Below are 57,671 nucleotides of genomic sequence, written 5' to 3' on the forward strand. Positions count from 1 at the left end.
CCGTCAGCTGTAATATTGGAAAGATCTTTCAGGTTCCTAATATCTGTCGCGTTGCTCGCAATGTTCGACGTATTGGTGGAGATGTTGTCGGCATTACTCTTCACCTGTCCATCAAGGGCCAGAAGGTTATCACCCGTCGTGCTTGCCGTCTTGACATAGGTCCCATCAGATGAAGGCCGCACTTCGCTGTAGACCGTGCCGCCCGCCACAAGGTTCGCATCGCCGGAAGCAACAGCACCATCATTGTTGACGCTTATCTTGTAAGTGGCAGCCCCTGTCGTTTGGTCCGTTTCGCTTGCTACACTGATGCGATCGCCTGCCGAAACTTTTGTCAGCTGATCCATGGTTGCCGCATCGTGACCATCTTTACCGTATCCTACATTGACCAAGCGATTATAAAGGTTGCTGCTATAAGTCTGTTCCTTTACGGTTCCTCCCCCGTTCACTGTATACGATGTTTGATAATATTTATCACCTTTGTTATGTCCGACGGAAATGGTTCCTGCTTCCGTGGCCACGGCGCCTGCACCGATGGCAACCCCTTTTTCAACATTTGCTGACGCACCGATGCCAATTGCAACGGCATCTTTTGCCGTATCTGCGGTTGAAGCACCGCCAAGGGCAACAGAATATTGTCCTTGAGCAGCCCCTTTTTCTCCCCCTACCAAAACTGAATAGAGCCCACTTGCAGCATTAGACCAGCCGCCTAAAATGGCAGTCCCCGTTCCGGACACCGTATTGCTGGCCCCGCCATAAACAGAAGTCAGCGTACCTGCTGTCATATTATAGGTTCCGCCAAAAATGCCCGCCTGTCTTCCTCCAACGGTATTTTTTGTTCCCCCAATCAGAACGGACTGGTTAGCATTCCCTGAAGACTTGTTTACCGTTCCGCCAACAAATACAGTATCCGTTCCACTCGTCAGTTCGTGTTGATTCCCACCAATGATGATCCCGTTTGCCGCACCATTTTTATTATTTGAGCCTCCAATGATTGTACTGTTGGTGCCGCTTGCTGTATTGGTATTTCCGCCCATAATAGACGCATTTTCCCCTGAAGCCGTATTGGTGGAACCACTTACAACAATGGAGTTTCTCCCTGAAGCTATATTATTGGCGCCGCCCGTAACAACAGAATAAACGCCAGAGACCGTATTTCCCGATCCCCCTAAAACAACGGAATAATTTCCGCTGGCCGTATTGTATTGGCCGCCTAGGACCTGTCCGTATAGCGCAAGAGGTGCCGTTGCGGTTCCAATGCTGCCGCTATCAGTAACAAAGATTTGCCCTGCGTGGCCCCACCATGAATTGGTTGAATCAATGAAAGCATAGTATAGATCTCCCGTTGTTTGGGCAGTCGTACCGCCTGATGTCTTATAATCCATCGAGACCTGTTTTTCCGGCGTGATTTCCGCTGCGTACCCCACATTTCCCACAATCCTGCCTTGATTAAAAGGCAAAAGCGCGGTCACTCCCCATACGGTCATAGATGCCATGGTCAAGATAGCAATCTTTTTACGCAAGCTCATTGTCCCTCTCATCGGTCTCCTCCTTGTTTTCCTTCAGTCCCCCATGGTATTTTTCTCTTTTATCCATTTTTTCTCTTTTCAAATTGTAAAATAGGCATAATGAATCGTTTCGTAAACTAAGTTTGTTATTTACAGAATATTATGCGTTTTAATGATAACTAATTATTTTAGTTTCTTTTTTTATATTTATATCCTTATTCATGTCTCATCATTCTATAAGGAATTTTGTTATATGTCAATAATATTTTTTAAATAAAATAGATTCATAATATATATATTATTGGTAATCATAGTTAAAAATCGATTATATTCACAGAATACAACTTTCACTTTAAACGAATTACTCATTTAATTTATATATAAAAATCGGCCATTTTCTTACAAATTCGTAAGAAAATGGCCGATTGATTCAGAGACTTACTGAGTTAGGGAACGACCTGATTACTTTATGAACCCAACCTGCTTGCTGATTTCAGCATAGACCTGTTCCGCCGTTTTACGGTATTTCTTCTTATTTTCTTCAAAAAGGTTGTCCCCGTGAGTATCAATGGCGACAATCAAGGGCCCTAAGGTATCGACTTCACTGGTCCACAGGGTTTCCGGCATCCCCAGGTCTTCCCACTTACGGTCAATGATCTGCTTGAAATTGACAGCACTGACAACGGCGCAGCCAGCCGGAAAAACGCAGAAGATACAAGTATCTTCCTTACAGGCTTCCTGGGTTCCCTCCCCCATGCCGCCTTTACCGACAATCAACTTGACGCCCGTTTCCTTGATGAAGGCCTTTTCAAATTTTTCCATTCGCATGGAAGTCGTCGGTCCAATGGAGACCATTTCGAAGCGATCCTTTTCGCCGGCAATGGGGCGGACAATCGGCCCGGCATGGAAGATGGCCCCGCCTTTGAGGTCAACGGGAAGTTCTCTTTTTTCCTCGATGAGGCGGCGATGGGCAACGTCACGGCAGGTCGTAATGTGACCGGTCAGATAGACAATGTCACCGATTTTGAGGTTCTTGATGTCTTCGTCCTTGATGGGCGTATGAAGGATGATCTTAGCCATTAAAATTCAGCTCCTTTGTGGGTAGTAACAGTATAATGCAGATCCTTATCAAAGATGATGTGACCGCGGCGATGGTTCCAGCAGCCAATGTTCACGGCAACACCGATGGCCGATGGATGGCGGGCTGTATTGACGATATTGACGCCCAGTACAGAGGCCGATCCTGTCATACCCTGCGGGCCTAGGCCAATCTTATTGATGCCTTCTCCCAAGAGCCGTTCCATCTTGGCTGCCCGTTCGTTCGGGTTATGGGACCCGACAGGACGCATGAGGGCCAGTTTTGAATTAAGGGCCGCTGTTTCAACGCTGGTTGCAACACCAACACCAACGAGGAAAGGAGGGCAGGCATTCGGGCCATAGCTGACCATTCTTTCAAGGACAAATTTCGTAACGCCTTCATACCCCTCCCCTGGCATCAGGACCATGGCATGACCTGGAAGGGTGCAGCCACCGCCTGCCATATAGGTATAGATTTCGCAGGAATCAGAGTTTGGTTCAATGGACCAAAATACGGAAGGGGTTCCTTTACCGACATTTTTCCCCGTATTGTATTCGTCAAAGGTTTCTACACTGTTATGACGGAGCGGGGTCGTAACCGTCGTGCGGATCACGGCTTCACGCAGCAGTGCTTCCAAGTCGTCAATGAGAGGGAACTTGGTCCCGCATTTTACAAAGAACTGCAGCACGCCCGTATCCTGACAGGACGGACGGTCAAGCTTTTTGGCAAGCTCCATGTTCTTTTCATAGGTTTCATATAGCAGTTTGGCAATGGGTACGGTTTCCTTGGAAGCCAGTTCCTTTAATTTGTCTGCAACATCGTCCGGCAGGACCTTGGACGTATACCCGACAAACCGAGCCATGATATCGGTCATCTGTTCAACTTGTTCAGTGTGTGACATTTAAAAATTCCTCCTTATTAATAACTGCCTAGCTTGATATGGTTCATCATTTTCTCAAGGATAAAATGGGAAAATGAGGGGAAGCAAAATGAGACTGATAATAGCGGAAACCACAATCATCGGAAGGCCTGCCTTGACATAATCATTGAACGTATACCCACCTGGGGCAAAGACCATCATATTGGCCGGCATCCCGATAGGAGTGGCAAAAGCAAGGGACGCTCCAATGACGGTAGCGACGACAACGGCCTTGGGATCCGCCCCCATTCCGGCTGAGATATTGAGACTGATTGGTACGAGAAGGGCAGTCGTGGCAAAGTTGCTCATAAAGTTTGTCATGAGGGTCGCGAGGAGAAAGACCACCACGAGCAGAGCAAAGGGAGACGCGCTGGGTCCCAAGGCACTAATGACCGTGTCAGCAATCATCTTGCCGGCGCCTGTCTTTTGAAGGGCTTTGGCAAGGGCCAAGGTGCCGCCATAAACAAAGATGGTCTGCATATCAATGGAACGATAGGCCGCCTTTTCGCTGATAGCGCCGCAGGCCACAAGGACAACTGCACCGATGCAGCCGGAAAGATAGAACTTGATGCCAATCTGCTTTTCAAAGATCATGGCAAGAATGGTAAGGACCATGACAACCAAGGAAACCATTTGTTTCCATCGCGGCACATCGGAAAAGTCCTGCTCCTCATCATACATGGAATCTCCCATGTTCTTCGTTTTTTCCGGCAGGAAACGATACCCGACACAGGCAAAGAAGGCCGTACTGATCAGAAGAATAGGAAGACCGACAAAGCCATATTCAAAGAAACTGATTTCAACACCTACATTCTGAAGCGCGGCTTTTCCTAAAAGGTTGCCCGGAGCGCCGATAATGGAGAGGTTCCCGCCCATGGCAGCAGCAAAGATGAGGGGAAGGAGCAGGCGGGAACGGGAAAAACCAGATTTTGATGCCGTTCCAATGACGATTGGAATCAAGATAGCGGCCGTTCCTGTATTGGAAAGAAAGCCGCTCATGATGCCCGTCACAAGCATGACCGCAACAATGAGTTCCCGTTCCGTATGGGCGAATTTGGTGACGATGCCGCCCACCCGATTGGCCATACCGGTTTCAAAAAAGCAGCCCCCAATCACGAACATAGCAACAAAAAGGATCAGATTGTTATCGACAAAACCACCAAAGGCATCCTTGGGACTGAGGACTCCTGTAAGAACCAGGACAAGGAGCGCAATGATGGACGTAACCGCCAGTGGAATCTTTTCCCAAACAAACATAACAATAACAAATAAGAGCAGTGCCAACGTAATGGCAACGGGTGACATAGCAATTCCTCCCTTAGATAGAATTGGCGCCATTGGATACATTTTAAAATGTACATTTGTATTTTATATTTAATAAAGTATCCATTTCTTGATTAGACTATATTCCAAATTTGATATTTCGTCAAGAGAATCATAGAGTTTTCTGTTTTTTCCATACAATTAACGAAATGCTCTTACGAATATTATCTAATTAGTCGAGTTTTTATCAGGTGTTTTCCATTCTGCTCATAAAAAAAGAGACTTTCCGAAAATCACTTTGTGACTTTTGGAAAATCTCGTCTCTACGAGTGCGCCAACGCAGGCACTGCTATCCATTTTTGTTTGTTTATAAAATAGATATATCCATTTTTTATTTTTCTCCCCTTGTGACAAAGCTGCGGTAATTGGTGAGCACGTCTTCCATGCTGCGCTTCATATGGGCAACCATGAGCGCCCTCGCCCGCTTGCCGTCATGGGCCCGCAGGGCTTGCATGAGCTCATCGTGCTCTATGCTGGAAATCTTGGCATATTCCTCTTCGGTGACCAGATATCCCATGGATAGACCACTCCATAGATTGGCTGCAAGATGTTCCAATTTCTCATTGCCACAGGCTTTCCAAATGGCCATATGAAAGCTTTCGTTGTAGTCCTTATAAGCACTGTAATTTTTCTCCGCAAGGGATCGCTTCATATCTTTATAGACAGCTTCAATGCCGGAAATATCGGTCCCTTCCTGCGCTGCAAGATAAGCAGCTTCGCCTTCAAGGAGCGCGCGCACGGCATAGTGGTCACGAATGTTCTTAGTGCTCATGCCTAGAACAACGGCACCTTTATTGGGACGCAGCCGGACGAGTCCCTGGGAAGAAAGCAGCTGCAGAGCTTCCCGCACAGGGGTGACGGATACACCCATCCTGCGGGCCGTTTCTTCCAAAGTCAGGACCGTTCCCGTCTCGATTTCCTTACGGAAAATAGCCTTGCGCAAATAGGAGGCGACCTGTTCCCGCGCGGGCAAGAGATTGATAGGCTGGATGGCCGTATTTTTGAGCGGTTCTTTTATTTTTTCCTGCATGGGTAGATCCAAGCCATCAGGGGAACCTTTTTTTCCCCGCACAATGATGTGGCGGTTGGAAAGCTTTTCGGCATAACCTTCTGCCACGAGACGATTCAAAGCCTCTCTTACAGGCATCCGAGAAACACCAAAGGATTTGGCCAGTTCCACCTGTTTCAATTCTTCACCAGCCGAAAGGATTCCCTTTTTGATTTTTTCTGAAAGGACCGAGAAGATTAGGTCCTGCGAGCTTACTTTTCCCTTAAGGAGAGCGTTTTCTTTCTTGTCAGCCTTCATGACAAAGGCCCCCTTCTTTGCTTTTTATGAAAAAAGAACTGTCCGCCAGTCTAGGTAAAGAAAGGACAATCCCCGCAAGCAAGGAAATGCTTACTTTTCATCCATTTTAAGGATGGCCATGAAGGCTTCTTGGGGCAGTTCCACGGAGCCAACCTGTTTCATCCGTTTCTTCCCGGCCTTTTGTTTTTCAAGAAGTTTACGTTTACGCGTAATATCACCGCCATAGCATTTGGCAAGAACGTCCTTTCTCAGGGCACTGACGTTCTCACGGGCAATGATCTTGCTTCCGATTGCGGCCTGGATGGGGATTTCAAAAAGCTGCCGGGGAATGATCTTGCGCAATTTTTCCACAAGGGCGCGGCCCCGTACTTGGGCGCGGTCCCGATGGACAATGGCCGACAACGCGTCGACAGGATCCCCATTTAGGAGGATATCGACTTTGACCATATCGCTGGGCCGATATCCCGACAGTTCATAGTCAAGGGAGGCATAACCGCGGGATACGGATTTCAAGCGGTCAAAATAATCAAAGATGATTTCACTTAAAGGCAGGCTGTAGTGGAGCATGACCCGGTTTTCATCAAGATAGGTCATATTGGCATATTCCCCACGTTTTTCTTGGGACAGTTCCATTACAGGTCCCACATATTCCTTGGGAACGATGATGGTGGCATTGACAAAAGGTTCTTCTACATGGTCGATGACAGTCTGGGGCGGGAAAAGGGAGGGATTGTCCACCATTTCCACATCCCCATTTGTCCGGACAACTTCGTAGATGACGTTGGGCGCGGTTGTTATCAAGGCAAGGTTATATTCCCTTTCCAAACGCTCCTTGATGACATCCATATGAAGGAGTCCCAAAAAGCCGCAGCGGAAACCAAACCCCAGGGCGGAGGAAGTTTCCGGCTCAAACATGAGGGAAGCGTCGTTGAGCTGCAGTTTTTCCAGGGCATCGCGGAGATTGTCATAATCGGAATTTTCCACAGGATAAAGGCCGCAGTACACCATGGGGGTAGCCTTGCGATAACCAGGCAGGGCCTGGGCAGCGGGATGATTTTCATCCGTAATGGTATCCCCCACCCGCGCATCGCGGACGTTCTTGATGGACGCGGCAAGGAAACCGACCATGCCTTCCCCCAGTTCCTCGACATTGACGAGGGCCGGTTTGAAGACACCCACTTCCGTGACTTCATAGACCTTCCCTGTTGCCATGAGACGAATGGTCATGCCCTTTTTAAGGCAGCCATTGACCACACGCAAGTAGAGCATGACCCCTTTATACGAGTCAAATTTGGAGTCAAAGATGAGCGCCTGCAGCGGAGCTGCATCGTCCCCTTGGGGGGCCGGAATGCGGTTAACGACAGCCTCTAGGACCTCATCGATGCCAAGGCCCGTTTTGGCTGAGCAAAGAATCGATTCCGCCCCATCAATACCCAGGACATCCTCCACTTCCTTGATGACCCGGCAAGGATCAGCACTGGGAAGATCCACCTTGTTGATGACCGGGATGATTTCAAGGTCATGTTCCATTGCAAGGTAAACGTTGGCCAGGGTCTGCGCTTCAATGCCCTGGGTCGCATCGATGACAAGGAGTGCGCCTTCACAGGCAGCAAGGGCTCGGGAAACCTCGTAGTTGAAGTCGACATGGCCCGGGGTGTCAATGAGGTTCAAGATGTAATCATTGCCGTCTTTGGCATGGTAATCAAGCTGGACAGCCTGGTCCTTGATGGTGATGCCCCGCTCCCGTTCAAGGGACATATTGTCAAGGATCTGGTCTTCCATTTCTCGCTTGGAAAGGGTTCCCGTCTTTTCGATGAGGCGGTCGGCAAGCGTGGATTTTCCATGATCGATATGGGCAATGATGGAAAAATTCCGGATTCTATGGGTCTGTGCCATGGATTGATTCTACCTCCAAGATTTCAGTAAGCTAAAAACACCGCGCGGCGTAAGCCGCGTGGGGGTTATTTTTCATTATAGCATGAAGGATGGCTCCTTGTAAAAAGCCGCTCCTGAAAAAGCTTCCATATAGCAAAAAGACTGGCAGCCGAATGGCTGTCAGTCTTTTGGACTGTCTTATTTGACTGCGTTGACTTTCTTGGCTAAACGGGACTTTTTGCGAGCAGCAGCAAATTTGTTCACCGTACCCTTGCGGGCAGCTTTATCGAGTAAGCTTGCAGCGGTCTTAAGAGCGGCCTGAGCCTCATCCTTGGAACCAGCAGCAGCAAAAGCTTCAACCTTACGTGCAGTACTGCGGATTTCCGCCTTGACGGGGCCATTGGCAGCGCGGCGCTCAGCATCAGTCTTGACGCTACGAACGGAAGACTTAATATTCGGCATGTTTTCACCTCCACCAATTAGCTTTACCGAAACATTTTATCATTAATAGATATAAAAGGCAAGGAGTTTTTCCATAAGGCTCCTGTATGGGCCGGATGGTTCCCCTATTTGACGTACACGATGGTCGCTCCAAAACCGCCTTCGTTAAGAGGTGCCATTTCCGTTTTTTTCACATTAGGATGCTGCTTGAGATAGTCCAACAGTCCTTTGCGAAGCATGCCCGTGCCCTTTCCATGAACCAAGCGGAAGCGGTCCATGCCGGCAAGCAATGCATCATCAATGGCCTTGTCCACGTCAGGGATGGCTTCATCCACGGTTTTCCCCCGTACATCGGTCTGTACAGACGTGTCCTGGGCCTTTTTGACAAAGAACTCATGACGGCTGCCGGAACTTTTCTTAAGCGTCCGGTGCGTTTTTTGCGGCGAAACTGGCTGGGCCTTTGTGAGAATACAATCCTTCATGGACACATTCATCTTCATGACACCAATAGCAACCGTCACATCACGGCCATTGACAGCCGTAATCTTTCCTTCCTGGCCCAAGGTCTTGACAAAGACCACCTTGCCAACAGCCGCATTGCCGCTTGTAAGGCCCTGCCCTTCCGGCTCCGTGCGACCCGAAATGGAAAAATTCTTACTAAGGGCCTTGCGGCTCATCTCAGCCAGCCGTTCGACTTTGGCACTTTCCACAAGATTCTGCTGGGCCCGCAGTTCCTTTAGGATGCCTTGGCTTTCACGGCGAGCATTGCGATAAAGCTCATCTGCGTCTTCCCGTGCCTTGCGAAGGATGTCATTTCGACTCTTTTCAAGGCGGGTCTTTTCTGCTTTCAGCTGGTTGCGGAGAATTTCCGTTTCCCGCCGCAGCGTCTCAATTTCATCCTTGCGGCTTTCATATTCCCGCCTCTCTCCTTCAAGGTTCTGAAGCACCCGTTCCATATTGCTGTGCCGCTCATTGATAAAGGTCCGTGCCTCATCAAGGATGTCTTCAGGAAGACCTAAACGGCGGCTGATATAAAAGGCGTTGCTGCTTCCCGGGACCCCCATGAGAAGACGGTAGGTCGGGCGCAGCGTTTCCGGATCGAATTCAACGCTGGCGTTCTGCATGCCTTCATGTTCATAGGCAAAGGTCTTGAGCTCGCTGTAATGCGTTGTCATGATCGTAAGGACATGGGCCTTGTAAAAATGCTCAATCATGGCCATGGCAAGGGCTGCCCCTTCTGTCGGATCGGTCCCGACACAGACTTCATCGACAAGGACCAGATCGCGATCCGTGGCTTCCCTTATAATGGAAATCATGTTCTTCATATGACCGGAAAAAGTGGACAGGCTCTGTTCAATGCTCTGTTCATCGCCAATATCGGCGTAAACCCCGGAAAACACAGGAAAAATTGCTTCTTCAGCAGGAAGAAAGAGCCCCGCCTGGGCCATGAGGGCAAAAAGGCCGACGGTCTTTAAGGCGACAGTCTTGCCGCCCGTATTAGGTCCCGTAATGAGGAGCGTCGTGAAGTCCTGCCCCAGCTCAATATCAAGGGGTACAATAGATTCCTGTTCCAAAAGGGGATGGCGGCCCTTGACAATACGCAGATGATGATCAAGGACCATCATGGGACGCCGCGCCCCAAGCGCCTCGGCATAGAGGGCCTTGGCCGAAATAAGGTCCACTTGGGCCACAACGGCAAGACTCTCAAGGATATGGTCTGCTTCAGCCCCTACATGGCTTGTCAACGTTCGCAGGATGCGTTCTACTTCCGCCTTTTCTTCAAGGACATACTTCTTGATGTCATTATTGAGGTTAACAACGGCCATAGGCTCAATAAAGAGCGTTGCCCCGCTTGACGACTGGTCATGGACAATGCCGGGAAAATTGAGGCGATATTCCTGCTTGATGGGGATGACATACCGATCCTCACGCATGGTGACGAGGGCATCTTGAAAATATTTCTGGTTGTTTGGGTCATGCAGGAGGTCGGAAAGCTTATCCTTTACCCGGTTGCGGGCAACGAGGATGCCCGTCCGAAGGCCTGAGAGCTTCACAGAGGCCGTATCCTTGATATTGCCTTTTTCATCAAGGACGCTGGAAAGCTGCTTAGAAAGGCGCGAGAAATCATGGAGCTCATCGCTGTAACGCACAAGGGCTGGTGCCGTCTCGCTGACTTCCTTAAGGAATGCCTTAAGGTCCAGCATCCCCGAAATGGCATCCTGGATGGCCTTGAATTCTTCCGGATCAAGAAGGCTGCCAACACGGGTACGTTTCACCAATCCGGAAATATCGGTAATCCCCCCTAAGGGGATACGTCGTCCTTCATCTAGGATGCGGACCGCTTCCGCAGTTTCTTCCTGAGAAAGCTTGACCTCCTCAAAGCGGGAAGAACTCATCAGTTCCATGGCAAGACGCTGCCCCATGGCCGTACCGGCGTACTGGCTAAGCTTTTCCCTGACTTTGGTAAATTCCAAGGTATTGATTGCAAATTTTGCCATTATAAGACACCTCTAAAATAGTGGCCCCGCGTGGTTCCCGGTTCATTTTCCTCGACAAGGGTCACCCCGTCAAGAACGCCCCGGTACATGGCGGTCAGGACGCCGGTCTCTTCGACAGAAGCATTCCGGGCGTCAAACCGCAGCCGGGCAAGACCCATCTTCTCCATTTTCTTTGCATGGGCCAGCATGGAAAGGCGCTGCCCATTGAGGATATGCATCCGGCCAAATTGGTCCTGTTTCAACGGGAAACGGACTTTCTTCCGGTCCTCGAGAAAACCTGCTTCCTTGCAGTGATAATCGCAGTGGCCCTGGTCAAGATGGCCAAGGAAGCTGCCCTCTACGCAATATTCAGAGACCATCATTTCAAGGGAGCCTTCGGCAAGGCACTCCAAGGGCAGGTTTGATTTTCTTGCAAGGCCCTCGACCTGGGAGAGAGTAAGTTCCGGAGACAGCGTGATGCCCTCAGCACCAAGCTCCTGCCAGAAAAGGATACTCTGGCTATTAAATGTATTTTGGTCCCAATCAACCCACAAAGGAAGCCCCTGGGCAAGGACCTTTTCCACAAGGCCGTTATTGCTCACGACGATACCGTCAGGCGACAGGGCCTGCCAACGAGGAAGGACCTGATCATAGTAGGAAAGCTGTCCTTCGGAAACAACACGGCTCGTGCCGATATACCACTTCTTTCCCTTTTCCCGGACCCAGTGACCAAGGGTCTCGAGGTCTTTCAGCGTCAAAAGAGGCAGGGTAAAACTATCGCCGCCAACAATAAGGACGTCGGCGCCGCCTGAAAGGGCAGCTTTGGCCTTGTCCAAGGTATCGACATGGACGGACAGTTCAGCATGGCGACGCAGGGAATGATTGACTGGCTGGGACAGATAGCGGTCGTGCCACTGGACTTTTTGGCGGGGCGGACAAAACTCCTCAAGGCGCGCTTTCGTGAGGGCTTCTACAGAAAGACGGCGCGCTTCATTGATCTCACTCATGGGAACCATGACATTGTCGTCACACGTAAGGAGCAAGCTCCCCAAGGAAAATTCCGTGTTGCCCAGACGGTCCACCTGTTTGCGTACCACGGTTTCATCAAGGGCATGCTTGCGGGCTCTTTCCACGATAAAACGGGTCTGCGCTGTCCCTGTATGCCCTTCATCATCTGTGGCCGTTATGGTCATGGGCTCACCGAGGGCAGCTGTCACATAAAAGGACAGGGGAATACGTTTTTTATGGTCTGGACCAAAGAAGCTTTCAGCATAGGTCATGAGTTCGTGATCATTTGTCCGGAAGACGCGGTCGTTGAGACGGATGCCCCGAGGCACGGAAATGGTGACCTTCTCACCGACTTCGGCTACATCACGGTTCTTGCCATTGACCGTCATGGAATCGACAGTCGTTCCCACGCGGCCGCCGACGCTCACCCAAAATTCCAGGCCGTCGCCCAAATGTAGGGTCCGTTCGAGCTTGACCGTTCCTTCCGTGTGATCTTTATTCAAAGAAACAACCCGGCCCAGAAGGATGCCGCGGTTATTAGGGCGGCGGTCGCTCATCATGGTGCGGCCCGGCTTTTTCTCAAGGTAGGCCGTCGTAAAATCACGGTTGAAGATCTGTTCAATGTGTTCACGATCTTTTTCAGGGACAACGTACTTGCCTGTGAAATAGCGGTCAATGGCGCGGCGGTAGATATCTGTCACGACGGCCACGTATTCAGGCCGTTTCATGCGCCCTTCGATTTTAAAGGACCGAACGCCGGTTTCGATGAGTTGGGGGAGGATGTCAAGGGTGTTCATATCCTTTGGACTCAAGAGATACTGACCGGCATCAGCGTTTTGGAGCATGTCCTTTCCCTCCTTGTTGACCAAGGTATAGGGCATGCGGCAGGTCTGGGCACAGCGGCCCCGGTTTCCGCTGCGGCTGCCGATGAGGCTTGACATAAGGCACTGACCGGAATAACAGATGCAGAGTGCGCCATGCATGAACGTCTCGATCTCACCAGGCGTCTTTTGACAGATTGTTTTTAAGTCCTTTAAGGTGGTTTCCCTAGCCATGACAGAACGGGGCATACCCTGATGGTAGGCAAAGATGGCACCAGCGGAATTGGTAATGGTCATCTGCGTACTGGCATGCAGTTCCAGTTCAGGTACCGTGCGGCGGCAAAGCCGGATGATGCCAAGATCCTGGACAATAATGCCATCAACACCGATATTGCTGAGGAACGTGACATAGTCCCCCAGCGCCTTCATTTCCTCATCAGTGACAAGGGTATTGACCGTGACATAGATACGAACATGGTGCAGGTGAGCAAAAGTGATGGCCCGCTGCAGTTCTTCAGGGCCAAAATTTTCGGCATAGGCCCGAGCGCCAAAAGCAGAGCCACCCAGATAAACCGCATCGGCACCGGCAAAAACAGCCGCCTCAAGGGCCTCCCAGGTCCCAGCCGGGGCCAAAAGTTCAACATCTTCTCGTCTCATGAAAATCTCCTTATATATAGAAAGAAAATAGCATAACAGAATTTTGAACTTACATTATATCATATTGAAAGTCCCAAAAGAAGAAGGACCTACCCTCCCTTCCCCTTTCGAGGGCCACAAGGCATGCGAATTCGGAAAGAATTTCTATTGCAGTCCGTCAAGTTGTGATATAATACGGTTAGCTATTTGCTTTTTCCATCAGATCAATCTAGAAACAGGAGCTGACACAATGACGTATAAAGGAAAAAGAAACTGGAGGAATCTCCTCAAGCCCCGAAACCCTCGGGAAAAGAAAAAATTAGGAGGCATGATTCTTTCGGCTGTCCTTGCCCTGATCCTTGTAGGGTTCATTTCCCTCACGGCTTTCTTTGCCCTGGCAAAGTTCACAACAGCCAAGATTATGTCAAAAGATATGGTGCCCATGGCGTCGTCCCAGTTCTATGACATCAATGGCGACCTGATTTCGACCGTTGATTCCGAAGAAGACCGTATCCCCGTTTCCATCAGTAAGGTACCTAAAAACCTGCAGAACGCGTTCCTTGCAGCTGAAGACATCCGCTTTTACCAACACGGCGGAATTGACTTCAAAGGGATTGCCCGCGCCATCTACACCTACATTCGTTATGATGAGGTCCAAGGCGGCAGTACCATTACCCAGCAGCTGGCCAAAAACTACTTCCTTACGCAGGAACGGACGCTGACGCGAAAGATCCACGAAGCCTTCATTGCACTCCAGATTGAACAGAAGTACACCAAAAAGGAAATTCTGGAAATGTACATGAACCAGATTTACTTCGGTCAAGGGGCCTACGGGGTCGAAACGGCAGCCAATACCTACTTTGGGAAACATGTTGAAGATTTGGATCTTGCCGAGGCCGCTATGATTGCCGGCATCCCCAAGAGCCCGAACTACTACAACCCGAAAGCCAATCCGAAGGCAGCCAAGGCCCGTCAGGAAACAGTCCTCAGCCAGATGGAAAAGTATAATTTCATTACGCCGGAAGAGCACAAAAAAGCAAGTGAGGAAAAGCTCGAATATAAGAGCCTGACTTCAAATCCCGGCTCCAAGAGCTATTTCATCGACTACTGCATCCAGATCCTCATTGATAAATTTGGTCCTGATGCCGTCTATAAGCAAGGGCTCAAGGTTTACACCTCCCTTGACCCGACCATGCAGAAAGCCGCCGAACGGGCCGCTGCCCTGACGCCGACCTACTACACGGACAACAATAAGCTCAAGCAGCCTCAGTCAGCCATCGTGGCAATCGATCCGAAGACAGGATACATCAAGGCCATGATCGGCGGCCGCGGGACGGACCAATTCAACCGGGCCGTCATGGCAGAGCGCCAGCCAGGTTCCGCTTTCAAGCCCTTTGTTTACCTTAATGCCCTGGAGCATGGCGCCACGCCAAATGATATTGTCGATGACTCCCCGATTCCTGGCAGCTGGAACCCGCAGAACTATGACCGCCGCTTCCACGGCAAGATGACCTACCGTCGGGCCCTCACCTATTCGTACAACATTCCAGCCATCAAGATCAGTGAAAAATACGGCAACAGTAATGTCTTGAAGCTTGCCAAGAAAATGGGCATCACGACCCTTGTGGAAGATGGACCCCAGTCCGATGACAACTCAGCCATGGCCTTGGGCGGCCTCACCCACGGCGTCACGCCCCTTGAAATGGCCGGTGCCTATGGTGCCATTGCCAACATGGGGAAATTCAACAAACCGACACCGATCGTCAAGATTGTGGACCGGAACGGCAAGACCATCTATGAACACAAAGCAGATCCTGTTACCGTAGCTAAACCGAGCAGCGTCTATATGCTGATCAGCATGATGGAGGATGTCATGACCCGCGGTACCGGGCGCGGTGCTGCCATCAGCCGGCCTTCTGCCGGCAAGACGGGGACCACGAGTGAATACCGCGATGCTTGGTTCGTTGGCTTTACACCGAATCTGGCCGCTGCCGTCTGGATCGGCGACGACAACAATGATTCCTTAGGCGGGATGACGGGCGGCGGTGAACCGGCCACCTTGTGGCGGACCTTTATGACTTATGCCGTCGAAGAACTGCCTGTGGAAGATTTTGAGCGTCCCAGCGGCTTCAAGGAACCGGTTCGGGTAAGTGAACCCAACGATGACAAAAAAGCCGAAGAAGATAAGAAAAAGAAAGAGGCAGAAGAAAAGAAAAAGAAAGCAGCCGATGAAAAGAAGGAAGCGCAGGATGCCAAACCTTCTGAAAGCGGCTCCAAGGCCTCTTCCAGAGAGTCGTCAGCGCCTAGGAGCAGCATTGCTCCCCCGCCTGTCAGACCGCCAAAACAATGAAACCGTGAAAAAGCTGCAGGATTTGACCCTGCAGCTTTTTTATAGGAACATGGAAAAGGCTTCCCCCTCTTTTTGACTGTCAACGAAAGTTTTATTTTCAACAAGAAAACGCATCCCTTCAAACAAACGCCTTATTTGAAGGGATGCGCTTTTTGATTTCATGGACTTTTGCCTGCACCATCCATGTATTTGCGTCCTTTGCGTTTAGGTTACATGATTTTTCTTTCCGCTTCCTTGAAGAAGGTCTTAACGGCTTCCACGACCTTTTTATCGGCTTCCATCCAGTCCATCTTATTGAAGTCGCGCCAAGTGAGCCATTCGGCATTTTCATGTTCCAATAGCTTCAGGGCATGGGGATCGACGCTGCAAAGGTAGCAGTCCATCACCAGATGGAATTCGGGATAATCATATTCAACGGTCGTAAGCCGTTTTCCCACCGAGATATCGGCAGCCAGTTCTTCCTTGATTTCACGGACAAGGGCCTTTTCCGGAGTTTCTCCAGCTTCCACTTTGCCGCCGGGGAACTCCCATTTATCCTTAAATTCGCCGTATCCACGCTGGGTCGCATAGACACGGTCGCCGCGGATCATGACCGCAGCCGCTACATGAACGGTTTTCATTGATGGATCCTCCTTAAATGGGAAACAAATTGCAAGGATAAATTCCTACGCTTTTTCTATTGTACCATACAGCGTATGGGAAGGAAACCGGAGTGAACACGTCTTTTCCCTTACGAACCGCCCAAAAAGGGCCGTGAAGGTTCTCACGGCCCTTTTCCCATAGCTTATCAGCGTTTGTTGGAATTTCTCCAAATCCCGATGCTTTCAGCATCTTTAATCAGTTTTTCACGGACATCCGGATGGGCTACGGAAATCAATTTTTCTGCACGCTGCCACGTGGTCATACCTTTGAGATTGACAATCCCGTATTCCGTGACAAAGTAGTTGAGGTTCGTTCTCGTTGCCGTAATGGCATCGCCAGGGGTTAAAGTCGGAACGATACGGCTCTTGATTTCCCCATCATGCCCCTTAAAGGCAGAGGAGCAGCAAAGGAAGCTCTTACCGCCCTTGGACAGATAAGCTCCCAACATGAAGTCAAGCTGTCCGCCAGCACCGCTGATATGTCTGTGCCCAACCGATTCAGAAGCCACCTGACCGGTCAGGTCCACTTCGATGCAGTTATTGATGGACATGAAGTTGTCAATCTGGGCAATGACACGGGCATCATTGACGTAATCAACCGGGGCAGCCATAATGGCAGGGTTATTGTCTACATAATCATAAAGTTTCTTTGTGCCAGCTGCGAAGGTAAAGACCTGACGGCCCTTGTCAATGTTCTTCTGCGCGCAGGTCAGCTTGCCGGCATTAGCAATATCAACAAACCCATCAACATACATTTCCGTATGAACGGAAAGATCCTTGAGGTCGCTCTTGGCAATCATGGCGCCGACAGCATTCGGCATGCCGCCAATTCCCAGCTGCAGGCAGGCACCATTCGGGATTTCCGGAACAATGAGCTTAGCAACCGCTTCATCGATTTCACTGGGGGCACCGCTCGGCAAATCAGCCATAGGAATGCCTTCATTTTCAACAATGAGGTCAACATCATCAATATGGACGCTGACTTCCGTACCGCCTAAGACGACTGGCATCAGGGGGTTGACTTCTACTACAACTTTTTCAGAGACTTCAATCACGGCCGCGATATCGGATGCGGAAAGGCCGAAATTAAAATACCCATGTTTATCCATAGGAGCCACTTGGATGAACGTGACATCGACATGTTTGATGTTGTCACGGTAATTGCGGGGCAGTTCAGAAAAACGCAGCGGCGCATAGTAGCCAATTCCGTTATCCGTGAGTTTTCTTTCATAACCGCTTGCATGCCAGGAATTCCAGCACATCTGTTCCTTGGCATTAGGAATCTTGGCTACTTCCGGCATCCAGAGTGCGACACCGCCGCGGAACTTAAGATCCGTCAGGCTTGGTTCCTTGATCATCCGTTCAGCCAGGGCCTTATCCAGCACGCGGGGATGATTGGCGCACCACCCATAGTCTACCCAGTCACCGCTTTTTACGATTTTAACGGCTTCTTCAGGCGTCGTGAGTTTCTTTGCGTATTCCTTTTCGTAATTCATGACGTTAACATCCTCCCTATTTTCTATACACCCCGAATCCCATGGGCAGGATCCCTCTCCAACTTAAGGACGATGGGATAATTTTCCCCTCGAAAAGGCCCCCAAGGGGCACTTATGGAAATCAGGTTTATTTACGTCTCTATTATATCTCATTTTAAAGATTTATGTGAAAAATTCGCTAATTTAGACTAAATTCTCAATGATAACTATTTCTATAAAGAAATTATTGTGTGTTTCATACTTATCTGACTCATTTTTTCCCCACGGGAAAAAGGTCCCCCCCCTTCAAGCAGAAGGGTCAGGACCTTTACAACCATCTCTTATTTCAAGATGAGGCGATAGTATTTTTTCTTTCCTTTACGAAGCAGGACTTCCGTCTTGCCTTCAAAAAGGGTTTCCGAAAGCGCGGCGGCCACATCCGTCACCTTCGTGTCCCCGACCGTAAGGCCATTTTGTTGGATCAGGCGGCGTCCCTCACTCTTGGAAGCAATGATCTTGGCATCAAAAAGAAGGTCCAGAAGCGGGCTTCCGAATTGCGCCCTTGAAACTTCCACCACAGGGGCATTTCCCATATCTCCGCCAGCACCAAAGAGGGCTTCCGCGGCTGCTTTGGCCTTATCGGCTTCTTCTTTACCATGAACCAATTTCGTAACTTCATATGCCAAGGTCACTTTCGCTTCGTTGATTTTTGACCCTTCAAGGGCGCCGAGACGGCGTACTTCATCCATGGGAAGGAAGGTCAGGAGAGCCAGGCATTTTTCCACATCGGCGTCATCGACGTTTCTCCAGTATTGATAAAAATCAAAGGGAGAGGTTTTTTCTGCTGACAGCCAGACGGCTCCGCCGACGGTCTTGCCCATTTTCTGGCCCTGACTGTTGGTCAAGAGGGTGTTGGTCATGCAGAAAGCGGGCTGACGATCTTTACGTCGAATGAGTTCCACTCCGGCAATCATATTGGACCACTGGTCATCACCGCCCAGTTCCATCACGCAGTTATACTTCTTATGAAGGACATAGAAGTCATAGGCCTGCATGATCATATAGTTCATTTCAAAGAAAGAAAGTCCATTTTCACTGGCAAGGCGGTTCTTGTAGCATTCTGCCCCCAGCATCCGGTTGACAGAAAAATGAACGCCTACTTCGCGGAGGAACTTGATGTAATTGAGCCCCAGCAGCCAGTCCGCGTTATCGGCAACAATGGCCTTGCCGTCCGACAGATCGATGAAGCGGCCAACCTGTTTCTTGAAGCATTCCACATTGTGGTGAATGAATTCCGGTGTCAGCATCTTGCGCATCTCATTTTTGCCGCTTGGGTCACCGATCATGCCCGTACCGCCGCCCATGAGGATGATGGGACGATGACCGGCACGCTGCATATGGGCCATGACCATAAGCGCGATGAAATGACCCACATGAAGGCTGTCCGCCGTCGGATCAAAGCCAATATAGAATGTGATCTTTTCCTTTTCCAATAATTCCTTGATTTCTTCTTCATGGGATAACTGTTTAAGGTAACCCCGTTCCTTGAGGGTATCAATGACGCTCATGGACAAACCTCCTTGTTATGATAAAAAATAAGGATCCATGCAGGCCCCCTCTTTTGCAAAGGAATGACTGCATGGATCAGCAAAAGCAATCTCAGTGACTGTCCTTGGGGATATCAGAAGTACAATGCGGACATTTTGTTGCGGCCGGATCGATAGGCATCTTACAGAATGGGCAAAGCGTCTCCGGTGCTGGTTCTTCCTTTTCTTCCTTCTTGAAACGGTTCAGGAGGGAAATCATGAGGAAGATGACAAATGCCATGATGAGAAAATCAATGACCGTCGTAATGAATTTCCCGTAGGCAATGACAGGGACCTTGGCAGCCGTTGCTTCTGCAAGGGTATCAACTTTTTTGCTGGAAAGATTGATAAAGAGGTTTGAGAAATCAACCCCACCCAAGATCATCCCAATAGGCGGCATGATGATGTCGGACACAAAGGAAGCGACAATCTTACCGAAAGCACCGCCAATGATCACACCGACAGCCATGTCGACGACGTTACCGCGAAGTGCAAAAGCTTTAAAGTCTTTCAAAAAGCTGGACATCATAAAACCCCTCTCAATTGGGCAGATTTAAAGCAGTCTGCGGTGGACTGCATTCTTTGTATTATACCATAATATGGGAAGAACGCAACCGTTTCGGGAGATGAGGATCTCCCCCTTTCAAAAAGAAAACCTTGGAGAAAGAAAAGGCGGATTTGTATGGTTTCTAACAGTTGCAAAGCGAGCACCCATTTTTCTTAATAAATCGAACGATTTTAGTTGCATAATAAAATTCATTTGTTATAATAGCAACTACAGTAAGAAAATTTCTATATTGACTATTACCTTTTTCTTATTACCCGGTTCCTAGGCATAGTCCTTTGACCGCGAATCCAAGGGGAGGTTCTTCTATGAAAAAAATTACGTCCGTCCTGGTCGCCAATCGCGGCGAAATTGCAATTCGTGTTTTTCGTGCCTGTCACGAAATGGGAATCCGAACAATTGCGGTCTACAGTAAAGAAGATTCCCTATCCCTCCATCGCTTCCGCGCCGATGAGTCTTATTTGATCGGGAAAGGGAAAAAGCCAGTCGATGCCTACCTTGATATAGAAGAGATCATCCGGGTGGCCCATGAGCACCATGTCGACGCCATCCATCCCGGCTATGGCTTTCTTTCGGAAAACGCAGACCTTGCTAGGCGCTGCGCCGAAGAAGGCATCACGTTCATTGGCCCCCATATCGACCACCTCACCATGTTCGGTGACAAAGTCAACGCCCGCGCACAGGCCAAAAAGGCCGGTATCCGGTTTATTCCCGGCAGTGACGGACCAGTCATGAACTTTGCTGAAGTGGAAAAGTTTGCCAAGGATGTGGGCTTTCCCATTATGCTGAAAGCCGTCAATGGCGGCGGCGGACGCGGCATGCGCATGGCCCATTGCATGAGTGACCTGAAAGACGCCTATGAACGAGCAAAATCCGAAGCTAAACTCGCCTTTGGCAATGACGAGATCTATCTTGAAAAATACATCCGCAATCCAAAGCACGTCGAAGTCCAAATCATGGGCGATGAACACGGGAATGTCTTCCACCTTTATGAGCGGGACTGCTCCATCCAGCGCCGCCATCAGAAAGTCGTCGAAATCGCGCCGGCCTTTGCTCTTCCTCGGAAGCTCCGCCAAGAAATCTGCAACGCGGCCGTAGCGCTCATGAAGAACGTGAACTACGTCAACGCCGGTACCGTCGAATTTCTTGTGACGCCGGACGGTGACTTCTACTTCATTGAAGTGAATCCCCGCATCCAGGTCGAACATACAGTAACGGAAATGATTACGGGCATCGACATTGTCCAGACCCAAATCAAGGTGGCAGAAGGCTATGCCCTCACGAGCGACGAAATTGGCATTCCGTCCCAAGAGGCCATCATGTGCCACGGCAACGCCATCCAGTGCCGCGTGACGACAGAAGACCCTCTAAATGGTTTCATGCCTGACTCAGGCAAGATCATTGCCTACCGCAGCGGCGGCGGGTTTGGGGTCCGCCTTGACAGCGGCAACGCCTTTACCGGGTCCATTATTACGCCTTACTACGATTCCCTGCTCGTGAAAGCAACGACATACGGTCTCACCCACGCCCAAGCCGTACAGAAGATGCTCCGCGAACTCGATGAATTCCGTATTCTCGGCGTCAAGACAAACATTGGCTTTTTGACCAACGTCCTGCGCGAAGCCTCCTTTGTACGCGGCGACTACGATGTCAATTTTATCGATGACCACCCTGAGCTCTTTGACCTGCCCGTGGTCCATAATAGGGGTACGAAGCTCCTCAAATATATTGGCGAAGTCACGATCAATGGCTATTCCGGAAAGGGGCCGGAAGTCCATCCCGATTTTACTCCCTTGGAACTGCCGGAACCGGCAACGGGCGATTATCCCCAAGGAACGAAGGCCATCTTTGACAGCCGTGGGGCCGAGGGCCTTGCAAAGTGGGTCCTGGAGCAAAACCAGGTACTCATTACCGATACGACGATGCGGGATGCCCACCAATCACTCCTTGCGACCCGTGTCCGCTCCCAGGATATGCTTCGCGTCCTGGAAACGTCGGCAAAGAAAATGCCCCAATTCTTCAGTTATGAATGCTGGGGCGGCGCTACCTTTGATGTGGCCTACCGGTTCCTCAAGGAAGATCCGTGGAAACGCCTGCGGGCCATGCGGAAAAAGGCGCCCAACGTCCTTCTCCAGATGCTGATTCGCGGGGCAAATGCCGTAGGGTACACGAGCTACCCCGATAATGTCGTAAAAAATTTTGTTGAACTAGCAGCCAAAAACGGCATCGACGTCTTCCGTATCTTTGACAGCTTGAACAGTCTGGACAATATGAAAGGAACCATCGAGGCCGTTCGTGAAATGGGCAAAGTGGCCGAAGTCGCCCTGTGCTTTACCGGAGACATCTTGGATCCCAGTCGCTCCAAGTATAACCTGGACTACTATGTTTCCATGGCTAAGGCCCTTGAAGACGCCGGCGCACACATCATTGCCATCAAGGATATGGCAGGACTCTTGAAGCCGGAAGCAGCCTATGCCTTGGTTTCCGCCCTGAAAGAGGCGGTATCCGTACCGATTCACCTACATACCCACGATGGGTCCGGAAACGCTGTGACGACCTTATGCCGCGCTGCCGATGCCGGTGTCGATATTGTGGATGCCGCATTTTCCGCGCTTGCCGGCGGAACGAGCCAGCCCAGCATGAACAGCTTCTACTACGCCATGAGCGGCAAAAAGAACCAACCTCAACTGAATATCCAAGCGGCAGAGGAAATGAGCCGCTACTGGGCCTCGGTTCGGCCCTACTACAAGGGTGTCGATAAAGGCGACCCCTTCCCCAACACAGAAGTCTATGACTGCGAAATGCCAGGCGGCCAGTTCTCAAATCTCAAGCAGCAGGCTAAGGCCGTGGGCCTCGGTGACCGCTGGAACGAGATTAAGAAGATGTACCATGACGTGAACCTCATGTTCGGTGATATTGTGAAGGTTACGCCTTCCTCGAAAGTCGTCGGTGACATGACCCTCTTCATGGTCCAAAATGACCTGACAGAAAAGGACATCTACGAACGGGGTGACAGCCTTGATTATCCGCAGTCCGTCGTGGATTTTTTTGAAGGCCGCTTAGGCGTGCCCTACGAGGGATTCCCGGAAAAGCTGCAGAAGATCATCCTCAAAGGCAGGAAGCCCCTTGATAAGCGTCCTGGTGCCCTCCTTGACCCCATTGATTTTGAAGCCGTCCGGACAAAGCTCGAAAATGCTCAATACAACCACACCGATGAAGATGTGAACGCCTACTGCCAGTATCCCAAGGTATTCAAGGACTATGAGGAATTCATCAAGAAATATGGGGATGTCAGCGTCCTTGATACACCGACCTTCTTCTTTGGCATGACAAAAAACGAAGAAATCACGGTCACTTTGGATGAAGGCGTGGAGCCCGTCATCAAACTCATCAACGTAAGCGATCCCGATGATCGGGGCATGCGGACCGTTACTTTCATGTTCAACGGTGCGGAACGGGAAATCGACGTGATCGACAAGAATGTCGACCAAAAGACCATCGTCAGCAAGAAAGCAGATCCCAATAACCCCGGTGACGTAGCAGCAACCCTTTCGGGTTCGGTCGTAACTGTCCTTGTAAAGAGCGGAGAAAGCGTAAAAAAAGGCCAGCCCCTTGTGGTCACGGAAGCCATGAAGATGGAGACGACCATTACGGCTCCCATCGCTGGCGCCGTTGGCACCATCTACGTAACCAAAGGACAAGCCATTATGAGCGGCGACTGCCTGCTTGAAATCAGGTAAGGAGCGAGTAGCAGTGATTTCTAAATAGCAATCCTGACCTCTCACACGACCGTGCGTACCGTTCGAAGCGCAGCGGTTTCCTCGGTTTCACAAACTTGCTTGTCATAGCCCACCATGGGTATATAACCATGGTGGGCGCACAAAAAACAGCCTGTGAAGTAATTTCTTCACAGGCTGTTATCTTATTTATTAGAGAGCCGCTTTGGCGGTTTCAACGAGTTTTGCAAAAGCAGCAGCGTCGTTGACAGCCAGATCAGCCAGGACCTTACGGTCGAGTTCGATACCAGCTTTCGTCAGGCCGCAGATGAAACGGCTGTAGCTCAGGCCATTAGCACGGGTTGCAGCATTGATACGGGCAATCCAGAGCTGACGGAATTCGCGTTTCTTGGCTCTTCTGTCACGGCGAGCGTAGTACAGCGCCTTCATGACGGTTTCATTGGCTTTTTTGAAGAGCTTGCTCTTGGAACCTCTGTAGCCCTTAGCGAGCTTCAGAATGTGTTTATGACGTCTATGGGCAGTTACACCAACTTTAATTCTTGCCATTTTCCATATCCTCCTTCGTTCTCAATACCAGTCTTATGCGTAAGGCAGCATCTTAGCTACGCGTTCATGGTCAGTCTTATGGACCAAGGCAGCTTTACGCAGGTTTCTCTTACGGGTCGGAGACTTGTGTTCCAGGATATGGCTTCTAAAAGCCTTGGCACGCTTGAATTCACCGGTAGCAGTAGCTTTGAAACGTTTAGCCGCAGATCTGCGGGTTTTCATCTTAGGCATAATGGATATCCTCCTTATTATTTGGAACTTTTGGGAGCAACAATCATGACCATGTTGCGTCCTTCCAGTTTCGGTTTTCTTTCGATGACTGCAATGTCCTGCAGTTTTACAGCCATTTTATTGAGCAATTCCTCTCCCAGTTCAGGGTGGGTCAGTTCACGGCCGCGGAACATAATGGTGGCCTTGACCTTATCTCCGCCTTCAAGGAAACGAATGGCATTTTTGGTCTTGACATCAAAGTCGTGTTCTTCAATGCGGATACGCAGTTTGACTTCCTTTACGTCAACGGTCTTTTGACGCTTGCGGGCTTCTTTTTCCCGTTTCTGCTGTTCATACTGGTACTTGCCATAATCCATGATTCGGCAGACCGGCGGCTTAGCCTTCGGAGCAATTTCAACCAGATCCAAATGATGCTGGGCAGCAAGCTCGAGGGCACGGGCAAGTGGCATGATGCCCAACTGCTCCCCATCGACAGTATTAACGCGGACTTCCCTAGCGCGGATCTCTTCATTGATCCTCAATTCATCTTTTGCTATGACGATCACCTCCACAGAATATGGATAAGTACAATCCCGGCACTTACCTCAAAGTAAAAGAAAAACGGGCGAACCAAAGTCCACCCGTCAAACGAACATATCATAGACCCTGTCGAGCTTAGGCTGCAAGGTGAGAAGCAGGTGGCCTCTACTTGGTTACTCGGATATTCTACTACAGATAGAGCAGTCTGTCAACTTATTTTTTCTCCTTGATTTCCTTCTGGAGTTTGGCAATGAATTCATCAACAGCCATCGCTCCCATCTCGCCTTCGCTGCGGCTGCGGACGGACACCGTACCATTCGTAGCTTCCTTTTCACCGACAACGAGCATATAGGGAACTTTCTTGACCTGACCTTCGCGGATCTTGTAGCCAATCTTTTCATTGCGGTCGTCGAGGTGGGCACGGATGCCAAGGGCTTCCATCTTGTCCACGACAGATTTTGCGTATTCATTGAACTTGTCCGTAATCGGCATGACGCGGACCTGTTCCGGAGCCAGCCAAGCTGGGAAGGCGCCGGCATAGTTTTCAATGAGGATCCCAATAAAGCGTTCAATGGATCCATAAACAACACGGTGAATCATGACAGGACGATGTTTCTGTCCATCTTCTCCCGTATAGGTGAGGTTGAATTTTTCCGGAAGCAACATATCAAGCTGGATCGTACCGCACTGCCACGTACGGCCAATGGAGTCCTTCAAATGGAAGTCGATCTTCGGACCATAGAAAGCGCCGTCCCCTTCGTTGACGACATATTTCAGGCCAAAGTCATCCATAGCTTTGCGCAGGGCGTTCGTCGTCATTTCCCACGTAGCGTCATCGCCCATGGAGTTATCCGGACGCGTGGATAGTTCTGCATGGTACGTCAGACCGAAAGTTGCATAGACCTCATCGAAAAGACGGATCGTTTCTTGGATGACGTCTTCAATCTGGTTAGGCATCATGAAGATGTGGGCATCATCCTGGGTAAAGCAGCGGACACGGAACAGACCATGAAGGGCACCGGACAGTTCATGACGGTGAACAAGACCCAGTTCACCGACACGCAGCGGCAGGTCACGGTAGGAATGGGGCTCACTGTCATAGACCAGCATGCCACCGGGGCAGTTCATCGGTTTGATGGCATAATCTTCGCCGTCAATCTTCGTGAAGTACATATTTTCCTTATAGTGATCCCAGTGACCGCTCGTTTCCCAAAGCTGGCGGTTCATGATCATCGGCGTGGAAACTTCATAATAGTTATACTTGCGATGAACTTCACGCCAGTAATTGATGAGTTCGTTGCGAAGGATCATGCCGTTTGGCAGGAAGAAAGGAAAGCCAGGGCCGTAGTCGCTCAGCATGAAGAGACCAAGCTGTTTGCCCAGTTTCCGGTGGTCACGCTTTTCTGCTTCTTCCAGCATATGGAGATAGGCTTCCAGGTCTTCCTTGCTGGCAAAAGCCGTGCCATAGATGCGCTGGAGCATCTTGTTTTTTTCATCGCCGCGCCAATAGGCACCGGCAATGCTCATCAGTTTGAAAGCCTTGACCCGGCCCGTGGAAGGGCAGTGAGGCCCCGCACACAGATCCGTGAAGTCGCCCTGGGAATAGGTACTGATGACAGCATCTTCCGGCAGGTCTTCGATGAGTTCAACCTTGTACGGTTCATTTTCTGCCTTGAATTTAGCAAGGGCTTCGGCTCTGGGAATTTCATGACGGACAACGGGCAGGTTTTGCTTGACAATCTTCGCCATTTCCTTTTCGATGGCTTTCAGGTCATCGGGCGTAAAAACGTGCTCACTGTCAAGATCATAATAGAATCCTTTTTCAATAGCTGGACCAATGGCAAACTTGGTTCCCGGGAAAAGGTGCTGGATGGCTTGGGCCATGACATGGGAAGCCGTATGACGGATAGCATGGAGGCCTTCCGGACTGTCAGGCGTAATGAATTCAACAGCAGCATCCCGGTCCAAGGAATCAGCAAGGTCCTTGTTCACACCGTCGACCTTTGCCAAAAGCGCCGTTTTGCCCAGTTTCTGGTTGAGGCTCTTGGCAATATCCAGCAGGCTGATGCCTGCTTCAAATTCTCTTTTGCTGCCGTCCGGCAGACTGACATTGATCTTTGCCATAATAAAAACTCCTCCTTTTGATTGCCAGGGGATATAAAAAAGGCCCGTCCCTAACATAGGGACGGGCACATGCTCGCGGTTCCACCCTGATTGATCCCCGATATGGGGACCCACTCGGTACCTTTAACGCAGGTAATACGATCAGGCTTACTTTTGGGTTCAGCCGATGGTTTGAAGGTGGTGAATCATCATTCGTCTGGGTCGTTCTCAGCTTCCGACCTCTCTGTACAGTGGCCCTGATGACGTGTCCTTCGCATGACCGATGGCAATTTTGAATTTGTGCTCATTATACCACGACAAAATCCCTTGTCAAGGGAATTTGGAAAATTTTTCTTGATAACATGCCTGTCACAAGAAAATGAACAGCGGCTATTTTGTCACTTTTTACAAGATGGCACAATAAAAATCCGGATTTTTTGTGACAATCCCCTGTTCCCACTACCGTCTTGAATAAAATCGCGCTACAATGGGATGCGAAAAAAATAGAAGGAGACGCATCATCTTGAAAAAAATCATCGACCTCCTCCTTGTCCTTATCGTGCTGATGATGGGCATAGGAGGCGGCTTTTTATACCGTGAAGGGATGGGATATGTGGACTATGCCCTGCGTCGGGGCAATTCCAAGGACCCTTGGGGGCCGCCCCAGGCCTTTGAGGAAATCTACCCCTACCCCAACAAAGATCCCCAGAACCAGCCCAATGCCCCCCTGGCCCCAACTGAAATCTGGACACTCCAATCCTTTGACGGGCTGCAGCTTGTAGGATCCCATTTCCTGCCGGAAGGAGAAAGCCACCGCTGGGTCATCCTCGTTCACGGCTACGGCTGCAATGAACGCTTTATGTGGGGCGTCGCTCCCTATTATCTAAAAAGGGGCTATCATGTCGTGACACCCAATATGCGGGCATCGGGAAAAAGTGAGGGAACCTACCTCACCATGGGCGTCCTTGAAGGCAAGGACGTGGCCCAATGGGCCCGGGAAATCACAGCCGTGGACCCTAAGGCACGCATTGTCCTGCACGGCGAATCCATGGGTGCAAGTGATGTCATGATGGCCCTGGGAGAGCCCCTTCCTAAAAATGTCAAGGCCGTCATTGAAGACAGCGGCTACAGTGACCTATCCCGTCTCCTTGAAGAACGCATGGAAGACCTCGATATCCCCTACCCCAGCGCTATCATTGAGGGAGCGAATCTCCTGATGAAAATCCGTACAGGCGTCTTTTTGCGGGACGTTTCCCCCATCAAGGAGGTCAAAAAAAGCACCCTTCCGATTCTCTTCATCCATGGTTCACGGGATGAACTCATTCCGCCCCACATGATGAATGACCTTGCCGCACAGAGCCCGTCCCCAATAAAGGAGGAACTGCTCATCAAAGGTGGGCGGCATGCAGAAAATGATACCTTGGGAGATGTCTATTTCCGTCAAATCTTCCGTTTCCTTGAAGAAGCGGGCTTGTGAACCTCCCCCGCATATAAAAGCGGGAGATTCTCGAAAAAGATAAAAAGGACCTTGGAAAAGTACGATTTTTCCAGGGTCCTCGTTTTTTATTAAGCCAATTCGCGGCGAACCACTTCGGCAATTGACTCCGTGATTCGGTCTGTTTCGGTCTGCGTTTCCCCTTGGGCCATAATCCGGATCAGCGGTTCCGTACCAGATGCGCGGACAAGGACTTGCCCGTCTTCACCCAGTTCATCCGTAAATTTTTTGACCACGTCCTTTATGGCTTGATTCTTTTCCCAGCCCGTTTTATTGGCAACACGGACATTAAGAAGGGTCTGCGGATATTTGACCATGAGGGCACCCAATTCAGAAAGGCTCTGGTTTTGGCGCACAACGCAGCCAAGAAGTTTAACAGCGGTCATCATGCCATCGCCGGTCTTAGCAAGGTCACCAAAAATAATATGGCCGGACTGTTCCCCTCCGAGCTTATAATCATGGGCAAGCATCTCTTCAAGGACGTAACGATCGCCTACACCGGTCTTCACGGTACTCCCGCCATGTTCCTTCATGGCCTTGTTAAGGCCTACATTGCTCATGACCGTTGTGACAAGAACCTGATCCTTGAGTTTTCCCCGCTTCATCAGATCAAGGGCACAGATGAGCATGATCTGGTCCCCATCAAGGACTTCGCCCCGTTCGTCGACAGCCAGGCAACGGTCTGCATCACCGTCATTGGCAATGCCACAGTCCGCTCCCACTTCGACAACCTTCTTCTGAAGGGCTTCCAAATGGGTGGACCCGCAGCCATTATTAATGTTGATGCCATTGGGCTGGTCATAGATGGGAATCACCTGGGCTCCCAAAAGGCGCAGGATGGCAGGGGCCACTTGACTGTTGGCCCCGTTGGCACAGTCCATGACCACCTTGAGTCCATTCAGTTTTGTATCGGCACAGGCCACAATGTGCTGGATATATTCCATGGCCATATCCGGTTCCTGGATGACGCGGCCGACAGAAGATCCTGTCAGGGTCTTTGTGTAGTCAATGGGCTGGTTCACAATGGCTTCAATTTCGTCTTCCACGGCATCGGGAAGCTTGAAACCGGTCTTAGCAAAAAACTTGATGCCATTATCTTCAAAGGGATTGTGGGAGGCAGAAATGACAACACCAGCGCTGGCGCCCAGTTTTTCCGTCAAATAGGAAACAGCCGGTGTAGGGATGACGCCCAGAAGATGGGCATTGCCGCCCGCACTGCAGATACCTGCCGCGAGAGCGGATTCAAGCATGGTCCCCGAAAGCCGCGTATCCCGGCCAATGATGATTTTCGGGCTTTTCACTTCACGGCCAAAATATTGGGCCGCTGCCCGTCCCAGTTTATAAGCAAGTTCCGCATTCAGATGAGCGTTCGCAATACCGCGGACACCATCGGTTCCAAAAAGTCTAGCCATCAGATCAGCCTCCAAATGATACGATCACTCGTGTTGTTTGTTCTTTGCCAGCTCGCCCATCTTTTGAAGCATCTGGGCGGGCGTAATGCCATGGTAAGCAAGCAGTACCAAGCAATGATACCATAAATCGCCCATCTCGTAAACAAGACCGTCGGGATTTCCATTCTTTGAAGCAAGGAGGGAAGCCGTCGCGTGCGCCATCAGTTTGGTCAGGATCCGGTCTTCCCCGGACTCAAAAAGATAGCCCGCATACGAACCATCCTTGCGGTTTCTCATTTCATTGGTGAGTTTACGGTAGAGTTCATCCACAACTGTGGGAAGGTCGCTGTACGTGACAGGCAAGTTCTCACCAGAGCCCGCGTTCCACAGCGGATAGCTGAAGCAGGAGTAGTTGCCCTCATGGCAGGCAACCCCTTTTTGGACGACCCTCACAAGAAGCGTATCACCGTCACAATCATAAACGATGGATTTCACTTTCTGCAGGTTGCCGCTTGTGGCCCCCTTGTTCCACAGTTCCTGCCGGCTCCGTGACCAGAACCAGGTGTAGCCAGTTTCTACGGTCCGCGCAAGGGATTGTCCGTTCATATAAGCGAGCATAAGGACCTTGTCCGTCGTCACGTCCTGGACGATGGCCGGGATGAGCCCTCTTTCATCAAATTTCAAATGACTGATATCGATTTTCATAAGAAACACCTCTTGTTCCTATTGTATCACGTTTCCTAGGCCCTGACGCGGGGCTTTTGCAGAAGACGCAGGAAGGGCCCTTCCCCTGTTATGAGGAAAGGCCCCCTTTTCAGCGCCGCACGACGACGCCGCGTCTTGAAAGATAATCCTTCACTTCCTTGATACGGAAGGTTCCATAATGGAAGACCGACGCGGCAAGGGCCGCGTCCGCCTTGCCTTCAGTCAGGACACGGTAAAAATCCTCCAGTTTGCCCGCGCCGCCGGAGGCGATGACAGGAACCGGGACCTCTTCGGCAACCGCCCGCGTCAGGTCAAGGTCAAACCCATCTTGGGTCCCATCGGCATCCATACTCGTAAGAAGGATCTCGCCGGCCCCCAAGGTCACGGCTTTGCGGACCCATTCAAGGACGTCCAATCCCGTTGCCGTCCGGCCGCCATGGATATAGACCTCCCAGCCGCTGGATGTCTTTTTCTTTGCATCAACAGCAAGGACCATACACTGGGCTCCATAAGCTTCGGCCCCTTTTTGGATGAGTTCCGGCGTCATGACCGCGGCCGTATTGAGGCTCGTCTTATCAGCGCCGGCCATGAGGACGGCCCGGATATCTTCCATGGTGGAAATACCGCCGCCCACTGTAAGAGGCATAAAGACTTCCCTGGCCGTCCGTTCAATGACGTCCAGCATGGCTTTGCGGCCTTCCACGGAGGCAGTGATATCAAGGAAAGTCAGTTCATCGGCCTGCTCCCGTTCATATTGGGCTGCAAGCTCCACGGGATCACCGGCGTCGCGGAGGAAGACGAAATTCGTTCCCTTGACAACGCGGCCTGCCTTGACATCAAGACAAGGAATGATTCTTTTTGCCAGCATGGTCACACCTCCCCGGCAATCTTGAGGGCATCAGAAAGGGAAAAAGCACCGGCGTAAAGCGCTTTTCCAATGATGCAGCCTTCGATGCCATCTGTTTCACGGGCTTTGAGCCTTCTGATGTCTTCAAGCGAAGAGACGCCGCCTGAGGCCGTGATAGGAACCCCGCAGGCTTGATAAAGAGCGGCTGTGGCTTCGATATTGCTGCCATTCATCATCCCATCACGGCTGATGTCCGTAAAGATGATTCTCTCCGTCCCCGCCGCGGCGACACGCCGAGCAAGTGCCTCGGCCGTGAGATTGCTGTCTTTTTCCCATCCATCAGCGGCTGCATAGCCATTTTTGGCATCGATGCCGACCACGATTTTGTGGGGAAAATCCCGGTTGGCCCTTTCCACAAGCTGGGGATCATAGATGGCGGCAGAGCCCAGGATGACCTGACTGACCCCTAAAGAAAGCAGCCCTTCAATCTGTTCATAGGTTCGGATGCCGCCGCCCACTTCGATGGAGATACCCCCCTCCCTCAGGATGGCCTTAATGGCGGAAAGGTTCTCACTTTTTCCGGCAAGGGCACCGTCAAGGTCCACCACATGGATGGTACGGGCCCCCGCTTCCGCAAAGCGACGCGCCATGGCTCCAGGGTCCTTGCTGTAGACCGTTTCTTTTGAAAAATTTCCTTTTTCAAGGCGTACACACATTCCGCCTCGCAGATCAATGGCTGGATAAAGGTTCATGGCTTCCACTCCTTAAAGGCTTTCAGCATGGCAAGACCGGCAGCAGAGGACTTTTCCGGATGGAACTGGAAGCCCTGGACGTTGCCGCGGCCTACGGCAGCGACAAGTTCTGTACCATAATCGGTGGTTGCCGTGATGATATTTCGGTCACAAGGGTCCGCGGCAAAGCTATGGACAAAATAGACCATTTTTCCTTTGGCATCCTTTAGCAAAGGTGACGGCCGGGTTATAGTAAGCTCGTTCCACCCCATATGAGGAATCTTATAGGGCGTGCGGATGAGGCGCACCCGCCCCTTAAAGATGCCAAGACCTTTGACACCGGGTGTCTCCTCGCTGCCTTCAAAAAGGAGCTGGAGTCCCACGCAGATGCCAAGAAAAGGGGTCCCCTTTTCAACGATGCGAAAAATGGCATCTTCAAGGCCTGACGCGGCAAGATGGTCCATGCAGTCCCCAAAGGCGCCGACGCCTGGCAGGATGACCCGCGGTGCTTCAAGAATGGTTTTTTCGTCATTGGTGATGATGGGGTCAGCGCCAATCTTTTTCAGTCCGTAATAGACGCTGTGCAGGTTGCCCCGACCATAGTCGATGATTGCAATGGAATGATTGTTCATGGGAATCCTTTCCCACGGCTAGATTCAGCCGCGTCTTACAGGGCGCCCTTGCTGCTCATGATGCCATGGACCCGCGGATCGATGGCAACAGCTTCGGAAAGGGCACGGCCAAAACCTTTGAAGATGGCTTCAAGCATATGATGGGTATTGCGGCCGTAAGGGACATTGATATGCAGGGTCATCCCGCTTTGGACAGAAAGGGCGCGAAAAAAATCTTCCCCCATTTCCGTATCAAAAAGACCAAGGCTGACACGGGGTATATCGGCATGCCACACAAGATAGGAGCGTCCGCTGATATCAAGGATCACTTCGGCTAGGGCCTCATCCATGGGAAGGAGCATGCTTCCGTAGCGATGGATTCCCACCTTGTCACCCAAGGCTTTGCGCAGGGCCTCGCCCAACGTCAGGGCCACATCTTCCACCGTATGGTGACAGTCTACATCAAGGTCCCCGGTCGCCCGTACGGTCAGGTCAAAATGACCGTGAACGGCAAAAAGGGTCAGCATATGGTTCAAGAAACCCACACCTGTATCGATATCAGCTTCCCCCGTGCCGTCAAGTTCCAAGGTCACTGTCACGTCAGTTTCCTTCGTCCGGCGATGGACAGTACTGTCTCTCATGATCATCCCTCCAGAATTTCCTTTACCGCTTCAATGATGCGGGCATTTTCTTCCAAGGTCCCCGTCGAAATCCGCAGGGCCCCAGGCAGCAGTGGATGCTGGGAATAATTTCGAACCAAGATCTTCCGGGCGAGGAGCCCCTCAAAAAGGGTCTTTCCGGCGGCTTTTGCCATGTTCTCCCTACCTTTGGCCCGGCTTTTGCTTTTTGCAAAAAGGACAGTGAGGGTCTCTTCCTTGGGCATGACAAGAAGGAAGTTCGTCCCTGACGGCAGGACCGTAAAGCCCAAGGTCCCAAGGTCTGATGCAAGGGCCTCACGGGCCTTGACGACAGCGGCCACCCGCTTTTTGAGGTAGTTTTTGGACTTTAGGAACGCAAGGGCGATGGCAAGGGTCAGCCGATTGACGTGATAGGGCAGGAGTACCTTGTGAAGGATTTTCATAACGGCCCTGCTCCCGGCGCCAAAGCCGATGCGCAGGCCTGCCAGGCCATAGGCCTTGGACAGGGTACGCAGGACGAGGAGATGATCGGTATCAGCCACAAGGGGGAGGGTCGAATTTTCCTCAGCATCCGCTCCCCCATTGGAAAATTCAATGTAGGCTTCATCCATGACGACAAGGGCATCGACGCTGCGGATGATTTTTTCCATCATTTGCCGCGCATTATAGGTTCCCGTCGGATTATTGGGGTTATTGACGATGAGAACGTCAGGTTTTTCCTTTTTGCAAAACTTGATGACCGCATCGGCATCTACCTTAAACTCCTCATCCAAACGATACGGTACGGGCGTGCTGTCAGATAGGGTGATATACGTTTCGTACATGGAAAAGGACGGAGCGGGATAGGCAATCTTACGGCCCTTGCCGCCAAAAGCAAAACAGACTTTTTCCAACAGTTCACTGGAACCATTTCCCAGGCAGAACAGGTAAGGATCAAGACCATATTTCTTTCCAAGAAAAGCACACAGGTCTTCCCCGTGCATGGAGGGGTAGCGGTTCAACGCTTCCTTAAGGACAGCGTTCACCAGCTTTTTCTCCATTATCTTTCCCATCGGTTCATTGGTTTCGTTGGCATTTACGATAATATCGGCATCGGGGACCGTTTCCACAACATAATCCTCGATGCGGCTCAGGCACTCACGGCCCCTAATTTGGCTCATCGGCTGCCTCCCTTCTTATAGTTCCCCTTTGCGGACGCGGATGGCATTGGCATGGGCTTTGAGGCCCTCTGCTTCTGCCATGGCAATGATATCATCCGCAGCCTCTTTGAGGGCCTCCCGCGTATAGGAAATGAGGCTCGTTTTCTTCATGAACGTTTCCACATTGAGAACAGAATAAAATCGTGCCGTCCCGCCTGTCGGCAGGATGTGATTAGGACCGGCATAGTAGTCTCCCAGCGGTTCCGGTGAATAGGCTCCAAGGAAGATGGCGCCGGCATTGCGGATACGAGGCACAAGGGAGAAAGCGTTCTCTGTCATGATTTCCATGTGTTCCGGTGCCGAAAGATTTGCCATCTGAACGACTGTATCCATGTCCTTAGCCAGGATGATCTTGCCCGTCTGGGCAAGGCTCGTTTCCGCGATTTCCTTGCGCGGCAGGGCTTCAAGCTGCTCATCCACTTCCCTTGCTACGGCCCTAGCAAGGGGCTCATCGCAAGTGATGAGGATGGCACAGGCCAAGGGATCATGCTCGGCCTGGCTCAACAGATCGGCCGCCAGATACTTCGGATTGCCGGTTTGATCCGCGACAATCAGGATTTCACTGGGGCCTGCCAGCATATCGATATCGACGTGACCATAAACAGCCTTTTTGGCAAGGGTTACAAAGATATTTCCCGGGCCCGTTATTTTTTCGACCTTGGGAATGGTCTCTGTCCCAAAAGCAAGGGCAGCCACGGCCTGTGCGCCGCCCATCTTATAGATTTCCGTGATTCCGATTTTCCGGGCCGTAGCAAGGACATAGGGATTCATCCGGCCGTCACGGCTGGCAGGCGCTGCCATCACGATGCGGGGCACACCGGCCACCATGGCAGGCACGGCATTCATAATGACGCTGGACGGGTACGCCGCCGTACCGCCCGGCACATAGATGCCTACCGAATCAACAGGAGTCATCTTTTGGCCCAGGAAGGATCCATAGGCGCGGGGCGTCAGCCACGTCTTGGGAAGCTGTTCCTCATGAAACTTTCGTACATTGCTGATAGCCCGGCTGATTGCTTCCATGGTCTTTGTATCGACAGCCTTTTCTGCTTCTTCAAACTCTTTTTCCGTCACAGCGATGGTGTCTTTAGTAAAGTCGCCGCCGTCAAGGAGCTTTGTATAGTAAAAGAGGCGCTCGTCCCCACCCTTGCGAATCTCACCGACAATGCGGTCCACGACCTGGGCGGCCGTCAGCTTTTGACCAAACATCTTTTCCGTCCCAGCCGCCACGCGGGGGGACAGTTCCACTTCATCAAAAGCTTTCTTTTTCAGGAGCCTACTGATTTCTTCTGCACTGCTCTTTCTTTCATCAAATATCTTCATGCTTCTTCCTCCTTCAGCACGGCCTTCAAATCTTCAACGAGTTTCTTGATGCGTTCGTGCTGAAGTTTGAAACTGACCTTATTGGCAATGAGACGCGCCGAACTTTCATAAACCGTGGCGACTTCCTTGAGGTGATTTTCCCGGATGGTTGTCCCCGTTTCCACAATATCGACAATGAGTTCACTAAGACCCACAATCGGGGCCAGTTCAATGGAACCATTGAGCTTGATAATCTCCATCTGCATCCCCTGCCGGTCAAAGAACTCGACAGCACTGTGAGGGTATTTTGTCGCGACTCGCATATGGGTATAATCCATCATACGGGGCAGAACCTTTTCTTCCGGCACGGCCATCATGAGATGGCATTTGCCGTAGCCCATATCAAGCAGTTCATAGACGTCCCGTTCTTCTTCCTTGAGGACATCCTTTCCGATGATGCCGATGTCAGCTGCACCATATTCGACATAGACCGGAAGGTCCATGGTCTTGACAATGATGAAGCGGACTTTTGTTTTTTCATTGGTAATGACAAGTTTCCGTGAATCCTCGACGACGTTGTCAGCATCGCAACCGACTTTGGCAAGGACCTTGACGGACCGATCAAAGAGTTTTCCCTTAGGAAGGGCAATGGTTAGGTATTCCATAAAAAGGTCCTTCTTTCTTATTTGACGTAGACGAGATTCAAGGCTTTCTGCTGCTTACAGCATGCCGCCGCTTCGCCTTTATCCATAGGACGGGTTGCCACCTTGACTTTCCGTCCCTTGCAGCGCAGGGTCATGGCCTTTATAATGGCCTTGGTTTCTCCCTTGGCACTAAAAGCGACATAATCGTCCCAAGCTTCCTTCCCCTGCAGGGCGCCTTCGCGGCGCAGGGCGAGGATGATGCGGTCTACACCAAGGGCAAAACCGGTTGCCGGCATGGCTTTGCCAAATCTTTCCATCATCGAATCGTAGCGTCCGCCGCCGCAGATATTGAAGCCGATCTGGGGACCGTACGCTTCAAAGACCATGCCTGTATAATAGTCAAAGTTGCGGATAAGACTTAGATCAAAGACAATCTTATCTGTAACACCGTAGGCTTCACACAGATGATAAATGGCAAGCAGATTATCCAGAGCTTCAAGGCTTCTGGGATGAGTGACCTTTGTTTTCAAGGCTTGAAGCAGGTCCGGACCGCCCTGTTGGTAAAGGAGTCCTTTGACCAGCTCCCGGACAGGTTCGTAGGAAATGACGGAAGCGGCCTTTTCAAGGGCCACTGCATTATGGGTCAGGATCATCTTTTTGAGGCGTTCCACTTGGGCATCAGAAAGTTCCGCGTCTTCAATCAAGCCTGCCAAAAAACCGCTGTGCCCTATACTGATGGTAAAATGCGCAAGTCCCGCTGCCTTAAGGCTTTCCACGGCAAGGGCCAAGACCTCCGCGTCCGCTTCGGGTCCTTTTTCGCCAAAAAATTCAACCCCAGCCTGACGGAACTCGCATTGCCGCCCGGCTTGTGTCTCTTCGTGACGGAAAACATTGGCAATATAAAAAAGACGCTTGATGCCTTCGTCCTGCCGCATCCTTGTAACAACCATCCGCGCCAGCGGCGTCGTCATTTCACTGCGGAGCATAAAAGTCCGATTGTCCCGCCCCAGAAATTTCATGCTTTCATCGGGAAGATCGGCCCCACTCAGGGCAAAGGTATCAGCGTATTCAAAAGTCGGCGTCATCGCCTCATCATACCCCCAGGAAAGAAAATTCCGGGCGAGGCGGTTTTCCATTTCACGCTTCACTCGGGCCTCGCCAGGCAGGATATCTTTCGTTCCATAGGGAATCTGCAAAAAGCCAGTGGTCATGCTAATCTATTCTCCTTCTTCAAGGAGCATGGGAATCACTTTTCGATATCCCCCGGCTCCATAATTTAAACAGCGGTTGACACGGGAAACCGTCGTACTGCTGGCGCCCGTATCGTTGACGATTTTGGCATAGTTTTCGCCGCGATGAAGACGCACCGCCACTTCCAGGCGCTGACTCAAGGCCTTCAATTCATTAGGCGTGCAGATATCCTCCAAAAAATCGAGACACATCCGGTCATTCTTCAAAAGTATAAAAGCGTGTGCCAGTCGATGAAGTTCCCTTTTGTTGAGACCTGCCTGCATAATCGAGACTCCTTTCAAAACTACGAAAAATATAAAAGAAAAAGACTGCGTAAATTTAGTACGCTAATACATTAACACGTTAATGAAGTCATGGCAAGTCATTTTTTTGTTTTTACCCTTCTGCCTCCAGACGCCCGCTATCAGTGTAAAATGTGATACAGGGTTCTCGTGTCCTTTCTGACAGTTCGAGGAGAAAAAAAGCTGCAAAGCCATGTTTTCCATGACTTCACAGCCAGATTGTTGCAGCGTACATTACTGCATCTTTGTTTTGTTCAGTTTGGCGCTGATATAGTTCCCGACGGACTGGACGAGCTGAACCAGGGCAATGAGGATGACGACCGTTGCCGCCATGGTATCTGCCTGGAAACGCTGATATCCGTAACGGATAGCAAGGTCACCTAGTCCACCGCCGCCCAAGGCACCGGCCATGGCAGAACTGCCGATGAGACTGATGATGGCAAGGGTCACGCCAAGGACGATGGCATGCATGGATTCTGGAAGGAGCACCTTCCAAATGATCTGGATGGGACTGGCTCCCATGGATTCGGCGGCCTCAATGACACCTGGATCGACTTCAAGGAGGGACGATTCAATGATGCGCGCAATAAAAGGCGTTGCCGAAATGGTGAGCGGCACAATGGCAGCCGTCGTCCCGATGGAAGATCCCACAATGATCCGCGTAAGGGGAATGATGGCCACCATGAGGATGATAAAGGGCGTCGAACGGGTGGCATTCACAACAGCCCCTAAGACGCGGTTGATGCCCTTGTTTTCCAGGATATGACCTTCCCGTGTGACGGTAAGGATGACGCCCAAAGGCATCCCGCAAAGGGTAGCAAGGGCCGCCGAAAGAAAGACCATATAACAAGTCTCTCCCAAAGATTTGATCAGCATCTGAATCATACTACTTGACATATCCAATCACCTCAATCTGCAACTTTTGCCCCTCAAGGTATGACAGGGCTTCCTTCAAATGGGCCTCATCTCCGTCCATGCCAATCAGGAGCGTTCCATAAGGCGTATCCTGGAGCGTTTCCACGTTGCCGGAAAGGATATTGACATCGATATCGTACTTTTTGATGAGGACCGTAATGACCGGTTCCCCGGCACTGTCACCAAGGAAATGCAAGCGCACAAGGGCCTTGTCACCGCTGGTATACTCCTTATGGAGGTCGAGCTTCTTTACCAGTTCCGGGACAATATCCGTCCGGGTACTTGCAACAAATTCCTTGGTCGTCGGATTCTTCGGATTCGTGAAGACTTCATAGAGGGGACCCTCTTCAATGATACGGCCGCCTTCAATGACCGCTACATGATCACAGATTTCTTTGACGACGTTCATCTGGTGGGTGATCATGACAATCGTGATATGAAGCCGTTTATTGATGTCCCGCAAGAGTTCCAGAATAGATTCCGTCGTCTGGGGATCAAGGGCGCTTGTAGCTTCGTCACAAAGAAGCACCTTAGGATCGGAAGCAAGGGCGCGGGCAATACCGACGCGCTGTTTCTGGCCGCCCGACAGCTGGGAAGGATAATGGTCGCGGCGGTCCGTAAGACCGACGAGATCCAAGAGAGGTTCCACTTTCTTTCTAATTTCATCCCTGCTTTTCCCCTGGATTTCCAAAGGAAAGGCAATATTGTCATAGACCGTCCGGCTGCTTAAAAGGTTAAAATGCTGGAAGATCATGCCGATTTCCTGACGGGCCTTGCGCAGTTCCATTTTGGACAGTTTAGTCATGTCCCTGCCGTCAACGATCACTTCGCCACTCGTTGGCTGCTCCAGCATATTGATGCAGCGAACCAAGGTACTTTTACCGGCGCCGGATAATCCGATGATTCCATAGATTTCTCCTTCCTCAATGGATAGGTTGATATCCTTTAAGGCTTCCAGGTCCCCGCCCTTTGCATGGTAAACCTTGCCGATATGTTTCAGTTCAATCACAGCGACTCCCTCCTTATGAATAAAAAATTCCTCTTCATCATTATGAAGAGGAATGGGTCGATTCATATTCGTCTTCATCTGCCAGGAAAATCCTGTTGGACTTAGCACCGTTCACTTTCGTGTGGTTGCCGTAACATCATGGGGCCATTCCCTCCGTTACTCTTGATGAATAATTCCTTAAAATCATACCGGATTCATATTGTTTTGTCAAGGGTAGTTTTATCTCTGTGCACAGATTCCCCGTCCCTAAGACACAAAGCACCTTACTTTCCCTTTGCCTGCGCAAAGAGCCACTCCTTAATGGCATCAAAGGAATAGGCAAAGCTCCACGTATACATATGGTTCCCGCCCTTAAATACTGTATAGTAGATATGGGTGTTAGGCCGTAACAATTGCTCTATTTTGTCATTGAGGGTCCCTACAGGAAGGGTGCTGTCCCAAAGCGTCTCATTCCGCGCCACCTTTACGCCTGCTTTTTCCCAGAGTGCGGTCGTTTCATTCATTGTGGGGTAGGCTTTATTATCCCCTTCACAGACGGTGATCCAAAGGGGCTTATCCTTGAGGACCTGCATTTCCTTGGGATCCCATTGGCAGGCCACAAGATACTGGGCCGCAAAAAAATCGGGGTAGCGGTCACTGATGGCAATATTGGCCATACCGCCCTGGGACTGTCCTGTCCCATAGATCCTGTTTGGATCGACAGGGTAGGTCTTGACCGCATAATCAAGGAAATGCTTGAGCAAGGTGAGACCCTTTGTCCAATGATGATCATCGGCGGTCAGCATACCCAGTTTCGTCACAAGCTCAGACGTATACTGCGGGGCAACAACAATCGAAGGGTGCTTTGCCTGAAAAGCAGGATCGGTCCAGACTGTGGCCCCGTTGCCTTGATAAAGCGGCGTCGTAAGATCATCATTATTGCCGCTCATATCAACGCCAAAGTAGACCAGGGGCAGTTTCTCTCCCTGCTTGATTTCCTTGGGCAGATATAGATTATACGGCAGGGAAATGCCCGTTTCTGGGTCTGTAAAGACTTTCTGCGTAAAGCGGGAAAGATCGGGTTCAAGCGTTCGAGTCGACGCTATGAATCGGGTGGAGCCAGGGCTTTTATCCCCTCCCGCGCCAGTTACTTCCCCCACTTGTTTGACTGCAATGCCAAGATCCGGGGCTTTGCGATCAGAATGACCATCAAGCTTGGGTTCCTGCCTCATTTTTTCCTTTGTTTCCTTTTGGGGCGGTGCGGGCAGTGTTTCAGGCACCGTATTTTCTGTCTTTACCTTCAAGATGACATAGCGGCCTTCCTCAGCCGCCTTAAGGGCGGGCAAAGAGCGAGTTACCTGGACGCTTTCAAGGGTACCCTTTGAAAGGACATAATCTTTGGGAGAAACGGAACTTGCCAGAAGGGGCTCACTGTAAGTCAAAATGACTTCCGAAATTTTTTCCCCATCGCCAAAGACGCGGGCCACACCGGTCACCTCGTTGACGGTGGGCGCCGCTTCTCCGCTTCCCATAAGGCCCACCAGGATCAGGCACAATAAGCCTTGCCCCAGCCTGCGGCCGATTACGGCTTCTTTTATGCCGCCTTTTTTTATCCGTATAAACATGAAAAGACCTCCTCAGCATGAAATCGATTCCATTCTAGCAAATAGAAAATGAAAATAAGATGAAAGAAAAAAGAATAGCTGCCGTTGTTTGGCCGCGGCAATTTACGGTAATTTTACCAAGCTTTTGCAGAAACCTCCAGTTTCCTATGCTACACTCCTTCCATATAAAGAATCTTTTTCTTTGAAGCAAAATCATAGAGGAGGTTTGTTTATGAACACAAAACGTAAGCTTCGCCTATTTATCCAACTGTCGATGTTAGGGGCCCTTTCCATGGGCATCACCTCGACCCATGATGCCGTGGCTTTTGCGGCAGCATCCTCCATCTCGCAGGTGGCTGAATTCCATAACCGGATGCAGGAGACGGCAGATAACGGTGCCATTACCATCCTGCCAATCAACCGTGCCAAATTCTGGGCCGGTCAGCGGTTTGACTTTGAGGTGGAATTTCCCAAAAACAGCACAAACTTCAACGTCGGCATCAACGGAGAAGGGGCAGAAAAAGTCTTTGGGAAAAAGGCCATCATCACAGACTACGGCACCCACATTTCCTACCGCATCAACAATGTCACCTTTGACAAAATCGGTGAAAAAAGGGTAACGGCTTCCGCCAGCGGCCTTTCTGGAAGGCTCCAGGCAAAAGCCGCCTATACGGTGGTCCAGGAAAAAGCAAGGCGGCGCGCCAAGAATGTCATCCTCTTCATTGGTGACGGCATGAGCATGCAGGCAAAGGAACTGGGCCGCATCCTTTCAAAAGGCCTTTCAAACGGAAAATTCAATGACGTCCTTTCCATGGAAAAGATGCCAAGCCTTGCCCTTGTCACAACAAGCGGCTATGACTCTATTGTAACGGACTCGGCAAACTCCATGTCCGCCTATATGACGGGCAATAAATCCGTCGTCAATGCCATGGGTGTCTACGAAAATAGGACCAAAGATCCCCTCGATGACCCAAAGGTGGAAACGGCAGCGGAAATCCTCTCCCGCAGTAAGAAGATGAGCTACGGCATGGTTACGACCGCGGCTGTTACGGATGCTACACCAGCGGCCGTCACGGCCCATACGCGTCGACGTGGGGAACAAAACTACATTGCTGCCGATTTCCTCAGTCGCAGGAATCCGCCAAAAGTGGTCATGGGCGGTGGGGCACAGTTCTTCCTTCCGCTGCAGACGCCCGGTTCCAAACGCAAGGATGACCGTAACCTGATCCAGGAATTCAAGGATAAAGGTTATCAATTTGCCGGCACCAAGACGGAATTAAATGCTCTCAACGGCGATCAGCCCATTCTGGGGCTTTTCACCATGAACCACATGAACGTTTACATGGACCGTGAATTCCTGCCCAAAAACAGCAAGGTCCTGAAAGGGTTTACTGACCAGCCTGGCCTCCTTGATATGACAAAAAAAGCCGTATCCGTACTTGAAAAAAATCCGAATGGCTTCTTTCTCATGAGTGAAGGCGGCAGCATTGATAAGCAGCTCCATACCATGGACTGGCAGCGTTCCACCTATGACACCATCGAATTTGATCAAACCATCGAATGGGCGCAGGACTACGCCAAAAAGCACAATGATGATACACTTATCATTGTCGTTGCGGACCATGCCCACGGCATCAGCATCAGCGGCACCTATAAGGAAGAAAATGGCAAGACCGGCCGCGAAGCGGTTCGCGTCTACGGCGATGCCAAGTGGCCGACCTTCGTTGATGAAAACCACGACGGGTATCCCGATAACCCTGATCCGGATGTCACCCTGGCCGTGCAGTACGCCAATGCCCCGGACCATTACGAAAATTATCGTTTCCAGCCTGAACCGACTGTTCCGGCAACGACCGATGCCAAAGGAAACGTCATTGCCAACCCGAAACGCGCACCCAAAGGAGCCCGTCTTGTCCAAGGCGACCTGCCGACGACAACCGGAGAAACGAGCGAATGCCATTCTGCCGACGATGTAGTACTCATGGCCCAAGGCCCTGGTTCTGAATACTTCCACGGCGTCATGGACAACACGGAAGTCTTCTTTGGGATCCTTCGCGCCCTCGGTGTCGACGCCCATAAAGGCACGCCGGAAGTTTCCTTTACATCAGAAAGCGGTGACAGCAAGTGAGATTGGAAAAGGTCTTCAGAAAGTTTCTTGCTTCCCTCTTCCTATCCATCACAATGAGTATCGCCTTGGAGGCCAATGCGGCCTCCTTGGATTTTTCTGATATGTACAGCGGAGCAAGTTCGGAAGGGCTCGTCTTTTCGGATACCCTGAATTCCCTGAATGGTTCGGAAGTGACCATGACGGGGTTCATGGCGCCCCCCTTAAAGCCCTCCATCAATTTCTTTGTCCTTACGGAAACGCCCATGGCTGTTTGTCCCTTCTGTTCCACCGATGCAGACTGGCCCTATAACATGGTTGTCGTCTACGTCAACGGCAGTGTGGACGCCCTACCTTACGACCAGGAAGTGACCGTAACGGGGACCCTGGATCTTGGCAGCTATATGGATGGGGATACGGGCTTTGTGAGCCAGGTTCGCCTTCTTGATGCCACCGTGGAATAGGAGGTCCATATGCTCAAAGTTACCCATTTGGTCCATCGCTATCCTGACGGAAGAAGATTCCTGACAGCCCTTTCCGTGCCCCATCTAGAAGCCTATGACGGCGAAGCGTGGTGCATCACAGGACCAAGCGGCAGTGGAAAATCGACCTTTCTCCATTGCCTTTCAGGTCTCCTGCGCCCTACAGAAGGGGATATTTCCTATAAGGGCCGTTCCCTTACCCTTGATATGTCGGACGCAGACCTTGATGTGTTTCGGGGCCGCACCATTGGCTGCCTCTATCAAAAGTTTAACCTCCTGCCCTTTCTTTCAGCCCGGGATAACATCCTCCTTGGCGCCCATTTTGGCGGTGTACCGAAAAAGGAGGCCGAAGCTAGACTGTCAGCTCTTGCAGAAAAGATGGGCCTCATGCACCTTCTTTCCCATTACCCCAATGAACTGAGCCAGGGGGAAGAACAGCGAACCGCCCTTGCCCGGGCTCTCATCAAGGAGCCGCCAATCCTCCTTGCCGATGAACCGACAGCCAACCTGGATGAGGATAATAGCCGCATCGTCATTCATCTGCTCCTTGACTATGTAAAAGCGCACAACGCCCTAATTTTTGTAGCAAGCCATGACCCTATGGTGATTCGTTCCTTCAGCCACATCCTGCCCCTTCATAAAGGAGGCGCCCATGCTTAGAAAAGCTGCGTTGCGGCAGCTCATCCACCGGCCCATGACAACCCTTCTCATGATACTCATCATGGGCCTTTCCCTTGGCATCAGCCTCTTTTTATCGGCCCTCCACGAAGGGATCCATGAAGGACTCACAAAGGCGACGGAACCGTTTAGCCTGCTTGTAAGCTCACCAGGAAGCCAGTATCAGCTCGTTCTGACGTCCGTCTTTTTACAGGACCGGCCCCTCCCCAACCTTCCCTATGAAGAAGTGGATGCTCTCTCAGGCCAGAAAAATCTCGTCAGTTTCGCCCTGCCCTTGGCCTTTGGTGATTCCTACGGAGGTTATCGCGTTGTCGGGACGACGGGCGGCATCTTTGCCATGACGACGGGGAAAAATAAGGACAAGTGGCTGATCCTTCAGCAAGGCCGTCCCTTTTCCGCGCCCTATGAAGCCGTCATTGGTGCGGACGTCGCGCGGCGCCTTCATCTAACCGTTGGATCCACCTTTTCTTCCCTCCACGGTCTCGTCCAAAAAGGCCGCGCCCACAAGGAGCATCCCTACACCGTCGTTGGCATCTTAACCGACGTCAAAGGGCCCTATAACCAGGCCATCCTGACTTCCATCGAGTCCATTTGGGACGCCCATGAGCACAAGAAGAATAAGAGGCTAGAGGCCAAGAAGGCGGATAATAAGACGCACAATGACCATAAGGAAGTAAGCGCCATCCTCGTCGAACCTGTAGGCTACAGCGAAGCCTACCAGCTTGCCGCAAAATATCAGCACCGCAAAGACGCCATGCTCGTTTTCCCGTCCCAGAGCATCGTCCAGCTCTTTAATCTCATGGGCTGCGGCGAAAGAATGTGGCAGAAAGTGGGACTTTTCCTCATAGTTCTTTCCACCCTTATCGTCGTTATGACAAGCTATCTTTCAAGCCTTTCGAGACTTCGGGAATATGCCATCATGCGGGCCCTCGGGGCTACGGGAAAAGACATTTCCCACATTTTCCTTTGGCAAAACGCCTTTCTCGTCCTTTGCGGCACCGCTGCAGGCACCCTTTTAGGAATCGGGGCCTATACTCTCTTAGCCCACGCCCTTGCGTCAACGACGGCCCTTTCGCTGCCACTTTTTTCCTTTTCACCGGTCATGGGAATCCTCCTTGCTGCCACGGTGGCAGCAACCCTTCTATTAAGTCTTATTCCTTTGAAAATCCTGAAAGAAAAACTGGCCTCCATGATGTGATCCTTAATAGAAAAACTCCTTCCAATCCATGCCGGAAGGAGTTTTTCTATTCTTACGATACGGCTTAGGCATCGCTGCGGGAGAAGCCATTTTTCATGGCCATGCTCGCTTCGTAAAGGACCTTGCCTAGGCAGGTATCGGTCTTTTCCTTTACCATAGCCGCCATGGCGGCATTGGCCTGTTCAAGGAAAGCCGTCACGCCGCCTTCGGCTTCTTTTTTATCCGTATCACAGATCATGGCGTGAGCCGCGGAGGCAACGGCCTTTTGGTAGCGCTCAATGGCACTTGCCGTGCGGGCATAGTGGGCATCGGCAAGGGCGCCGATGAGGCGATTAGCCCAGTAGAATTCTTCCGTCGACGGCACTGTCCCCGCATGGTTCAAATAGTCCGGTGTCTTCGTCACATTAGCATAAAACGGCACAAAGGCATTGAAGACATTGGAGCCTTCCGCAATCCACATAAGAGCCATACGGTCCTTTTTGGCGTAGGGCCGCAACTGGGTTAGGGCAACAAAGTTATTGCGATTGATGCCGATGGGACGATACTTGCCTTTCAGGGGATGGTCCACCTTGCTGTAACAGTCAAAGGGGGTTCCTTGGTAATGAGCACTGAGGACATACTTTACATCTTCGACAGTCACCTTCCGTTCCGGCATGAGGCACCAAGGCAGGTCATCATCTTCAGGACCGTAATCGGCATCAGGACCATCCCACAAGGCGGAATGGGGATTGAAAAAGCGCAGCATGAACCATGCCCGGGGCGTATTGTATGTGTGATCCGCATCATCATGACTGCCAAAAGCGGCCCGCGCGTCAAAGGCAAAATCCTTTTCAAGGGCATAGTCTTCTCCTTCATGGATGGTCAGGTCAAGGTGATTGTCCCGAATAAAGGAAATAAGGTCTGCGCTGCACATATGGTCTTCCTGAGCTCCAAAGGCATCGACAAAATCCAATAAATCGATTCCCTGCTGATTGGGCATGACCACATACCCATCATCAGGAACGCGTTTGGCAATCCAGTGATGACCGCCAATGCTTTCAAACCACCAAACTTCATTTTCATCCTGGAAACCGACACCGTTCATTTCATAGGTCCCATAGCGCATGATGAGGTCGCCCAGCCGTTTGACACCTTCCCGGGCACTGTGGATATAAGGCAGGACCAAGGTGAGCATGTCCTCTTCGCCAATGCCATCTTTTACAAGCGGATCGGCGCCAAGGACGCGGGGATTTGAGGTGATGGTCTCCGTTTCGCTCATGGCCACATTGAGCTCATTGATTCCCGCTTCGCCCCAAATACCTTCATCTGCTTGGGCATTTGGCATGGCTGTATAGCGCAGGGGCGTTTCGGTCAGCTCGATTTCAAAAGCAGACAGGACTGACCGATAGTGGCGGGGTTGGTCTTCAGGATTGACTGTAATAAATTTCTTCGGCGTAAAACTTCCCGCACCGGAATCCTCATTGCGGGCCATCATGGTCGAACCATCATAGGTTGCATTTTTTCCGACAAGCAGCGTTGTACAGGGCATACGGATCCTCCTTTATCTCTTGTCAAAACTTACCTAAAAGGAACGCAGAAGGCGTTCCATAAAATCCTATTCTCCACTCTCGCACAAAGGGCAGGGTATATTTTTATTGTAGGCGATAGGAGGCATCTTGGCAAGAAAGGCGCCGCATATAATTCCTACTAAGTTAATGTATTATCCTTTTCGCCATGCTGAAAAAACTTGAAATCTCTGATTTTTATTGCATTTTCTCAATTTCCTATGATATTATATGAATTATTCTCATTAGGTAGAACCTGATGAAGAAAGATCCATGGGGGGATCTTTTCCATTTTTCAAAAAAGAAAGGAAGTCCATTATGACCCAAGAAAACCAAACCCATGTCAAAGACACAGCTAAAAACGTCATGGCCCGCAACAATCCCCTTGCCCAAGGGCGTCAGCTCGCACTTTGGATAGGAGCCCTCATCTTTGGTGCCGTTCTCGGCTGGATGAACGTTCCCTTCCTCAACCAACTCTTCAACTTCATCGCCACCGTCTTCACCCGCCTCTTCCAGTTCATTGCTGTACCAACCATCGCTTTGGCGGTCATTACGACCCTTTCCATGATGGGATCCAAGGAAGAAACGAAAAGGATCTTCAAGCACACCATCACCTATACCCTGCTCACGACTATCTGTGCCGCCGGGATTGGCCTGCTCCTTTATCTCTGGATCCAGCCGGGCAACCTGCCGACAGAGGCCATCGGTGCCGGCGTGACGAATGTCCCCCAGAACATTGGCAAGATGAGCTACTATGACCATATGCTCTCCGTCATCCCCAACAACATCCTGACCCCCTTCCTGACGGGGAACGTCCTTTCCATCCTGCTCATTGCCACCGCTGTTGGTCTTGCCTTTGCCTTTATGCCGGAAACGGAAAACACGAAAACCCTTCTGCGTGGCATCAATGGGGCCCAGGAAGTTCTCTTTGCCCTCATCCGTGCCCTACTGAAGGTTCTTCCCATCGGCATCCTCGCCTTTGCGGCCCAGCTGTCTTCCCAGCTTGAAGCCGGCGTCATCGTCGGTGCCCTAGGCCGTTATACGCTCGTCATCATGGCCGGAAACCTCACCCAGTTCTTCATCGTTCTGCCGCTCTTTCTCCTCATCCGCGGCCTCAACCCGGTCCGCGTCATGAAAGCCATGTCCCCGGCTCTTGCCGTTGCCCTCTTTACAAAGAGTTCCGCTGCAACGCTTCCTGTCACCATGGCTTCTGCGGAAGAAAACATGCGCATCAATCCCTCCATCAGCCGTTTCGTTCTCCCCATCTGCACAACCATCAACATGAATGGCTGTGCCGCCTTTATCCTTGTTACATCCATTTTCCTCATGCAAAATGGCGGCATGGAACTATCCTTTGGAACCATGATTGTCTGGCTCTTCATTTCTGTCTTTGCTGCCATCGGAAACGCCGGTGTACCCATGGGCTGCTACTTCCTTACCCTGTCGCTCATGAGCGGTGTCGGCGCCCCCATCGGCATCATGGGAATCATCCTCCCCATCTACACCATCATCGATATGATTGAAACCTGTGAAAACGTCTGGTCCGACTCCTGCGTCTGCAGTATGACCCAAAATGACCTGAAAGATGAAATTCCTTTCACGGTGGAAATAGAAGCCTAAGCACACGAAAAAGGTTCTTTTTCCCTTGATGGGATAAGGCCCCCAATGCTTTTAAGAAGCGTTGGGGGCCTATTTGGGGAGGCAAAAACAGTGCCGCAAGTCCACATAACGTCAAAAACCTTTTTTGACGCTCATTAAATTCCTTGTTATATTGGGCGCTTTCCTGACGGCATCTGCTGTATACTTTGAAACATCCGATTTTCTCCCATTCAGGCTTTGCTGAATCTTTGCCTTTCCTATCAATCTTTTTGATCGAACAAAGGGGAAAGCCAATCTTTTTGCATGCCCGTTCACCCTATTTTTCGCTAAAATGGAATCGTAGGGATATGACAACTTAGGAAGGAAGCGATTCATATGGTTTTGGACTTTTCATCAGGTTCTCTCCTCATCAAAGCCGATGCGGTCTGCACGACAGCCCTTGCGGCCATCATGCTCCTCATCGGATACTGGATCAAGGACAAGAGCACGGCCCTCAGGCGCTACTGCATCCCGGCTCCTGTTGTCGGCGGTTTCCTCTTTATGTTCATCACCTTTATTGGCCATCAGACGGAAGCCTTTGCCTTCAAGTTTGATACCTACTATCAAAATCCCTTTATGCTGGCCTTCTTTACGACCGTAGGCCTCGGAGCAAGCCTCTCCCTCCTCAAAAAAGGCGGGACCTTGCTCATCATCTACTGGCTCACGGCAGGCGCCATTTCCATCTGCCAGAATGCCATCGGGATAGGAATCAGCATGGCTACGGGACTGGAAGCCCCTTATGCACTCCTGGCCTCAGCCATTTCCATGATTGGCGGCCACGGCGCGGCCGGTGCCTACGGAAAGACTTTTGTGTCCATGGGCTACCCAGCAGGTCTTGAAGTGGGGATGGCCGCGGCGACTTTTGGGCTCATCTCCGCCGTCCTTGTAGGCGGTCCCCTGGCCCGCGTTCTCATTGAGCGCCATCATCTGACACCGGATATGTCGGAAGATTTCAAGGATACAGGCGTTGAAAACGTCAACGCCGCCACAGGCGAGAAACTGGACGGTCTCACCATCATCAAGAACGTGACGGCAATCCTCGTCTGCATGGCCATTGGAACCGTCATTTCCGGGCGCATTGGGGCCCTTATCGGCATGAGCTTCCCCACCTATGTCGGAGCCATGTTCGTGGCAGTCATCCTGCGGAACGTCAATGAATCGGCTCATTTCTATCAGTTCAGCTTCTCCCTGGTGGATTCCATTGGCGACGTCATGCTGAACCTATATCTTGCCATTGCCCTCATGACCCTCCGTCTTTGGGAACTTTCGGGACTTTTAGGCGGCGTCATCCTCGTCGTTGCGGCCCAGGTCCTTTTCATGGTCCTTGTAAGCTATTTCATTGTCTTCCGGATCCTCGGGAGCAACTACGATGCGGCCGTCATGTGTGCCGGCCTATGCGGGCATGGCCTTGGTGCCACTCCATCAGCCATCGTCAATATGACGGCAGTCAAGGAAAAGTATGGCATGAGCCGCAAGGCCTTCATGATCGTGCCTATTGTGGGCGCCTTTCTCGTCGATATCATCTATCAGCCCCAGACGATTGCCTTCATCAAGTATTTCGTCCATGCCCTGAAATAGAGCATGGTTAAAGGCCCTTCTCCTTCGTAGGAAAGGGCCTTTTTGCGGCATAAAAAAGACCCCGCAGGGAAAGGAATCCTTTCCTTGCGAAGTCTCAGGATAACATTAGCAGAGCTTGGCCCCAGCCGGAATATGGGGATCAAGCATGAGAAGGTTCAGTTTGCGTTCTTCCCCTTCATTATGTTCGGCGCTTAACAGCATCCCACAGGATTCGATGCCCATCATCTTGCGCGGCGGCAAGTTGACAATGGCAACGAGGGTCCTGCCGATAAGATCCTCCGCCTGATAGTATGCCTTGATGCCCGACAGGATGGTCCGGTCCGTACCCGTTCCGTCATCGAGTGTGAACTGGAGAAGTTTCTTGCTCTTAGGCACTTCAAAACAGTCCTTGACTTTCACTACCCGGAAGTCGCAGCCAGCAAACTGATCAAAATCAACGAAATCCTTGAAGAGCGGTTCAATGGTCACATTGGAAAAATCAATCTTTTCCAGCGCCACGGTCTGCGGAGCATCCACCGTTTCAGCGGGCGCGGCTGGAGCAGCTGCCACAGATTCGTCTTTCTTTTCGAGTCCCAGGGGCTTCATGGTCGGGAAGAGCAGGACATCGCGGATGGAAGCCGAATTGGTAAGCAGCATGACAAGACGGTCAATTCCAATACCCAGACCGCCCGTCGGAGGCAGGCCGTGCATGAGGGCATTGATGAAGTCTTCGTCCATCATACCGGCTTCATCATCGCCGTTATTGCGTTCTTCCACCTGTTTTTCAAAGCGTTCCTTCTGGTCGATTGGATCGTTGAGTTCCGTAAAACCATTGCAGATTTCAGAACCGTTGATGAAGCCTTCAAAACGATCCGTGACTTCTGGATCAGCAAGGCTGCTCTTAGCAAGCGGCGAGATTTCTTTAGGATGACCCATGATGAAGGTCGGCTGAATGAGGTTCTTTTCAACGAATTCATCAAAGAAGGCTTCCAGAATCTTGCCAGGGCCGAAGGTCGGCTGGATTTCGACGTTGGCATCAGCAGCCAGCTTGCGGGCCGTTTCAACATCGCGGACACCCGTAAAGTCATAACCGCTGAATTTCTTAACGGCTTCAACCATGGTCATACGAGGCCAAGGCGGAGTCAAGTCGATTTCCTTGCCCTGATAGGTGATTTTCATGGTGCCCAAGACGCGCTGCGCCGTTTCTGACACGAGTTTTTCCGTAATATCCATCATGGTTTGATAGTCACCATATGCTTCATAAAGCTCGATGGACGTAAATTCCGGGTTATGCTTGATATCCATCCCTTCATTGCGGAAAATGCGGCCAATTTCATAAACCCGTTCCAGACCCCCTACAATAAGGCGCTTCAGGTTCAATTCCGTCGCAATGCGCAGGTACAAATCGATATCAAGGGCATTATGGTGGGTCACAAAAGGACGGGCCGTAGCCCCGCCGGAAATAGTATTGAGGACCGGCGTTTCCACTTCAAGGTAGCCTTCATTATCGAGGATATTGCGGATACTTTTGATGATTTCCGTACGTTTGACAAATGTGTCGCGGACTTCGGGGTTTACAATGAGATCCACATAGCGCTGACGATAACGGATTTCCTTGTCCTTGAGGCCGTGCCATTTTTCCGGCAGCGGTTTCAGGGCCTTAGAAAGGAATTCGAGCTTTTTCACGCGAATGGATGGTTCACCCATATGGGTCGTGAAGACTTCGCCTTCTACGCCGACGATATCCCCAATGTCCAGGAGTTTGACCACACTGTAATTATCTTCTCCCAACTCATCCTTGCGGACATATAGCTGAATCTTACCAGACTTATCGAGAAGGTCCATAAAAGCGGTCTTGCCGTGACCGCGGATAGCCGTCAACCGTCCGGCAACACGGACTTCAGCGCCCTTTTCTTCCAGTTCCTTGACCTTGTCATGGACTTCTTTATTATGATGGGTCACCTTATAGGCATGACCAAAAGGCAAGATACCCTTTTCTTCCAGCTTATGCATCTTGTCCATACGGACAGCGACTTGTTCGCTGACTTCTTCAGCAGCGCCCGTATCCACAGCGGGCTGGTTCTTCAATTCTTCCGACATTCATTTCACTCCTTGGCTGCAGCTTTTTTCTTCTTCCCTGCACTGGGTTTGGCAATGCTGACAATCTTATAGCTCAGCTCACCAGCCGGCGTCGGAACCTTGCATACGGAACCCACTTTTTGGCCCAAGATGGCCTTGCCTACAGGGGATTCGTTGGAAATGCGGGGAGGATCGGCCATGGGGTCAGCTTCCGTCGTACCCACAACCGTGTATTCCTCTTCTTCTTCCGTTTCCATATCTTTGATGGTGACCTGGGATCCCAAGGAAACCACCTTTTTATTGATTTCGGAATCCTTGATAACCTTTGCATTGCGGATCATCTTTTCCAAGGTGAGAATACGGCCTTCGACAAAGGCCTGTTCGTTCTTGGCGTCATCATATTCGGAGTTTTCGCTGATATCACCATAGGAAATAGCGACCTTCAGCCGTTCTGCCACTTGCTGTCTTTTTTCAGAACGAAGATAGTCCAATTCGTCTTCTAACTTTTTGAGACCTTCTTCAGTTAAAATTGTTTCCTGTTCAGCCATCGTTCACGACTCCTTTTCGGCTTTGATCCCACAAAACCGGCCCATTTGGCCGCCGTGGGGACAGTTTCGGTAAAACTACCGTATCTTGTAAATTATAGATTAGATCCGGGGAGATGTCAATAAATGAGGAGGGCTGTTCCACCTGTTTTTACTCGGTGCAGGGCTCGCACCAAGTCTCAGCACGTGGTCCCATCCTTGCTTTTTTAGATGGATGAAAGGGGGTCATAAAAGCATGACGCATCGCAGCATGGAACGTACCGCAATTTCATGCTGAAGCCCTCCCAAAAATGCTATTGTTCGTCTCATCCTGGAATGATTATAGCGGCATTCCCCGTTACACAAAAACAATGCCGCTATTTTTGCCATCCGCCTGATACGATGTCAGACGAAGATAAGGGGTAAAAGGGCGCTGCACTCCGACCCATCACCGAAAGGACCTACACGCTGCGCAGCTTCAGGCAGCTTTTGCTCTTCTGTCCAAACAAGGGGATGGATTGGCGCTAAGAGGCCAACGTGGCTTCAAAGTGCGTTTCTGTCAAAAAGAAAGCTAAAGGAAAAGGCTTGAAGCCAGAAGAAAAAACGTGACGCTCAGCCCCAAACCAATTAAGCCGTGGAGAACGCTCGCTCACTTCTCCACGGCTTTTTGCTTGAGGCTCCGATCTAGTTTTCTTCGCTTATCCTTTGCAGCTCGTGCAGTCCTTGGTCTGGGGTACAAGGAGTTTCCACAGACAGCCTTCCAGAAGGACGCCTTCATGGGGATCGGTTCCTTCATTCAAGGTCGTTTCAATGACAAAACTCAAAAAGTCCGCTGCATGCTGGACGGCAAGGTTCAGATCCTTCCCGCGCAGGATGTAGGCAAGAAGCGTGCTGGTAAAGATATCTCCTGTACCGCAGGTCCCAAAGGGGAGTTTTGGTACTTCATACTTTTCCGGGAAAAGCTGACTGTCCGTCTGACTGGCAATGGCAATATGGCAGCTGTCCGTAGGAACACTCGTAATGACGATTGCTTTGGGTCCCAGAGAAAGGAGCTTATCGCACAGGGTTTCGAGTTCCTTATCCGTCGGGGGCTTCGCCTGATAGGGTGTATCCGTAAGGAGACAGGCTTCGGTGTAATTGGGCGTAATGAGTGTTGCATGGGAAACAAGCTTTTTCATGGAAGCTGCCATGGTCTCATCAAAAACAGGATAGAGTTTTCCGTCGTCGGCCATGGCCGGATCGACAACAACGCTCTTCCCCCCACCACCAAAACGGCCGATGGCATCAATCACCACATCAACCTGGGCCGAACTTGCCAAAAAGCCGCTGTAAATGGCATCAAAGGAAAGGCCCAGTTCCTGCCACTTATCCATGGACGATGTCATTTCATCTGTAAGGTCCTTACTATGGAACTTGCCATAGGTCAGGTTATTGCTGTAAAGAGCAGTCGGGAAGGGACAGACCTGGCTTCCCAAGGCTGACAGGACCGGAATGGCAGCCGTCAGCGAACAGCGGCCAAAGCTGCAGAGATCATGAATAGCAAGGACGCGATTTATTTTCATGGTGAAAACCCCTTTCTTTTTCCGTGTTTTTCCTATTGTAAGCCTCTTCAGGGCCATTGAAAATGCACGGTTTTCCTCTTAAACCAGCAAAGACCGTGCCTGCTGCAGGATGGAGAAAATCCAATTTTGGGCATAAAAAAAGACATCGCCCAAGCGATGACTCAATATTCCGTATAAAAAATGGTGCCGGGGACCGGAATCGAACCGGTACGGAGATCACTCTCCGAGGGATTTTAAGTCCCTTGCGTCTGCCAGTTCCGCCACCTCGGCAGATTTGAACATCCATTAAAAAAATTGGAGGCGACACCCAGAATCGAACTGGGGATAAAGGTTTTGCAGACCTCTGCCTTACCGCTTGGCTATGTCGCCAACAATTTGGAGCGGAAAACGAGATTCGAACTCGCGACCCCCACCTTGGCAAGGTGATGCTCTACCACTGAGCTACTTCCGCATAAAAAGTGGTGCCTCAGCGCAGAATCGAACTGCGGACACAGGGATTTTCAGTCCCTTGCTCTACCAACTGAGCTACCGAGGCATTGGCGACCCAGGACGGACTCGAACCGACGATCTCCGCCGTGACAGGGCGGCATTCTAACCAACTGAACTACTGGGCCGTATCAGTGTCTTTCGCAACTGACTTGTTTAGTATACAGTAAAACGCCTAATGTGTCAACAAACTTTTTTATTTTTTTCAAAAAGCAGGGAAAGGCCCTTCCTCGTATGGCAGCGGTACGACTTTCACAGGCGACGCGCCAGTCCTACCGTCCCGTTTGCGCTGATCAATGCCGCATCCTGCCACAAAGGTGCTCACGAGGAGGCTCAAAAAAATCAGGGCCATAATCATTCGTTTCATCCCGGTCTCCTTTTTTACATCGTTAGCCTTCCCCTCCGATCCCCTTTCATCAATGCCACAAGGTTTTCTGCCGCCTCCTGTTTGAGCTTTACGAAGGATTCTTCCGTTGCATAGGAAATATGGGGCGTTACGATAATCTGAGGCACACCATAAAGGGGACTTTCGGCAGTAAAAGGTTCGTTTTCCACCACATCAAGGAGCGCGCCTGCAATCGTTCCTTTCTTTACAGCCCCGGCAAGGGCCTTTTCATCCAGAAGACTCCCCCGGCTTGTATTGATGAGATAACTGCCTTTTTTCATAAGGGACAGGACGCGCGCATCGACAATATGCCGGGTATCCGGTGACGCCGCCAGATGAAGGCTCACAAGGTCACCGTTAATAAAGGCCTCTTCCAAGGTCACGGGAATGACGCCGTCTTCCTGCATCTGTTTACTTTTATCGCTGCGATTATAGGCTAGGACGGTCATGCCCATGGCTTTGGCCTTTAGGGCTGTCCTGCGCCCAATATGACCATATCCCGCAATGGCGAGGGTAAGACCTGAAAGGCGGTGCGGCAGGGCGGGAATGGCGCGCACGCCCCACGGGGACTTTTCATTGTGCTTGAGGAACAAAGGCAGGCGGCGCACAAGAAAAAGCGTGCCCATGATGACATATTCTGCAATATCCTCAGATGAGTAAGCGGTCACATTGCGCACGCCAATACCTCGCTTTTGGGCGGCGTCAAGGTCCACGGCTTCATAGCCCGTTCCATAGAGGGAAATGGCTTTAAGGCGGGGCATCTTGCTAAAGACCTCGTCACCAAGGGGTACGTTTACCTGAGCAAGGAGCCCATCCACTGTGCTGCCAAATTCCTCAAGGTCATGCCAAAAATCATAGCAAGAGCGGCGGAACATAACGCCGGGAAAGGCTTTTGTAAGAAGGGATATCTCCACATCGTACGCATTCCATTCCTCATCGATGATCCAAATGACCATGACCGCCGCCCTCCTTTCTTATGCAAAAAATTCCGTGACTAAATCTTCCAATGCCTTCTGATCGCTGGCACCCATTGTTTCACGGGCCGAATGCATGGCAAGGAGCGCCACGCCAAGATCCATGGTACGGATCGGTGTAATGGCAGAAGCCATGGAACCAAGGGTGCTGCCGCCTTTGATATCACTGCGGTTGACATAAAGTTGGTAAGGAATATTTTTTCTATCACAAAGTCCCTTAATCACGGCAACCGCCTCCGCATCACCTGCATAGGACTGACTGCATGCCTGTTTGAGAGCCAATCCCCTGCCAAGGACGGGCCGATTTGTGATATCACATTTATCAACATAATTAGGATGGAAAGCGTGGGCCACATCAATGCTCAGCATAAACCCCTTTGCCATATCCTCAAAAAGAGCCTCTTCCGTAAGGTCAAGAGTTTTATAGATACGGTGCAGGGTATTATGAAGGACAAGGGAATTGGCCCCCTGCTTAGTCGTGCTCCCTACCTCTTCGTTGTCAAAAAGACCGATGAGGGCGACACCCTCTTCTGCTTTGCCATTTACAATGCCTTCGAGGCATGCCTTGCAGCTTGTGAGGTTATCCAGACGCGGAGATGACACAAAATCATCATGTAACCCAAAGGTACAGCCATCTTCTGTCGGGTAAGCCGAAAGATCAAAGGAAAGAATATCCTTTTCACAGCATCCGAGCTCTTTTGCAAGGAACTTTTCAA

At 50.8% G+C, this 57,671-nt stretch carries 46 protein-coding genes, 5 tRNA genes, 2 pseudogenes, 1 riboswitch and 1 other annotated feature (1 of these 55 only partly in view); of the genes and pseudogenes, 9 read left to right on the top strand and 44 right to left on the bottom strand.

Features of this window, described 5'->3' with window-relative positions:
* The 10 genes and pseudogenes from H503_RS12075 to H503_RS0111125 all read right to left on the bottom strand — a co-directional run.
* A pseudogene (locus H503_RS12075) lies at window positions 1–1,538 on the bottom strand (YadA-like family protein); the annotation flags it as partial.
* Window positions 1,539–1,967: 429 nt separating this feature from the next.
* Window positions 1,968–2,585 (bottom strand): L(+)-tartrate dehydratase subunit beta, encoded by a 618-nt coding sequence (ttdB, locus tag H503_RS0111090; RefSeq protein WP_009014753.1) that lies wholly within the window; start codon window positions 2,583–2,585, stop codon window positions 1,968–1,970.
* Window positions 2,585–3,484, bottom strand: coding sequence for a L(+)-tartrate dehydratase subunit alpha (ttdA, locus tag H503_RS0111095; RefSeq protein WP_026385744.1), 900 nt, complete (start codon window positions 3,482–3,484; stop codon window positions 2,585–2,587). Before ttdA ends, ttdB begins: the two co-directional genes overlap by 1 nt.
* Window positions 3,485–3,538: 54 nt before the next feature.
* Window positions 3,539–4,807, bottom strand: a complete 1,269-nt coding sequence (locus H503_RS0111100; protein WP_014128359.1) for an SLC13 family permease — start codon at window positions 4,805–4,807, stop codon at window positions 3,539–3,541.
* Window positions 4,808–5,156: 349 nt separating this feature from the next.
* The gene (locus tag H503_RS12080; protein WP_367281722.1) at window positions 5,157–5,855 is read right to left on the bottom strand and encodes a GntR family transcriptional regulator; all 699 of its coding nucleotides are present in this window, start codon (window positions 5,853–5,855) and stop codon (window positions 5,157–5,159) included.
* Between the two features lie 69 nt (window positions 5,856–5,924).
* Window positions 5,925–6,131 (bottom strand): annotated as a pseudogene (locus tag H503_RS13020) (GntR family transcriptional regulator); the annotation flags it as partial.
* A 90-nt stretch (window positions 6,132–6,221) separates the two neighbouring features.
* On the bottom strand, window positions 6,222–8,027 hold the full coding sequence (gene lepA, locus H503_RS0111110) for a translation elongation factor 4 (RefSeq protein WP_014128358.1): 1,806 nt from the start codon (window positions 8,025–8,027) through the stop codon (window positions 6,222–6,224).
* A gap of 177 nt (window positions 8,028–8,204) precedes the next feature.
* Window positions 8,205–8,468, bottom strand: coding sequence for a 30S ribosomal protein S20 (gene rpsT / locus H503_RS0111115; protein ID WP_009014758.1), 264 nt, complete (start codon window positions 8,466–8,468; stop codon window positions 8,205–8,207).
* 104 nt (window positions 8,469–8,572) lie between these two features.
* The gene (locus H503_RS0111120; RefSeq protein WP_014128357.1) at window positions 8,573–10,945 is read right to left on the bottom strand and encodes an endonuclease MutS2; all 2,373 of its coding nucleotides are present in this window, start codon (window positions 10,943–10,945) and stop codon (window positions 8,573–8,575) included.
* Complete coding sequence (locus H503_RS0111125; protein ID WP_014128356.1) at window positions 10,945–13,410, bottom strand: U32 family peptidase; 2,466 nt, start codon at window positions 13,408–13,410, stop codon at window positions 10,945–10,947. The genes H503_RS0111120 and H503_RS0111125 overlap by 1 nt, the downstream gene beginning before the upstream one ends.
* Window positions 13,411–13,639: 229 nt before the next feature.
* Between H503_RS0111125 and H503_RS0111130 the strand changes: the two genes are divergently transcribed.
* Entirely contained in the window at window positions 13,640–15,739 is a 2,100-nt protein-coding gene (locus H503_RS0111130) for a transglycosylase domain-containing protein (protein ID WP_016459587.1), read from the top strand.
* A gap of 209 nt (window positions 15,740–15,948) precedes the next feature.
* Here the strand turns inward: H503_RS0111130 and H503_RS0111135 are convergent, their stop codons facing one another.
* The 4 genes from H503_RS0111135 to mscL form a co-directional block, all read right to left on the bottom strand.
* Window positions 15,949–16,359, bottom strand: coding sequence for a (deoxy)nucleoside triphosphate pyrophosphohydrolase (locus H503_RS0111135; protein WP_009014762.1), 411 nt, complete (start codon window positions 16,357–16,359; stop codon window positions 15,949–15,951).
* Between the two features lie 167 nt (window positions 16,360–16,526).
* Window positions 16,527–17,876, bottom strand: coding sequence for a butyryl-CoA:acetate CoA-transferase (locus H503_RS0111140; RefSeq protein ID WP_009014763.1), 1,350 nt, complete (start codon window positions 17,874–17,876; stop codon window positions 16,527–16,529).
* A 320-nt stretch (window positions 17,877–18,196) separates the two neighbouring features.
* Complete coding sequence (tyrS, locus tag H503_RS0111145) at window positions 18,197–19,423, bottom strand: tyrosine--tRNA ligase (RefSeq protein WP_014128354.1); 1,227 nt, start codon at window positions 19,421–19,423, stop codon at window positions 18,197–18,199.
* A gap of 91 nt (window positions 19,424–19,514) precedes the next feature.
* On the bottom strand, window positions 19,515–19,970 hold the full coding sequence (gene mscL / locus H503_RS0111150; RefSeq protein ID WP_009014765.1) for a large conductance mechanosensitive channel protein MscL: 456 nt from the start codon (window positions 19,968–19,970) through the stop codon (window positions 19,515–19,517).
* Window positions 19,971–20,314: 344 nt separating this feature from the next.
* Here mscL and H503_RS0111155 point away from each other — a divergent pair, with 344 nt between their 5' ends.
* A complete protein-coding gene (locus H503_RS0111155; RefSeq protein ID WP_026385746.1) occupies window positions 20,315–23,746 on the top strand; it encodes a pyruvate carboxylase in 3,432 nt (1,143 codons plus the stop codon).
* Window positions 23,747–23,935: 189 nt separating this feature from the next.
* On the opposite strand, the gene rplT is transcribed toward H503_RS0111155, so the two are convergent.
* From rplT to thrS, 4 genes are all read right to left on the bottom strand, one after another.
* Window positions 23,936–24,289 (bottom strand): 50S ribosomal protein L20, encoded by a 354-nt coding sequence (gene rplT, locus H503_RS0111160; RefSeq protein ID WP_009014767.1) that lies wholly within the window; start codon window positions 24,287–24,289, stop codon window positions 23,936–23,938.
* A gap of 33 nt (window positions 24,290–24,322) precedes the next feature.
* Window positions 24,323–24,520, bottom strand: coding sequence for a 50S ribosomal protein L35 (rpmI, locus tag H503_RS0111165; RefSeq protein ID WP_009014768.1), 198 nt, complete (start codon window positions 24,518–24,520; stop codon window positions 24,323–24,325).
* Window positions 24,521–24,537: 17 nt separating this feature from the next.
* Window positions 24,538–25,041, bottom strand: coding sequence for a translation initiation factor IF-3 (gene infC / locus H503_RS0111170; RefSeq protein ID WP_226828431.1), 504 nt, complete (start codon window positions 25,039–25,041; stop codon window positions 24,538–24,540).
* A gap of 211 nt (window positions 25,042–25,252) precedes the next feature.
* Window positions 25,253–27,163 carry a threonine--tRNA ligase gene (thrS, locus tag H503_RS0111175; RefSeq protein WP_009014770.1) on the bottom strand — a complete coding sequence of 637 codons (1,911 nt, stop codon included), beginning with the start codon at window positions 27,161–27,163 and terminating at the stop codon, window positions 25,253–25,255.
* Window positions 27,164–27,217: 54 nt separating this feature from the next.
* Window positions 27,218–27,429, bottom strand: a binding site (T-box leader).
* A 236-nt stretch (window positions 27,430–27,665) separates the two neighbouring features.
* Between thrS and H503_RS0111180 the strand changes: the two genes are divergently transcribed.
* The gene (locus tag H503_RS0111180; RefSeq protein ID WP_009014771.1) at window positions 27,666–28,619 is read left to right on the top strand and encodes an alpha/beta hydrolase; all 954 of its coding nucleotides are present in this window, start codon (window positions 27,666–27,668) and stop codon (window positions 28,617–28,619) included.
* 89 nt (window positions 28,620–28,708) lie between these two features.
* Here the strand turns inward: H503_RS0111180 and glmM are convergent, their stop codons facing one another.
* The 14 genes from glmM to H503_RS0111250 form a co-directional block, all read right to left on the bottom strand.
* Window positions 28,709–30,049, bottom strand: coding sequence for a phosphoglucosamine mutase (gene glmM, locus H503_RS0111185; RefSeq protein WP_014128348.1), 1,341 nt, complete (start codon window positions 30,047–30,049; stop codon window positions 28,709–28,711).
* Between the two features lie 24 nt (window positions 30,050–30,073).
* Window positions 30,074–30,733, bottom strand: coding sequence for a bifunctional phosphoribosyl-AMP cyclohydrolase/phosphoribosyl-ATP diphosphatase HisIE (gene hisIE, locus H503_RS0111190; protein WP_016459589.1), 660 nt, complete (start codon window positions 30,731–30,733; stop codon window positions 30,074–30,076).
* Between the two features lie 109 nt (window positions 30,734–30,842).
* Window positions 30,843–31,601, bottom strand: a complete 759-nt coding sequence (gene hisF / locus H503_RS0111195; protein WP_009014774.1) for an imidazole glycerol phosphate synthase subunit HisF — start codon at window positions 31,599–31,601, stop codon at window positions 30,843–30,845.
* 2 nt (window positions 31,602–31,603) lie between these two features.
* Window positions 31,604–32,332 (bottom strand): 1-(5-phosphoribosyl)-5-[(5-phosphoribosylamino)methylideneamino]imidazole-4-carboxamide isomerase, encoded by a 729-nt coding sequence (gene hisA, locus H503_RS0111200; RefSeq protein ID WP_016459590.1) that lies wholly within the window; start codon window positions 32,330–32,332, stop codon window positions 31,604–31,606.
* Entirely contained in the window at window positions 32,329–32,943 is a 615-nt protein-coding gene (hisH, locus tag H503_RS0111205; protein ID WP_009014776.1) for an imidazole glycerol phosphate synthase subunit HisH, read from the bottom strand. The genes hisA and hisH overlap by 4 nt, the downstream gene beginning before the upstream one ends.
* A gap of 35 nt (window positions 32,944–32,978) precedes the next feature.
* Entirely contained in the window at window positions 32,979–33,563 is a 585-nt protein-coding gene (gene hisB, locus H503_RS0111210) for an imidazoleglycerol-phosphate dehydratase HisB (protein WP_016459591.1), read from the bottom strand.
* A gap of 2 nt (window positions 33,564–33,565) precedes the next feature.
* A complete protein-coding gene (locus H503_RS0111215) occupies window positions 33,566–34,720 on the bottom strand; it encodes a pyridoxal phosphate-dependent aminotransferase (RefSeq protein ID WP_026385747.1) in 1,155 nt (384 codons plus the stop codon).
* 15 nt (window positions 34,721–34,735) lie between these two features.
* Window positions 34,736–36,082 (bottom strand): histidinol dehydrogenase, encoded by a 1,347-nt coding sequence (hisD, locus tag H503_RS0111220; RefSeq protein WP_009014779.1) that lies wholly within the window; start codon window positions 36,080–36,082, stop codon window positions 34,736–34,738.
* Window positions 36,079–36,726, bottom strand: a complete 648-nt coding sequence (gene hisG, locus H503_RS0111225; protein WP_009014780.1) for an ATP phosphoribosyltransferase — start codon at window positions 36,724–36,726, stop codon at window positions 36,079–36,081. Before hisG ends, hisD begins: the two co-directional genes overlap by 4 nt.
* A 17-nt stretch (window positions 36,727–36,743) precedes the next feature.
* On the bottom strand, window positions 36,744–37,916 hold the full coding sequence (gene hisZ, locus H503_RS0111230) for an ATP phosphoribosyltransferase regulatory subunit (protein ID WP_026385748.1): 1,173 nt from the start codon (window positions 37,914–37,916) through the stop codon (window positions 36,744–36,746).
* Between the two features lie 6 nt (window positions 37,917–37,922).
* Complete coding sequence (locus tag H503_RS0111235; RefSeq protein ID WP_009014782.1) at window positions 37,923–38,219, bottom strand: YerC/YecD family TrpR-related protein; 297 nt, start codon at window positions 38,217–38,219, stop codon at window positions 37,923–37,925.
* 252 nt (window positions 38,220–38,471) lie between these two features.
* A complete protein-coding gene (locus tag H503_RS0111240; RefSeq protein ID WP_009014783.1) occupies window positions 38,472–39,134 on the bottom strand; it encodes a methionine ABC transporter permease in 663 nt (220 codons plus the stop codon).
* Complete coding sequence (locus H503_RS0111245) at window positions 39,124–40,161, bottom strand: methionine ABC transporter ATP-binding protein (protein ID WP_026385749.1); 1,038 nt, start codon at window positions 40,159–40,161, stop codon at window positions 39,124–39,126. The genes H503_RS0111240 and H503_RS0111245 overlap by 11 nt, the downstream gene beginning before the upstream one ends.
* A gap of 71 nt (window positions 40,162–40,232) precedes the next feature.
* Window positions 40,233–40,333, bottom strand: a riboswitch (SAM riboswitch).
* Window positions 40,334–40,424: 91 nt separating this feature from the next.
* Window positions 40,425–41,765 carry a hypothetical protein gene (locus H503_RS0111250; RefSeq protein WP_009014785.1) on the bottom strand — a complete coding sequence of 447 codons (1,341 nt, stop codon included), beginning with the start codon at window positions 41,763–41,765 and terminating at the stop codon, window positions 40,425–40,427.
* Between the two features lie 211 nt (window positions 41,766–41,976).
* Here H503_RS0111250 and H503_RS0111255 point away from each other — a divergent pair, with 211 nt between their 5' ends.
* From H503_RS0111255 to H503_RS0111270, 4 genes are read left to right on the top strand one after another with little or no spacing between them, the layout of a single operon-like run.
* Window positions 41,977–43,872, top strand: coding sequence for an alkaline phosphatase (locus H503_RS0111255; protein WP_016459596.1), 1,896 nt, complete (start codon window positions 41,977–41,979; stop codon window positions 43,870–43,872).
* Complete coding sequence (locus H503_RS0111260; protein ID WP_009014787.1) at window positions 43,869–44,312, top strand: hypothetical protein; 444 nt, start codon at window positions 43,869–43,871, stop codon at window positions 44,310–44,312. The genes H503_RS0111255 and H503_RS0111260 overlap by 4 nt, the downstream gene beginning before the upstream one ends.
* Before the next feature lie 9 nt (window positions 44,313–44,321).
* Window positions 44,322–44,990: an ABC transporter ATP-binding protein gene (locus H503_RS0111265; RefSeq protein WP_009014788.1), complete on the top strand. Its 669-nt coding sequence runs from the start codon at window positions 44,322–44,324 to the stop codon at window positions 44,988–44,990.
* The gene (locus H503_RS0111270) at window positions 44,983–46,206 is read left to right on the top strand and encodes an ABC transporter permease (RefSeq protein WP_009014789.1); all 1,224 of its coding nucleotides are present in this window, start codon (window positions 44,983–44,985) and stop codon (window positions 46,204–46,206) included. The genes H503_RS0111265 and H503_RS0111270 overlap by 8 nt, the downstream gene beginning before the upstream one ends.
* A gap of 64 nt (window positions 46,207–46,270) precedes the next feature.
* Here the strand turns inward: H503_RS0111270 and H503_RS0111275 are convergent, their stop codons facing one another.
* Complete coding sequence (locus H503_RS0111275) at window positions 46,271–47,734, bottom strand: C69 family dipeptidase (protein ID WP_009014790.1); 1,464 nt, start codon at window positions 47,732–47,734, stop codon at window positions 46,271–46,273.
* Window positions 47,735–48,116: 382 nt separating this feature from the next.
* Here H503_RS0111275 and H503_RS0111280 point away from each other — a divergent pair, with 382 nt between their 5' ends.
* Complete coding sequence (locus H503_RS0111280) at window positions 48,117–49,370, top strand: dicarboxylate/amino acid:cation symporter (RefSeq protein WP_369751266.1); 1,254 nt, start codon at window positions 48,117–48,119, stop codon at window positions 49,368–49,370.
* A 354-nt stretch (window positions 49,371–49,724) separates the two neighbouring features.
* Window positions 49,725–50,966, top strand: a complete 1,242-nt coding sequence (gene gltS / locus H503_RS0111290; protein ID WP_009014792.1) for a sodium/glutamate symporter — start codon at window positions 49,725–49,727, stop codon at window positions 50,964–50,966.
* A gap of 105 nt (window positions 50,967–51,071) precedes the next feature.
* Here gltS and lysS read toward each other — a convergent pair whose 3' ends face one another.
* The 11 genes from lysS to H503_RS0111345 form a co-directional block, all read right to left on the bottom strand.
* On the bottom strand, window positions 51,072–53,045 hold the full coding sequence (gene lysS / locus H503_RS0111295; RefSeq protein ID WP_009014793.1) for a lysine--tRNA ligase: 1,974 nt from the start codon (window positions 53,043–53,045) through the stop codon (window positions 51,072–51,074).
* A gap of 5 nt (window positions 53,046–53,050) precedes the next feature.
* Window positions 53,051–53,572: a transcription elongation factor GreA gene (gene greA / locus H503_RS0111300; protein WP_009014794.1), complete on the bottom strand. Its 522-nt coding sequence runs from the start codon at window positions 53,570–53,572 to the stop codon at window positions 53,051–53,053.
* A 674-nt stretch (window positions 53,573–54,246) separates the two neighbouring features.
* The gene (locus H503_RS0111305) at window positions 54,247–55,110 is read right to left on the bottom strand and encodes a pyridoxamine kinase (RefSeq protein WP_009014795.1); all 864 of its coding nucleotides are present in this window, start codon (window positions 55,108–55,110) and stop codon (window positions 54,247–54,249) included.
* A gap of 181 nt (window positions 55,111–55,291) precedes the next feature.
* Window positions 55,292–55,380, bottom strand: a tRNA-Leu gene (locus H503_RS0111310).
* A 25-nt stretch (window positions 55,381–55,405) separates the two neighbouring features.
* Window positions 55,406–55,479, bottom strand: a tRNA-Cys gene (locus tag H503_RS0111315).
* A 7-nt stretch (window positions 55,480–55,486) separates the two neighbouring features.
* Window positions 55,487–55,561 (bottom strand) — tRNA-Gly (locus H503_RS0111320).
* Window positions 55,562–55,569: 8 nt separating this feature from the next.
* A tRNA-Phe gene (locus tag H503_RS0111325) sits at window positions 55,570–55,645 on the bottom strand.
* Window positions 55,646–55,647: 2 nt separating this feature from the next.
* Window positions 55,648–55,724, bottom strand: a tRNA-Asp gene (locus H503_RS0111330).
* 77 nt (window positions 55,725–55,801) lie between these two features.
* Window positions 55,802–55,963 carry a hypothetical protein gene (locus H503_RS12525; protein ID WP_014128337.1) on the bottom strand — a complete coding sequence of 54 codons (162 nt, stop codon included), beginning with the start codon at window positions 55,961–55,963 and terminating at the stop codon, window positions 55,802–55,804.
* Window positions 55,964–55,977: 14 nt separating this feature from the next.
* On the bottom strand, window positions 55,978–56,937 hold the full coding sequence (locus H503_RS0111340; RefSeq protein ID WP_009014796.1) for a C-terminal binding protein: 960 nt from the start codon (window positions 56,935–56,937) through the stop codon (window positions 55,978–55,980).
* An 18-nt stretch (window positions 56,938–56,955) separates the two neighbouring features.
* Window positions 56,956–57,671 carry the 3' portion of a M18 family aminopeptidase gene (locus H503_RS0111345; protein WP_014128336.1) on the bottom strand. It continues 565 nt past the right edge of the window, so the window shows 716 of its 1,281 coding nt (coding positions 566–1,281); its start codon lies beyond the right edge, outside the window; its stop codon occupies window positions 56,956–56,958.

Source organism: Acidaminococcus intestini DSM 21505, from assembly GCF_000425045.1.
Classification (GTDB): Bacteria; Bacillota; Negativicutes; order Acidaminococcales; family Acidaminococcaceae; genus Acidaminococcus; species Acidaminococcus intestini.

Excerpts from the sequence above, each read along its gene's own strand:
- ttdB (WP_009014753.1), bottom strand. The coding sequence starts at position 2,585 with ATGGCTAAGATCATCCTTCATACGCCCATCAAGGACGAAGACATCAAG.
- ttdA (WP_026385744.1), bottom strand. The coding sequence starts at position 3,484 with ATGTCACACACTGAACAAGTTGAACAGATGACCGATATCATGGCTCGG.
- H503_RS0111100 (WP_014128359.1), bottom strand. The coding sequence starts at position 4,807 with ATGTCACCCGTTGCCATTACGTTGGCACTGCTCTTATTTGTTATTGTT.
- H503_RS12080 (WP_367281722.1), bottom strand. The coding sequence starts at position 5,855 with ATGCAGGAAAAAATAAAAGAACCGCTCAAAAATACGGCCATCCAGCCT.
- lepA (WP_014128358.1), bottom strand. The coding sequence starts at position 8,027 with ATGGCACAGACCCATAGAATCCGGAATTTTTCCATCATTGCCCATATC.
- rpsT (WP_009014758.1), bottom strand. The coding sequence starts at position 8,468 with ATGCCGAATATTAAGTCTTCCGTTCGTAGCGTCAAGACTGATGCTGAG.
- H503_RS0111120 (WP_014128357.1), bottom strand. The coding sequence starts at position 10,945 with ATGGCAAAATTTGCAATCAATACCTTGGAATTTACCAAAGTCAGGGAA.
- H503_RS0111125 (WP_014128356.1), bottom strand. The coding sequence starts at position 13,410 with ATGAGACGAGAAGATGTTGAACTTTTGGCCCCGGCTGGGACCTGGGAG.
- H503_RS0111130 (WP_016459587.1), top strand. The coding sequence starts at position 13,640 with ATGACGTATAAAGGAAAAAGAAACTGGAGGAATCTCCTCAAGCCCCGA.
- H503_RS0111135 (WP_009014762.1), bottom strand. The coding sequence starts at position 16,359 with ATGAAAACCGTTCATGTAGCGGCTGCGGTCATGATCCGCGGCGACCGT.
- H503_RS0111140 (WP_009014763.1), bottom strand. The coding sequence starts at position 17,876 with ATGAATTACGAAAAGGAATACGCAAAGAAACTCACGACGCCTGAAGAA.
- tyrS (WP_014128354.1), bottom strand. The coding sequence starts at position 19,423 with ATGAGCGTCATTGATACCCTCAAGGAACGGGGTTACCTTAAACAGTTA.
- mscL (WP_009014765.1), bottom strand. The coding sequence starts at position 19,970 with ATGATGTCCAGCTTTTTGAAAGACTTTAAAGCTTTTGCACTTCGCGGT.
- H503_RS0111155 (WP_026385746.1), top strand. The coding sequence starts at position 20,315 with ATGAAAAAAATTACGTCCGTCCTGGTCGCCAATCGCGGCGAAATTGCA.
- rplT (WP_009014767.1), bottom strand. The coding sequence starts at position 24,289 with ATGGCAAGAATTAAAGTTGGTGTAACTGCCCATAGACGTCATAAACAC.
- rpmI (WP_009014768.1), bottom strand. The coding sequence starts at position 24,520 with ATGCCTAAGATGAAAACCCGCAGATCTGCGGCTAAACGTTTCAAAGCT.
- thrS (WP_009014770.1), bottom strand. The coding sequence starts at position 27,163 with ATGGCAAAGATCAATGTCAGTCTGCCGGACGGCAGCAAAAGAGAATTT.
- glmM (WP_014128348.1), bottom strand. The coding sequence starts at position 30,049 with ATGGCTAGACTTTTTGGAACCGATGGTGTCCGCGGTATTGCGAACGCT.
- hisIE (WP_016459589.1), bottom strand. The coding sequence starts at position 30,733 with ATGAAAATCGATATCAGTCATTTGAAATTTGATGAAAGAGGGCTCATC.
- hisF (WP_009014774.1), bottom strand. The coding sequence starts at position 31,601 with ATGCTGGCAAAAAGAATCATTCCTTGTCTTGATGTCAAGGCAGGCCGC.
- hisA (WP_016459590.1), bottom strand. The coding sequence starts at position 32,332 with ATGAACCTTTATCCAGCCATTGATCTGCGAGGCGGAATGTGTGTACGC.
- hisH (WP_009014776.1), bottom strand. The coding sequence starts at position 32,943 with ATGAACAATCATTCCATTGCAATCATCGACTATGGTCGGGGCAACCTG.
- hisB (WP_016459591.1), bottom strand. The coding sequence starts at position 33,563 with ATGAGAGACAGTACTGTCCATCGCCGGACGAAGGAAACTGACGTGACA.
- H503_RS0111215 (WP_026385747.1), bottom strand. The coding sequence starts at position 34,720 with ATGAGCCAAATTAGGGGCCGTGAGTGCCTGAGCCGCATCGAGGATTAT.
- hisD (WP_009014779.1), bottom strand. The coding sequence starts at position 36,082 with ATGAAGATATTTGATGAAAGAAAGAGCAGTGCAGAAGAAATCAGTAGG.
- hisG (WP_009014780.1), bottom strand. The coding sequence starts at position 36,726 with ATGGAATACCTAACCATTGCCCTTCCTAAGGGAAAACTCTTTGATCGG.
- hisZ (WP_026385748.1), bottom strand. The coding sequence starts at position 37,916 with ATGACCACTGGCTTTTTGCAGATTCCCTATGGAACGAAAGATATCCTG.
- H503_RS0111235 (WP_009014782.1), bottom strand. The coding sequence starts at position 38,219 with ATGCAGGCAGGTCTCAACAAAAGGGAACTTCATCGACTGGCACACGCT.
- H503_RS0111240 (WP_009014783.1), bottom strand. The coding sequence starts at position 39,134 with ATGTCAAGTAGTATGATTCAGATGCTGATCAAATCTTTGGGAGAGACT.
- H503_RS0111250 (WP_009014785.1), bottom strand. The coding sequence starts at position 41,765 with ATGTTTATACGGATAAAAAAAGGCGGCATAAAAGAAGCCGTAATCGGC.
- H503_RS0111255 (WP_016459596.1), top strand. The coding sequence starts at position 41,977 with ATGAACACAAAACGTAAGCTTCGCCTATTTATCCAACTGTCGATGTTA.
- H503_RS0111265 (WP_009014788.1), top strand. The coding sequence starts at position 44,322 with ATGCTCAAAGTTACCCATTTGGTCCATCGCTATCCTGACGGAAGAAGA.
- H503_RS0111270 (WP_009014789.1), top strand. The coding sequence starts at position 44,983 with ATGCTTAGAAAAGCTGCGTTGCGGCAGCTCATCCACCGGCCCATGACA.
- H503_RS0111275 (WP_009014790.1), bottom strand. The coding sequence starts at position 47,734 with ATGCCCTGTACAACGCTGCTTGTCGGAAAAAATGCAACCTATGATGGT.
- H503_RS0111280 (WP_369751266.1), top strand. The coding sequence starts at position 48,117 with ATGGCCCGCAACAATCCCCTTGCCCAAGGGCGTCAGCTCGCACTTTGG.
- gltS (WP_009014792.1), top strand. The coding sequence starts at position 49,725 with ATGGTTTTGGACTTTTCATCAGGTTCTCTCCTCATCAAAGCCGATGCG.
- lysS (WP_009014793.1), bottom strand. The coding sequence starts at position 53,045 with ATGTCGGAAGAATTGAAGAACCAGCCCGCTGTGGATACGGGCGCTGCT.
- greA (WP_009014794.1), bottom strand. The coding sequence starts at position 53,572 with ATGGCTGAACAGGAAACAATTTTAACTGAAGAAGGTCTCAAAAAGTTA.
- H503_RS0111305 (WP_009014795.1), bottom strand. The coding sequence starts at position 55,110 with ATGAAAATAAATCGCGTCCTTGCTATTCATGATCTCTGCAGCTTTGGC.
- H503_RS12525 (WP_014128337.1), bottom strand. The coding sequence starts at position 55,963 with ATGAAACGAATGATTATGGCCCTGATTTTTTTGAGCCTCCTCGTGAGC.
- H503_RS0111340 (WP_009014796.1), bottom strand. The coding sequence starts at position 56,937 with ATGGTCATTTGGATCATCGATGAGGAATGGAATGCGTACGATGTGGAG.